The following is a 43,897-nucleotide window of genomic DNA, read 5'->3' on the forward strand; positions in this document are numbered from 1 at the left end:
GAAAGAAGGTCAGCGGGACTGACCGAATGGTGGATTCGTTCTCCGCCGTGACATCGCGCGGCGGTCATCAGGTGGAATGCGGGAGTTCGCGGCAAGATCGGAACGAATGTGGGGGCGCGCACCGCTTCGGCGCCCAGGCCCCGACACCGATCGATTGTTCGCCGCTCCAACCAATTGCAGATTTTTCATTCGGCTATTTCCGGGCCGCTCCCATTCTTGGAAAGCGGCTGCAGCTTGTCCGTTGCGCGAGGAGTTTCCTCGTCGTCGCGGCGCGGACAGGCATGGCCGCGCAAGTATCAAGTCGGCATTTGCCTTCCGGAGAAGGAAAAGGCGTGGATATAGAATTCCTCATAAGCCTCGCTCTTGTGCAGGGCATCACCGAGTTCTTGCCGGTCAGTTCGTCCGGCCATCTGGTTCTCGCGTCGCAACTGACGGGATGGGCCGATCAGGGCCAGACGATCGACATCGCCCTGCATGTCGGCACGCTGGGCGCCGTCATCGCCTATTTCTGGCGGGACAGCCTGGCGATGAGCCGGGGCGGGTGGGACCTGCTGCGGGGCCGGTCGACGGAGGCGCGCCGGCTTTGCCTGCTGCTGGTCGTCGGCACGCTGCCGGTGGTCATCGCCGGCTTCCTGTTGCATGGCCTGATCGCCGACCATCTCCGCAGCATCGGGGTCATCGCGGCGACGACCATCGGCTTCGGCCTCCTGCTGTACATCGCCGACGCACGTGGAGGCCAGACGCGGACCGTCGCCGGCATGAGCCTGAGCCATGCCGCGATCATCGGCGTCGCGCAGGTGTTCGCGCTGATCCCCGGCACCAGCCGGTCCGGCATTACCATGACGGCGGCGCGGATGCTGGGCTATGACCGGGAAAGCGCGGCCCGCTTCTCCATGCTGCTTTCCATCCCGACCATCCTCGCCGCGGGGGCGCTGGCGACGGTTCAGGTGATGATGGCGGGCGACGGCGAAACGGTGGGGTGGGACGCGCTGCTCGCGGCCGGTCTCGCCTTCGTCGCCGCCTTCCTCACCATCGGCGGTCTGATGGCCTGGGTGCGCCGCGCCAGCCTGACGCCGTTCGTCATCTACCGGCTGCTGCTGGGCGGGGCGCTGCTGTTCGTCCTCTACGCCTGAGTGGTCAGCAGTAAAAAATGCTCAATGAGCAAACAATCAGCCGGCAATCCAAGTAGTCATGTGTTTCGGCCACCCGTGGGTTGCGCGGTTTGCGCTTCTGGTATTTGGTATACCAGGATATCTTTTTCCTCGTGAACACATGGAGGCAATCATGACCTACGCGACCGTTTCGGACTTCCACTCGAAGAACGGCTTCTCATCCTTCGTCCAGGCCTTCAAGTCCTTCATGACTGCCTGGTGCGACAAGTCCCGCCTGTACGGCCCGCTGTAAGGCCGGCCGCGCGTGAGCGAGGCTCCAGGGTTGCGAAGACGGCCTCGCGCTCCGGGCCGCATGGCTTGCCCGGCGAGGCAGTCCGTTGAAAGTGCCAAGGAATGGGTCGTGACCATGTCGCGGCCCATTCGTGTGTTTGGGCTGCCTTTCTGGCAGTCCGCCGCCTGAAGGCGGTCCCACTCAGTCCGTCGTCCGGCAGACGGACATGAAGGGGCGGGCGATGCGCCGCGGCGGCCGGTTCATGTTGGCCGGGCGGCCCAGAGCCCGGATGGACCCGGCGAAGCTGTCCGGGGCGCGGAACTTCTGCCACACCGACGTCAGGACGGAAGCGGCGACGGTCGCGGCGAAGGTGGCGAGGCAAAGCGCAACGGCGAGTGAGATCGGCTCCAGAAACATGGCATCCCTCGGGTGCTTTGCGTTCTGCGTTCGGTTCGGAGCGCCGCGGACCCGATCCCGCAGCCCCGACCTCAGGACTGGACATGCCCGATCAACAGACGACCGGGCAATTCGGCGCATCGCCGCACCCACCTTGACCGTAAGTATACACGATTTTAATCCCGAAACGGCCGCTTGTTTTCTCGAAGCGGAAAAGCCGGCCGGCGGCGGGAAATCGCCCGGCCGGGACTCTGACGGACGGGGTGCCGCGGTCCATATACGGAAAATCCGGCAGGGATCGCCGCAGTGCGGCGGCAGCGTCGGCATTTCATTGCTTGGTTGTGGAAACGCAACCTCCAGGCTGCAAAAGGCCCGAGGGCCGCCGCTGTGCAGGCGGAGAACTCGCGCGCAAAAAATGGCAACTCGAAGAGGAAGTTCAGGCTTCCTCCGAGTTGCCATGTCCTGTTTGTGCCGATCTGCAGATATGCAGAGTGCAATCGCAAATAAAAATTCGCACGAGAAGTGAAGGCTGTCCCGTCCCCTGTCGGGACAGCCTTCTGGGAGGGACTTTGACGTGTGGCTCAAACACGCCAAGTCGCGAGTCATATAGGCTATATTATTCGATATGGCAACAACTGAATCTTTGTTCGGCAGCATCTTCAGAGTAGCTGCTGCTGTATTGCTGTACGCATGACGAATGATTTTAATCCCGGTGATTTTGAGATTTTTTTGTTGGTGAAAAACGCTGGATGAGGGCGGATATTTTTCCCTACGTGTATCTGATATTTGGCATACCAAACATGTTCGCAGCGGAACGGTTGCCCGCTGCCCCCGAACCAGGGTCGGGAAGGATCCATGCGGAACTGAGCCAATGGACCTCGATCGGTTCAACGATCACTGCAGGGAGGGACAGGGAATGAGCATCAGCTCGACAAACAGCGCGGCAATCGCCGTCGATGGGGTGTATGACGGCACCGCCGCCAACGGCGGGGGCGCCAAGAAGGAAATCCGGCTGGAGGCGCCGGGCACAGGGTTCATGGACACCTGGAAGGCGATGGGGCCGGGCATCGCGGCGGCGATGACGGGCATCGGCGCCAGCCACATCATGCACGCGCCGACCGCCGGCGCCCGCTTCGGCTACGATCTCCTGTGGGTGATCCTGGCCGCCTACATCATCAAGTATTGCGCCTTCGAGTTCGCCCACCGCTACACGATGGTGAAGGGCGAGACCATCATCAACGCCTACCACCGCGTCGGCACCTGGCCGCTCTGGTTTATGATCTTCCAGGGCCTCGCCAACACCGTCGGCATCGCCGGCCGCGCGCTGGGCTGCGCCGCCCTGATGTGGGCCGCCTTCCCCTTCATGCCGATGGAGGCGTGGGCCGTCACCATTCTTGTCGGCACCGTCGCCATCCTGTGGCTGGGCAGCTACAAGGCGGTCGAGGGCATCTGCAAACTGCTGATCATCATCTTCGCCGTCTCCTGCTTCGTGGCGTTCGCGCTGCAGGCGCCGCCGCCGGCCGAATATCTGTCGCGCCTGCTGCCGACGCTGCCGCCGGTCGGTGCGATGCTGCTGTTCGGCGCCATGTTCGGCTATTTCCCCACCACGCTGGAAGTTGCTCCCATGCAGTCCAACTGGGCGGTGGACAAGAAGGCCGGCATGGTCAAGGTCAACGAGATGCGGGCCCAGGGGCACACCGTGCACATGGACCCCGACTACATGAAGAAGAGCCTGATCCTGTTCAAGCGCGACATGAACATCAGCTACATCATCTCGATGCTGTCGGGCATGGTGTTCCTGATCGTCGGCGCTGCGGTGCTGAACCCGATGGGGCTGGTGCCCAAGGGCAGCGAGATGGGCACGACGATCGCGCGCATCTACACCGACACCTTCGGCGCCTGGATCTTCCCGGTCATCATCGCCGGCGGCGTGGCCGCCCTGTTCTCCACCGTCTTCACCTACTTCGACGGCCAGGCGCGCATCTTCGAGGAATGCGCCGTGCGGCTGAAGCGGGACTGGGACAACCCGCGCATGCGCAAGCTTCTGTACCGCGGCATGCAGGTGCTGTGGCTGGTGGCGGGCATCGCCGTGGTCTTCGGCCTGCCGGAGCCGATCTTCGTGGTCCAGGTCGCCTCGGTGATGGCGCTGGTCTTCTCGCCGGTGCTGTTCTGGCTGACCATCAAGGCGGTCAAGGACAACTTCACCTCCGACTTCGAGCGTGAGCTTCTGCCGAGCAAGTTCCAGTTCGCCTGGGCCTGGGCCGGCACGGCCAGCCTGGTCCTGCTGACGCTCTACGTCCTCTACTACCAGTTCCTGACCTGACCGCCGGGCCTGATCGCCGGGCCTGATCGGTGGGGCCGTCTGGGAACGCGGCTTATGGCGCCCCGGGGAAGGCACTCCGGGGCGTCATGCCCTGTTATTCATCCGAACGCACCCATATAAACCCGAACATCCTGCCCGCGGCATAATGGCTGGCATGGAACCGCTCTGACGGAAATCGTATAAGGACAGAATTCCATGGTGGAAAAGACGCAACCCTCTCGCCCGCGCCCGATTTCCATTTTCAGGGAATTCATACAAAGCGAAGCGTCGGGTGGCATTCTCCTGATGATCGCGGCGGCGCTTGCCCTGATCGTTGCCAATTCCCCCCTGTCGGGCGTCTATTTCGACACGCTGCACAGCTATGTGCTGGGCCTCAGCATCGGGCATTGGGTCAATGACGGCCTGATGGCGGTGTTCTTCCTGCTGGTCGGCCTGGAGATCAAGCGGGAGATGCTGGACGGCCAGCTTTCCACTTGGTCGCGCCGGATCCTGCCGGGCGTGGCGGCGGCCGGGGGCATGCTGGTGCCCGCGCTGATCTATGTGGCGTTCAACAGCAGCGATCCGGAAACGATCCGCGGCTGGGCCATCCCGGCGGCGACGGACATCGCCTTCGCCCTGGGCGTCCTGTCGCTCCTCGGGCCGCGCGTGCCGACCTCCCTCAAGATCTTCCTGACCGCCCTGGCCATCATCGACGACCTCGGCGCCGTCATCATCATCGCCCTGTTCTACACCGCCGACCTGTCGATGCCGGCCCTGGGCGCGGCGGCGCTGATCCTGGCGGCGCTGATCGCCCTGAACCGCTTCGGCGTCCAGAGCCTGTTGCCCTACCTCGTCCTCGGCGCCGGCCTGTGGGGCGCGGTCCTGCTGTCGGGCGTCCATGCCACGCTGGCGGGCGTCACGCTCGCCCTGACGATCCCGCTGCGCCCGGCCCCCGGCAAGCCGGACGACATGCATTCGCCGCTGCACCGGCTGGAGCACGGCATCCACGGCTGGGTGGCCTTTCTGATCGTCCCCGTCTTCGGCTTCGCCAACGCCGGCGTGTCCTTCGCCGGCATGGACGCGTCGATCCTGACGGGCACCCTCCCGCTGGGGATCGCGCTCGGCCTGTTCCTGGGCAAGATGGTCGGGGTGTTCGGGACGGCCTGGCTGACCATCCGCCTGGGCTTCGCCGACATGCCGGCCGGGGCGAACATTGCGCAGCTCTATGGCGTCTCCCTGCTGTGCGGCATCGGCTTCACCATGAGCCTGTTCATCGGCGCCCTGGCCTTCCCGACCTCGCCCGAACTCGGCGACGCGGTCAAGGTCGGCGTCTTTGCCGGGTCGCTGCTGTCCGCGACCGCCGGCGCCCTGGTTCTGCGCTTCCTGTCGGGCAAGGCCGACGCCGAGGCGCTTCCCTACGCCAAGGCCGACCGGAACGCGGCGTAACGGCCGCCGCATCGGCCCTCGCTTCGGCCGAAAGCGGGATGCTGCAAGGCCACATTGTGACGGCGGGCCGCATCGTCCAAACTGATCCCGGCCGAACCGATCCTGAACGGTGAGGCCGGGCAATCGGGGAGGATGCGGCATGGCCCAGCCGGATCGCGACAAGGCCGGACACAACGGCGGGACAGGCCCGATGGCGGGCGTGGACCGCCGTCTTCTTGTGGTGACGCTGGCCCTGGCGCTGCTGACCCTGCTGGCGGTGCTGGACCATCACCGGCCGACGCCGGGTTCGGCGCCGCCGGTCGAATGGCGTCTGCCCGCGGTCGAACTGCCGCAGTCGGTGCCGATGGCGAAGGCGCCCAGCCTGCGCCGGGACGAGCTGCTGGGCGCCGACTGACGCTTGGCCGGCTGGCCGGTCAGCCGACCGGCAAGCTGTCGCTTCCCTCGCCCAGCGGGCGTTCCATCAGCACGCCGTCCAGCCAGCGGCCGAACTTGAAGCCCACCGCCGGCAGCACCCCGACCGGACGGAAGCCGCAGGCGGCGTGCAGCCCGATGGAACCGTGGTTGGCGCTGTCGCCGATGGCCGCGATCATCCGGCGGTATCCCGCCGCCGCACACATCTCGATCAGCGGGTCCATCAGCGCCCGGCCGATGCCGCGCCGGCCCATGCCGTCGGCGACATAGACGGAATTCTCCAGCGTGAAACGATAGGCGCTGCGGGTGCGGTAGGGCCCGGCATAGGCGTAGCCGGCGAGCTGCCCCTCGCACTCCGCCACCAGATAGGGCAGGCCGCGGCCGAGGATGTCGGCGCGCCGCCGCGCCATCTCCGCCTCGTCCGGTGGAACCTCCTCGAACGACGCGGTGCCGTGCAGGACATGGCGGGCATAGATCGCGGCGATGGCGGGAATGTCGGCGTCGGCGGACGCCCGCACGATGATTGCAGGCATGAGTTTCAACTCCGGTGAGGACGGTCGGCGGGAAGAAGAAGGGCGCAGACGGTCGCCAACCCGCCGCCGACGCCGAGAAGCGCGAAACCCCAGCCCCAGGGGGAGCCGTCCATCTGGCCGCCCATGCCGCCGGCCTGGTCCAGCACCAGCCCGACCGCCAGCGGCGCGGCCCCGCCGGCACCGAAGCCGAGGATGGAGCGCACGGCCAGCGCCGCCCCCAGGCTGCCCGGCTCGACCGATTCCGTCATCGCCGTGGACAGGACGGGGGAATCGCCCAGCGCCGAGAAGCCGTAGAGGGCGGCCATCGCCAGCACCAGGACCAGTGGCATCCCGTCCATCCAGCCGATGGTGAAGGAACAGGCCGCGCCCAGCAGCCCCATCGCCACCAGCACCGCCCGCCGGCCCAGCCGGTCCGACGCCCGCCCCATGGTCAGCGACGACAGGAAGCCCGAGAGATGGATGGCCGCGGCGATCCACAGACCGCGGATGCCGGCGCCTCCGGAATCCGCAAGGCTGGCGGTGAGGAAGGCCGGAAGCCAGGCCCACATGCCCAGCAGTTCCCAGCAATGGGTGGTGTAGCCGGCGGTCAGCAGAAAGGAGCGGCGGTCGGCCAGGAAGCGGAAGGCGCCGCGCAGCCGCCGCGCCCCCCGCCGGCAACCAGATTGGCGCGCCCGCGCAGCCCCGGCGTGGCGAGCAGCGCCGCCAGCAGCGGCCCCAGCCCGCAGGCGATGAAGGCGGCTTCGTAGCCGATCCGCTCGGCCAGCGATGCCGCGAGTGCAATGGAGGCGAAATATCCCAGCGACCCCGCCGCCAGCAGCCAGCCGACCGCCGCCCCGCGCCGGGCGGCCGGCACGCCCTGCGCCACCAGCATGATGGAGGGGGCGTAGGTGCCGCCCTGGGTCAGTCCCACCAGCGCGAACAGCAGCAGCCCGCTTTCCGGCGAGCGGGCGAAGAAGGCGAAGGCGAGGCCGGTCAGCGCCGTCGCCCAGCTCGCCCACAGGAAGACGCGCTTGGCGCCCAGGCTGTCGGCGAACCAGGAGGAGCCCACCAGCGACAGGGCATAGCCGATGTTGAAGGCGGTCTGGATCGACCCGGCTTCCCCCGCCGACATGCCCCAGGCCTGCATCGCCGGCACCAGCGCGCCGGCATAAACCATGAAGGACAGCGAGGTGGCGAAGCGGCTGGCGCACAGCAGCACGAGCCATGTGGAGGGAGAGGCCGGGGAGGCGCCAGGGGAGGGAATTGCTGCGGTCGTCATGGCCCCACCGTCGCGGACCGCCGTGGAAAAGGCAAATTTATTGATTTGATCGGAATCATAAGGAAAGCTGGAGGTATGCGCGGCCTGAACCTCGACCAGCTCATCACCTTCGCCACCGTCGTCGAGCATAGCGGCTTCACCGAGGCGGCCAGCCGGCTCGGTCTGACCCAGCCGGCGGTCAGCATGCAGATACGCAATCTGGAGGAACGCTTCGGCGTGCGTCTGGTGGAGCGGGTCGGCAAGCGCGCCCTGCCGACCGCCGCCGGACGCGACCTGCTGCCCTTCATCCGCCGCATCCGCGACGAGGCGGAGGCGGCAGCCGCCGCCATGGGGCGCCACCGCGCCGGGCAGGCGGGGCGCGTGCGCATCGGCACCGGCGCCACCGCCTGCATCTACCGCCTGCCGCCGATCCTGACCGCGCTGCGCGCCGCCCATCCGGGGCTGGAGATCATCGTCGTCACCGGCAACACGCCCGACATCCTGGATGCGGTGGAGGCGGGGACGCTGGACCTCGCGCTGGTCACGCTGCCCGCCGTCCGCGCCGGCCTGTCCATCGAACCGGTGTGCAGCGAGGAACTGGTCTGCGTCGGGCCGATCGGCGGAGATGGGGAGCCGGCGGCGCCGGAGGGCATCGCGCCGGCGGCGCTGGCGGACGGGGCGCTGATCCTCTACGAGCGCGGCGGCACCATGCGGGCGGTGATCGACGGCTGGTTCCTGGCCGGCGGCGTGCAGCCGCGCCCCGCCATGGAACTCGGCAATGTGGAGGCGATCAAGAACCTCGTCGCCGCCGGGCTGGGCCGGTCGATCCTGCCGTCGGTCACCGTCCAGGGGCCGGGCGACCACGACCGTTTCGCGGTCCAACCGCTGTCTCCGCCGCTGGTCCGCACGCTTGGGTTGGTGTTACGGCGTGACAAAGTGCCCGATCCCGGCGTACGGGCAATGGTCAGGGCGATTGCGGATATGCGGTATCGATAAAGATAAAATTGCCGACATTTTAATCATCAGGACTATTTCCTTTGGATGGTTTACAGGGGCTTTCGGCATTGCGCACTCTTGCTTTCTGAGACTTTCGTTTTTCTTGGGCGCCTATGACCAAGCCTCAGTCCCTCCCGAACGAGCCCGCAACCAGCCGGAAGGGGAGCGGAGCGGACCCGAACGCCCAGCCGGCTACGCCGCCCGCGTCGCGGGTGGAGGAGCTGGAGCAGGAGAATTCGCGGCTGCGGGCAGCGCTCGCCAACGCCTGCAGCGGCTGTGACGACCTGCTGACGGTCACCGCGCTCAACGAGGATCTGCGGACCGCCTTCGACGCCCTGGAACACAGCCGCGCCGCCCATGCCGACAGCGAAAGGCGGCTGCGCGCCATCCTGGACAGCGCCGTCGGCCACGCCATCTTCACCCTGGCGCCGGACGGACGGGTGACCAGCTGGAATCCCGGTTCCGCCCGCATCCTGGGCTGGACGGAGGAGGAGGCGCAGGGCCGGCCGGTCGCCTTCCTGTTCCCGCCGGAGGACGTGGTGGCCGGCGTGCCCGACGCGCTGAGGCTGCGGGCGCTGGCCGAAGGACGCATCCAGGAAGAGCGCGCCTTCCGCCGCCGCGACGGCGCCACGGTCTGGGGAGCGCTGACCATCCTGCCGCTGCAGGGCGAGGAGGAGGGCTATCTGTGGATCCTGCACGACCGCTCCGACGAGCGGCGGATGGAGGAGGCCATCGCCGACGCGCGCAAGCGCGCCACCGACATCCTGGACAGCATCGACGAGGCGCTGGTGGCGCTCGACCGCGATTACCGGGTGATCTACCAGAACCGGCGGGCCGAGCAGCTCGACCACCAGCCCTTATCGGCGATGCGCGGCCGCCGCCTGTGGGAGATCTGGCCGCAGCTCGCCGGCTCCGACCTGGAGGCGCTGTGCCGCCGGACCATGACGGAACGGGAGCCGACCAGCATCGAGAAGCGGCTGGACGGCGAGGACACGACGCTGTGGCTGGAGGTCCGCTTCCTGCCGACGCCGGAGGGGGTCGGCTGCTTCTTCCGCGACATCACCATGCGCAAGCGCGCGGAGGAGGAGGCGCGCGCCTCGCACGAACGGACGGTCACGATCCTGGAGAGCATCAGCGACGCCTTCTATGCCGTCGATCACGACTGGCGCTTCACCTACATCAACCGCAAGGCGGAGCAGCTGTGGGGCCGCTGCCGCGACACCCTGCTGGGCCGCCGCATCTGGGACGCCTTCCCCAAGGTGCTGGGCAGCGAGGCGTTCGAGGCGCAGAAGCAGGCGGTGCGCGAAGGGCGCGAGATGACCGTCGAGGTGAAGTCGCCCATCCTCGGCGACTGGGTCGAGATCAGCATGTATCCCAGCCCGGACGGGCTGTCGGTCTATTTCCGCGACATCACCGCCCGCCGGCAGGCGCAGCAGGCGCTGATGCAGGCGAAGGAGACGGCGGAGGCGGCCGACCAGGCCAAGGGCAAGTTCCTGGCCGCCGCCAGCCACGACCTGCGCCAGCCGCTGCAGGCGCTGCTGCTGTTCGTCGACGTGCTGAAGCCCCATGTTCAGGGCCCCCAGGGCGCCAACGCGCTGATGCATCTCGGCCGCGGGCTGGACGCGCTGAAGGAGCTGCTCGACAGCCTGCTGGACATGTCGCGGCTCGACGCCGGGGTGGTGCAGCCGAACATCGAGACCGTCTCCATGGCTCCGCTGTTCGACCACATCGCCGCCTCGTACCGGCCGGTCGCCGCGGCCAAGGGGCTGGAGCTTCAGGTCCGGTCCTGCAACGCCGCCGCTCGCACCGACCGCACGCTGCTGACCCGCATGGTGCGCAATCTGGTGGAGAACGCCCTGCGCTACACCGAGAGCGGCCGGATCGACATCGAATGCCGGCAGACCGGCGGCCGGCTGCTGATCGAGGTGCGCGACACCGGCATAGGCATCCCGCCCGACCATCTGGAACGCATCTGGGAGGAGTTCCATCAGGTCAGCAACCCGGAACGCGACCGCAACCGCGGGCTCGGCCTCGGGCTCGCCATCGTGCGGCGGCTGTCGCAGCTGCTGAACCATCCCGTGGACGTGCAGTCGAAGCCGGGGCAGGGGACCAGCTTCGTCATCGCCCTGCCGCTCGGCCGGGCGGTCGAACGGCCGCTGACCCCGGCGGAGGCGGCGACCACCGGCGACGGCCGCTTTGCCGTGGTGGTGGACGACGACGCCATCGTGCTGCTGGGTCTGGAAACGATCTTCCGCGAATGGGGCTATGAGGTGCTGGTCGCCGGCTCCGCCGAAAAGGCGGTGGAGGCGCTGCGCCGCAGCGGCCGCCGTCCCGATCTGGTGGTTGCCGACTACCGCCTGCGCGAGGGTCGTTTCGGGACGGAGGCGGTCGCCGGCATCCGCAAGCTGTTCGAGGAGGCGGGCGGGCCGCCGGTGCCCGGACTGATCCTGACCGGCGAAACCGGCCCGGAGTGCGAACGCGACGCCGCCGCCCATGGGCTGGGCATCATCCACAAGCCGGTGACGCCGCGCCAGCTCAGCCACGCGCTGGGCGAGCTGCTGGGGCTGCGGTAATTCCGGAAATGGGGCCTGATTTCGTCACCCCGGCTTGGTGAGGAAGGCGGTCAGCTCCTTCTCTGCGGCCGTCACATGGTCGATCACGATGGCGCAGGCTGCATCGGCGTCGCCGCTCCGGCAGGCGGCGAGCAGGGCGTGATGGTCGTCCTGGGAGCGTGACTGGTAGCCGAGCGCCACGAACTGGAAGCGCAGATAGCGGTCGGCGGCGGCCAGATGCTGCTCCACCAGCGCCAGCAGGCGCGGCCGGCCGGCGCGGGCGTAGAGCGTCATGTGGAAGCGGCGGTTCAGCTCCCCCATGCTGCCCGGATCGGCCTCCCCGTCCATCTCCGCCAGCAGGTCGGCCGCCAGGGTCAGATCCTCCGCCGTCAGCTTCGGCAGCGACAGCCGCAGCGCCGCCGGTTCCAGGGCGGTGCGGATGGTGCCGATGTCGGCCGAATCCTCGGCGGAGATCGCCGCCACCACGGCACCCCGGTGGGGGTGGAACTCCACCAGCGCACGCGCCTCCAGCTGGCGCAGGGCCTCGCGCACCGGCATGCGGCTGACGCCGAAGGCGGCGGCCAGCTCCTCCTGCCGCAAGGGCGCGCCGGCGGGCAGCGTGCCGCCCAGGATCGCCTCGCGCATCGCCGCCTCGACGAATTCGGTCGCCGTCCGGAAGCGCGGGCGGTTGCGGGCGATCACCGCGGTCAGGTCGGGGGCGGGCGTTTCCGGATTGTGGGGCATGCGGGGACCCGGAGTTGACGGAGGGAAGAGCGGGGCGAGAAAACCACTTGCGCGGATATTGGATCCAATCTAACGATTTTCCTCTCCTCTGTCACGCATCGGAAAGGACCGGACATGCCCGGCTCGCCTCCCGACCAGTCCGCCGCTGCCTCGTCCTCCGCCGCCCGGACGGCTGCCGCCCCGACGCCGTCCAGCCTGTCGCTCCAAGCGCTCGCCACCGGGTTTCTGGTGGCGCTGGTCGGCTATGCCGGTTCGGTCGCGGTGGTGATCCATGGGCTTTCGGCGGTCGGGGCGGACACGGCGCAGATCGCGTCCGGCCTGGTGGCCGTCGGGCTCTCCATGGGGCTTTCGGCGGTCTGGCTGGCATGGCGGCAGCGCCAGCCGATCAGCATCGCCTGGACCACGCCCGGCATGGCGCTGCTGGCGGCGACCGGGCCGGTGGCCGGCGGTTTTCCTGCGGCGGTCGGCGCCTTTCTGACGGTGGCGGCGCTGGTCATGGCGACGGGGCTGTGGACACCGCTCGGCCGCTGGATCGCGGCGATTCCGAAGCCGCTGGCCAACGCCATGCTCGCCGGACTGCTGCTCAAGCTGTGTCTGGCGCCCTTGCTGGCGATCGGAGCGGCGCCGGGGCTGGGGCTGCTGGTGCTGGCGACCTGGGCGGTGGTCGGACGGTTCGCCCGCTTCTACGCCGTGCCGGCGGCGGTCGCCGTGGCGCTGGCGGCGATGGCGCTGGACCCGCCGCTGTCGGGCGCGCTGCCCGCCGATCCCTGGCCGTCGCTGGTGGCGGTGACGCCGGTCTTCACCTGGGAGGCGCTGATCGGGCTGGCCCTGCCGCTGTTCGTCGTCACCATGGCGTCGCAGAACATCCCCGGTCTGGCGGTGCTGGCGACCTTCGGCTACACGCCGCGGGTGGCGCCGGCCTTCCTGACGACCGGCCTCGCGTCGGCCCTGACGGCGCCGTTCGGGGCGCCGACGGTCAATCTGGCGGCGATCACCGCGGCCATGTGCGCCGGTCCCGACGCCGACCCGCGGCCCGAGCGGCGCTGGCAGGCGGCCGTCGCCGGCGGTGTCGGCTATGTCCTGCTGACCGCGGTCGCGGCGGTCACCGCCGCGCTCGTCACCCGGTCATCCCCCATCCTGATCGAGGCGGTTGCCGGTCTGGCGCTGATCGGCGCCTTCGGCGGCTCGCTGCTCGCCGCCCTGCAGGTGGAGGAGGAGCGTATCCCGGCGCTGGTCACGCTGCTGACCACGGCGTCGGGACTGTCCTTCTTCGGGATCGGCTCGGCCTTCTGGGGCCTGCTGTTCGGCGGGGCGATGCATCTGCTGCACCGGCGGCGCCCCGCCGGAACGTGAGGCGTCAGCCCTGCTCGATCAGGTCGGCGCAGGCGTTCACCGCGGCGGCGGCGTAGGGACGGATGCGCGCCGGGATCTGCGATGGGTTGATGCCCGGCCCGAGGATGCCGACGCCCACCGGCTTCATGAACTGAAGCTGCAGGTCGATCAGGCTGCGGATCACCGCATGTCCCATGACGTTGCCATGTTCGGTCTCGCCCCGTTCGATGATGCCCAGCGCCACCGCGCCGGCGACGTCGTCGCGCATCAGCAGGCGCTTGATCGCCAGCGGCTTTTCCATCGAACCGGGAACCCAAACCTCCGCGACGATGCCGAGGCCGCGGCGGGCGGCGACCGCGCGCGCCTCGTCCAGCATCTCCTCCCCTTCCTTGCGGTGGAACCGTCCAAGCACGATGCCGATGTTGCTCACCCTCTGTCTCTCCCCTGATGTGCGGCCTGAAGAACCTGCGCCCAAACTGTCGCGTCGCCGCGTAAAGCGCAAGGGGTGTCGCCAGTTAGAAAATTTCCGGTCATCCTCATAAGATTTCCATCCGGCTTTCCCATGAAGATCCTGTCTTCCGCCCGCCAGGATCAAGGCTTTGGCGAAAGATAAGACGCTGTGGTCAAGGTTAAGTTTTGCATACGGTTCGTTCCCGACTGCGGCAGGCCGTCGCAGCGTGCTACAAATCGGAACAAATTGCTCGCCGCGGCCTGTGTTGCGACCATGTAATAATGGACGGGTGGGGTTCGTGCCGGTCCCGGCCTGACGGGTGGCGCGGCCGTAGCAGATCGGTCAGGCGACTCCGGAACGGCAATCATGTTGAAGGGTGCGATCGAATACGCGCCGTCGACCTTCGAGGAACGGGGGGCCGCGGTGGCCTTCACCACGCCGCTGCTGTCCCAGACCCGCGTGCGCCGCGGCGAACGGTCCAAGCTGGAGGTGCTGATCCCCAGCCTGTCGCAGGGCATGGGCATCTATGTGGTCGCCTGGAAATCGGTGCCCGATATGGTGTCGATGACCATGCACGACCGCTATCTCCACGACCTGATCGTGAAGGAGGACGCCTGTTCCCCGCACGAGATCAGGCGGGCGACGCTGAAGGCGGCGCGGCGCGGGCTGGCCGGGCCGAAGGCGGCGCAGGCCGCCCGCCGCGCCTTGGAGGAGGACGAGGAGCAGGGCACCCTCACCCATTACCTGCTGATCCTGTCCATCCTGAAGGCCGTGGGGCTGGAATCGCCGGAGATGCTGAAGGCCGGCATCGACACCGACGAGGGGCAGCGGCTGACCCGTCAGCTGATGACCCGCGCGGCGGAAAGCCTGCGGATGGACGCGACCCTGCTCTATTCCCGGCTGGCCGACATCGCCGCGGTCGTCGCCCCGGTCGGGCTGGCGCGCTCGCCCAAGCCCGGCCGGCTGATGCGCGGCCTGACCGACCTGAAGGGCTTCCGCGACAGCCTGACCGAGTGGGCACGCGAGGTGCCGAGCGACGCCGCCCCGGTCGCCGCCTTCTGCGCGGAGGTGGCGCAGCACACCATCGCCATCGGCGACAAGGTTCTGGGCGACTTCCACGGCCGCATCGAGGCGATCGGCCCGCTGATGCGCGATTGGGACAGCGAGATCGTCCGCGTGCGCGCCCAGGCGGCGCGGATGGCGTGGCTTCTCGACGGCTGGAGCCACATCACCGGGGCCTGGGAGGTGGCGCAGACCGAAGACCAGCACCAGCAGGCAGCGACCGTCAACGACCTGTTCCGCATCCTGCCCTTGCTGCCGAGGAAGGAGTCCAGCCGCGACTTCGTGCAGGACTCCAAGCAGGTCAAGCTGGCCCACCGTCGCTCCGTCCGCATGCTGGAGGACTGGCGCACCGGCCAGATGGACATGGACGCCATCCGCCGGATCGAGGCGGTGAAGGCGCGCGCGCCATGACCGGCCCGGGAGTGGAGAAGGGAGCGGAGAAGGGCGCGGACGGACCGGGCAAGGCCGACCGGCTGCCGGGGCTGGAGAGCCGGCTGTTCGACATCCCCGAGGACAAGTTCATCGAGGTGGTCCGCCTGCTGGAGCGGGTGCGCGACCATCCCGACGTGCGCCAGACCTTCGCCGCGATCCGCCCGCGGCTGGTGCAGGTGCGGCCGGGCCGCCGGCCGACGATCAAGCGTGTCCTGTGCATGCCGTTCGAGGATGTGCTGGAAAGCTTCAGCGGGGTCGAGGTGCCGCTGGGGCGCATCGAACGGCGGGTGATCGAACCGGTCTGGCGGCTGGTGACGGAATGCGGCGACACCGCCCTGATCGACCAGCTCGACCGGCAGGTGCAGGAGACGGCGCCCGGAAACCTCAACGCCCTGCGCAACATCGGCCGCCGGCTGTGGCCGATGGCTGCCCAGGCCATTCGAGGGTCGGTGGAGCAGGACGGCTCGCGCCAGCTGGTCTGGCGGCTTCTGCACGGCGACGAGGACCTGCGGCGGCAGGTTCTGGACGTCGCCGCCTTCCTCGACCTCGGCCTGACGGTGGAGGCGCTGAAGGATGCGCTGGCGCCCAAGCCGCTGCCGGGGCTCGACGACCGTCATGTGGACGCCATCGAACAGGCCGCCCAGGTGGCGGCGCGCCAGTCCCCGGCGCTGGTCTATTACCTGCTGCTGGTCGCCGCCTCCCGCCTCGGCACGCCGGCCGACCTGCTGACGGTTCTGAACGACATCGACCTCGGCAAGGCGCGGCGGGAACAGCCGGTGATCTTCGCCCAGCTGAGCGGGCTGGTCGTCACCAACCTGGAGGAGCGGACCGCCCGCCTGGACGGGAACGGTTACGGCAACGGCCATGGGGCCGGGCCGGACGGGACCGCCGTCGCCATCGCTCCGGAGGAGGCCATCGCCATCGCCGAACGTCTGGTCGCCAGCGTCGCCACCACCTCCGCCGTCATGGATTTCCTGGCGGAGCCGGTCTATCGCGAGCGGCTGGAGGCGGTGAAGGCGGCGGTGCGGACGATGGTGACCGGCAGCGTCCTCGACACCGCGCCCGCCGGCATCCTGACCGCGGTGGCGGCGCCTGCCGAAACCGGCCGGCCGGTTGCCGTCGACGAGGACGCCCAGACGGCGGCGGAGGACCATGCCCGCGCCCTGCGCCGCTGCGAGGGGCTGGCCGACGCGCTCGGCCTGCACCAGCCGCTGAAGGACGCCATGGCGTCGATGGAAAAGGGTCTGCTGGAGCGGGCGCACGCCCTGCTGGCGCAGTATCCCAAGGCCGCCGGCGACCCGGACGACGCGGAGACGGCGGAGATCAACCTGTTCTACGCCCTGCGCCTGCTGGAAATGGTCGCCGGCCCCGCCAAGGCCGACCAGCTCCGCACCGCCATCATGGCCGCGACGGGCGAGTTCGAGGGGGAGTAGGGGGGATGTTCCCTCTCCCGCCCCGGGAGAGGGAAGGGGCCCAAGCAAAGCTTGGGAAGGGTGAGGGGTAAAGCAAGGATCAAGGGATCCATGTCCGGATCGCCCCTCACCCTCCCCGCCTTCGGCGGGTCCCCTCCCTCTCCCGGGGCGGGAGAGGGCGCCCCCTCACGAGGTTGCCGGCAGGGCGTCGCGGGCTTCCTCTTCCTCGGCGTAGCGGCGGGCCAGGACGGCGCCGACCATCAGCTGGATCTGGTGGAACACCATCACCGGCAGCAGAACCAGGCCGGCGGTGGCCGGGGCGAACAGCACGCCGGCCATCGGCACGCCGCTGACCAGCGACTTCTTCGATCCGCAGAAGACGATCACCGCCTCGTCGGCGCGGGAGAAGCCCAGGCGGCGGCTGAGCAGCGTCGTGCCGACCAGGAACGCCGCCAGGATGGCGCAGTCGATCAGCACCACCATGCCCAGCGCCGCAGGCGGAACCTGAAGCCACAGGCCGTTCACCACCGCCTCGCTGAAGGCGATGTAGACCACCAGCAGGATTGAGCCGCGGTCGGTGAATTTCAGCATCGTCTTGTGCCGCGCCGCCCAGGCGCCGACCCAGCGCCGCAGCAGCTGTCCGGCGACGAAGGGCAACAGAAGCTGTGCTGCGATGGTCTGAAGCGTGTCCAGCGACAGCGCCGTGCCCTGCACCTTCAGGAACAGCGCCACCAGCAGCGGCGTCATCAGGATGCCGGAGATGTTGGACAGGGTGGAGCTGCACACTGCCGCCGCGACGTTGCCCCGCGCCATCGAGGTGAAGGCGATGGAGGACTGGACGGTGGAGGGCAGCAGGCAGAGGAACTGCACCCCGATGGCCAGGGCCGGCGGCAGCAGGCTGTGCGGCAGCGTCGCCACCACCGCCCAGCCGATCAGGGGGAAGGCCACGAAGGTCAGGCTGAAGATCAGCAGGTGCAGGCGCCAGTGCGCCATGCCCGCCACCACCTCTTCCCGCGGCAGGCGGGCGCCGTGCAGGAAGAACAGCAGCGCGATGGCCGCCTCCGCCAGATAATGCACCCACTGGGCGATCTGGCCCTGCACCGGCAGCACGGTCGCCAGCCCGACGGTCGCCACCAGGGCCATGGTGAAGCCGTCCATGTTCGGGCGCGGTACGCGGATCATCGTCGCAAGGCTCCTTCGCGGCTTCTTCAGGTATACAGTATCCAAAATATAGCCGTGCACCGCAGCATTAGGAAAGCGTGACAATGCCGCAGCGGGTCCGGGCGGACGCATGGCAGCCTTGAAATGATTGTCTTTTTTAGACTCTTTCCACGATGCGGCAGCGTATCCGCAGCGGCTGGGCCGCCTTAATCCCTTGAAGAAATGCAGGTTTCGCGGGCCTCAGCTTGCCCCTTGCCTCCGTCTTCGCCATACGGTAACGTATGGTCAAAGAACGGATGATTTCCCAGGGGAGCGATACGCCATGCTGTCCAACCAGTACCCGAGCCTCAATTTCGACCTGGGCGAGTCGGCCGACATGCTGCGCGATTCGGTGCGCAGCTTCGCCGCCAACGAGATCGCCCCCCGCGCCGCCGAGATCGACCAGACCAACGAGTTTCCGAACGAGCTGTGGCGCAAGATGGGCGACCTCGGCATCCTCGGCGTGACGGTGGAGGAGGAATATGGCGGCGCCGGCATGGGCTATCTGGAGCATGTCGTGGCGATGGAGGAGGTGTCCCGCGCCTCCGCCTCGGTGGGGCTCAGCTACGGCGCGCATTCGAACCTCTGCGTCAACCAGATCCGCAAGAACGGCACGGAGGAGCAGAAGCGCCGCTACCTGCCCAAGCTGATCTCCGGCGAGCATATCGGCGCGCTTGCGATGTCGGAGCCGAATGCCGGGTCCGACGTGGTGTCGATGAAGCTGCGGGCGGAGAAGAAGGGCGACCGTTACGTCCTGAACGGCACCAAGATGTGGATCACCAACGGCCCCGACGCCGACACGCTGGTGATCTACGCCAAAACCGACATCAACGCCGGCCCGCGCGGCATCACCGCCTTCCTGGTGGAGAAGGGCTTCAAGGGCTTCTCGGTGGCGCAGAAGCTGGACAAGCTGGGCATGCGCGGCTCCAACACCGGCGAGCTGGTGTTCGAGGACTGCGAGGTGCCGGAGGAGAACATCCTGGGCGGCGTCGGGCGCGGCGTGAACGTGCTGATGTCCGGCCTGGATTACGAGCGTGCGGTGCTGTCCGGCGGCCCGCTCGGCATCATGCAGGCCTGCATGGACGTGGTGATCCCCTATGTCCACGACCGCAAGCAGTTCGGCCAGCCCATCGGCGAGTTCCAGCTGATGCAGGGCAAGATCGCCGACATGTACACGATCATGAACGCCGCCAAGGCCTATGTGTACGCCGTCGCCAAGGCCTGCGACCGCGGCGAGACCACCCGCAAGGACGCCGCCGCCGCCATCCTGTTCTCTGCCGAAAAGGCGACCTGGATGGCGCTGGAGGCCATTCAAACCCTGGGCGGCAACGGCTACATCAATGAGTACCCGACCGGCCGCCTGCTGCGCGACGCCAAGCTCTACGAGATCGGCGCCGGCACCAGCGAGATCCGCCGCATGCTGATCGGGCGCGAGCTGTTCAAAGAGACGGCCTGAGGGAAACGGCCTGAGGCCGGACGGAAAAGATCGAGGGAAAGGGACCGACCACCATGACCGACAGCATCGTCATCGCCGCCGCCGTCCGCACGCCGATGGGCGGCTTCCAGGGCGACCTCATGGGCCTGACCGGCCCGCAGCTGGGCGCCGTCGCCATCCAGGCGGCGCTGGAACGCTCGGGCCTTGCCGCGGACGCGGTGGACGAGGTGTTCATGGGCAACGTGCTGTCGGCCGGCCTGGGGCAGGCCCCGGCGCGCCAGGCGGCGCTCGGCGCCGGGCTGCCGAAGGGGGTGGGCTGCACCACCATCTCCAAGGTCTGCGGCTCGGGCATGCGGGCGGTGATGTTCGCCCATGACGTCATCAAGGCCGGTTCGGCCAAGGTGGTGGTGGCCGGCGGCATGGAGAGCATGTCCAACGCCCCCTACCTGCTGGACCGCGCCCGCGCCGGCTACCGCATGGGTCACGGCAAGGTGCTGGACCACATGTTCTTCGACGGGCTGGAGGACGCCTACGAGAAGGGCCGCCTGATGGGCACCTTCGCCGAGGAATGCGCCAGCAGCTACAACTTCACCCGCGAGGCGCAGGACAATTACGCCATCGAAAGCCTGACCCGCGCCCGCAAGGCGGTGGAGGACGGCTCCTTCAAGGCGGAGATCGCGCCGGTGCTGGTGAAGGGCCGCAAGGGTGACGTGCGGGTCGACACCGACGAGCAGCCGGGCAAGGGCGATCCGAAGAAGATCCCGACGCTGAAGCCCGCCTTCGCCAAGGACGGCACGGTGACGGCGGCCAATGCCTCGTCGATTTCCGACGGCGGCGCGGCGCTGATCGTCACCACCCGCAGCGAGGCGGACCGCCGCGGCCTGCGCGTGATCGCCGAGATCAAGGGCCATTCCAACCACGCCCAGCAGCCGGCGCTGTTCACCACCGCACCGGTGGGGGCCATGCAGAAGCTGTTCGAGAAGGTGGGCTGGTCGGCCCGCGATGTCGACCTGTTCGAGATCAACGAGGCCTTCGCCGTGGTGACCATGGCGGCGATGCGCGATCTCGACCTGCCGCACGACAAGGTGAATGTCCATGGCGGCGCCTGCGCGCTCGGCCATCCGATCGGGGCGTCGGGGGCGCGGATCATCGTGACGCTGCTGGCGGCGCTGGAGAAGTACGACCTGAAGCGGGGCGTCGCGTCGCTCTGCATCGGCGGCGGCGAGGCGACCGCGATTGCGGTGGAGCGGGTGTAACGCACTCCCTCTCCCGCCCCGGGAGAGGGAAGGGGCCCATGCGCAGCATGGGAAGGGTGAGGGGTGGTGCAAGGAGCCATGCGCTTCCGGTTCCTTGGCTCACCCCTCACCCTCCCCACGCCTGACGGCGCGGGTCCCCTCCCTCTCCCGGGGCGGGAGAGGGCAATAACGACCAGGGAGGACCAGCATGCACCTGACCGAAGAACAGACCATGGTCCGCGACATGGCCCGCGCCTTCGCGCAGGACCGGCTCGCCCCGACTGCCGCCGAGCGCGACCGCAGCGGCGCCTTTCCCAAGGCGGAACTCGCCGAGATGGGCGAACTCGGCCTGATGGGCATGCTGGTGCCGGAGGAGTTCGGCGGGGCCGCCACCGACCATGTCGCCTACGCGCTCGCCATCGAAGAGATCGCCGCCGGCGACGGTGCCGTCTCCACCATCATGAGCGTCCACAACTCGGTCGGCTGCATGCCGATCCTGAAGTTCGGTACGGACGCCCAGAAGGACCGCTTCCTCAAGCCGATGGCGCGCGGCGAGATGCTGGGCGCCTTCTGCCTGACCGAACCGCAGGCGGGATCCGACGCCTCGGCGATCAAGACCCGTGCCCGGCGCGACGGCGACCATTGGGTTCTGAACGGCACCAAGCAGTTCATCACCTCCGGCTCACAGGCCGACGTCGCCATCGTCTTCGCGGTGACCGATCCGACCGCCGGCAAGAAGGGGCTCAGCGCCTTCATCGTGCCGACGGATACCCCCGGCTATCAGGTGGCGCGGACGGAGGAGAAGCTGGGCCAGCACTGCTCCGACACCTGCCAGATCGTCTTCGAGGAGTGCCGGGTTCCCGCCGACCTGATGCTGGGGGCCGAAGGTGCCGGCTACAAGGTGGCGCTGGCGAACCTGGAGGGCGGGCGGATCGGCATCGCGTCGCAGTCGGTCGGCATGGCGCGCGCGGCGCTGGACCACGCCATCCGCTATGCCCAGGAACGCCAGAGCATGGGCGTGCCGATCATCCAGCATCAGGCCGTCGCCTTCCGCCTCGCCGACATGGCGACCCGCGTGGAGGCCGCGCGGCAGATGGTGCTGCATGCGGCATCCTTGCGCGATGCCGGGGTGCCCTGCATGAAGGAGGCGGCGATGGCCAAGCTGTTCGCCTCGGAGATCGCGGAGAAGGTCTGTTCCGACGCCATCCAGGTCCATGGCGGCTACGGCTATCTCGCCGATTTCCCGGTGGAGCGCATCTATCGCGACGTCCGGGTCTGCCAGATCTACGAGGGCACCAGCGACATCCAGCGGTTGGTCATCAGCCGCGCACTCACCCAATAATCAAGACCGCCAAACCGGGAGGAAGACGGCATGACCGTCCTGAAGAGCGCCCTGAACGCGCGCTCCGCCGAGTTCCAGGCCAACGCCGACGCCATGCAGGCCCTGGTCGACGATCTGCGCCGGAAGGTCGCCGCCATCCAGCAGGGCGGCGGGGCGAAGGCTCGTGAAAAGCACCTTGCCCGCGGCAAGCTGCTGCCGCGCGAGCGCATCCGCCAGCTTCTCGACGTCGGCTCGCCCTTCCTTGAGCTGTCGCAGCTGGCCGCCGACGGCGTCTATGCCGAGGACATTCCGTCCGCCGGCATCATCGCCGGCATCGGCAGCGTCGCCGGGCAGGAGTGCATGATCGTCGCCAACGATGCGACGGTGAAGGGCGGCACCTATTACCCGCTGACGGTCAAGAAGCACCTGCGCGCGCAGGAGATCGCCCAGCAGAACAACCTGCCCTGCATCTATCTGGTCGACAGCGGCGGCGCCAACCTGCCGAACCAGGACGAGGTCTTCCCCGACCGCGACCATTTCGGCCGCATCTTCTACAACCAGGCCAACATGTCGGCCGAGGGCATTCCGCAGATCGCCGTGGTGATGGGAAGCTGCACCGCCGGCGGCGCCTATGTGCCGGCGATGTCGGACGAGGCGATCATCGTCCGCAACCAGGGCACCATCTTCCTGGGCGGCCCGCCGCTGGTGAAGGCCGCGACCGGCGAGGTGGTGTCGGCCGAGGATCTCGGCGGCGCCGACGTGCATTCCCGCACGTCGGGTGTCACCGACCATTACGCGATGAACGACGCCCACGCCCTGGCGATGGCGCGCCGCGTGGTGTCGAACCTGAACCGCGCCAAGCACATCGACCTGGATCTGCGCGAGCCGGAGGAACCCGCCTTCGACCCGCGCGAACTGTACGGCGTCATCCCCAGCGACGCCCGCAAGCCCTTCGACGTGCGCGAGGTGATCGCGCGGGTGGTCGACGGCTCGCGCTTCGACGAGTTCAAGCCGCTCTACGGCACGACGCTGGTCACCGGCTTCGCCCACATCTTCGGCTATCCCGTCGGCATCATCGCCAACAACGGCATCCTGTTCAGCGAATCCGCCCTGAAGGGCGCCCATTTCGTCGAGCTGTGCTGCCAGCGCCGCATCCCGCTGGTGTTCCTGCAGAACATCACCGGCTTCATGGTGGGCCGTAAGTACGAGGCCGGCGGCATCGCCAAGGACGGCGCCAAGCTGGTCACCGCGGTCGCCTGCGCCAAGGTGCCGAAATTCACCGTCATCATCGGCGGCAGCTATGGCGCCGGCAATTACGGCATGTGCGGCCGCGCCTACAGCCCGCGCTTCATGTGGATGTGGCCGAACGCCCGCATCTCCGTCATGGGCGGCGAGCAGGCGGCCGGCGTGCTGGCCCAGGTCAAGCGCGACGCCATGGAAGCCCAGGGCAAGCCGTGGTCGGCCGAGGACGAGGAGGCGCTGAAGGCGCCGATCCGCGCCCAGTTCGAGCGCGAGAGCCACGCCTATTACGCCAGCGCCCGGCTGTGGGACGACGGCATCATCGACCCGGCCGACACCCGCATGGTCCTGGGCCTCGGCCTGTCGGCCTCGCTGAACGCCCCGGTGCCGAAGACGCCCTTCGGCGTCTTCCGGATGTGATGGAGGCGACCATGAGCGATATTGTGATCGAGGTTGCCGACACCGGCGTCGCCACCGTCACCATGAACCGCGGCGACGTCCACAACGCCTTCAACGAGCAGGTGATTGCCGACCTGACTACTGCCTTCCGGCAGGTGGGCGAGGATCCGGCGGTGCGCGTCGTGCTGCTGCGCGGGGTGGGCAAGAGCTTCTCGGCCGGGGCTGATCTGTCCTGGATGAAGAAGATGGCCGGCTACTCCCGCGAGGAGAATCTGGCCGACGCCATGGGCCTCGCCACCATGCTGCGCACGCTGGACGAATGCCCGAAGCCCACGGTCGCTGTGGTGCAGGGGCCGGCCTTCGGCGGCGGCGTGGGGCTGGTGTCGGCCTGCGACATCGCCATCGGCGTCGAGACCGCCACTTTCGCCCTGTCGGAGGTGCGGCTGGGCATCATCCCCGCCGCCATCAGCCCCTATGTCATCGCCGCCATCGGCGAGCGCGCCTGCCGCCGCTATTTCCTGACCGGCGAGCGGTTCAGCGCGGCGGAGGCCCACCGCATCGGCCTGCTGCATGAACTGACCAACGCCGACGGGCTGGAGGAAGCGGTGGCGAAGACGGTCAGGAACCTGATGGACAGCGCGCCGACGGCGGTCACCGCCGCCAAGGAGTTGATCCGCGCCGTCGCCCGCCGGCCGCTGACCGAAGAGGTGATGCGCGACACGGCGGAGCGCATCGCCCGCCAGCGCGCCAGCGCCGAAGGCAAGGAGGGCGTCGGCGCCTTCCTCGACAAACGCACCCCGTCCTGGCGGAGCTGATCCACATGTTCGACAAGATCCTGATCGCCAACCGCGGCGAAATCGCCTGCCGGGTCATCCGCACCGCCCGCCGCCTGGGCATCAAGACCGTCGCCGTCCATTCGGAGGCCGACGCCAAGGCGATGCATGTCCAGATGGCCGACGAGGCCGTCTGCATCGGCCCGGCCCCGGTCGGCGAAAGCTATCTGCGCGGCGACGTCATCCTCGACGTGGCGAAGCGCACAGGCGCCCAGGCCATCCATCCCGGCTACGGCTTCCTGTCGGAGAATGCCGGCTTCGCGGCGGCCTGTGCCGAGGCCGGAATCGTCTTCATCGGCCCGCCGATCGAGGCGATCCGCGTCATGGGCTCCAAGGCCGAGTCCAAGCGGCTGATGGCGAATGCCGACGTGCCGCTGGTGCCGGGCTATCACGACACCGACCAGGATTTCGCCACCCTGTCGGCGGAGGCCGAGCGCATCGGCTATCCGGTGCTGGTCAAGGCGTCGGCCGGCGGCGGCGGCAAGGGCATGCGCGTGGTCCGTGCCGCCAACGAGCTGGCGGACGCGGTGGCCGGCGCCCAGCGCGAGGCCAAGGCCGCCTTCGGCGACGACAGCCTGCTGCTGGAAAAGTATCTCGGCCGGCCGCGCCATGTCGAAATCCAGGTCTTCTGCGACACCCACGGCAACGGCGTCTATCTGTTCGAGCGCGACTGCTCGGTCCAGCGCCGCCACCAGAAGGTGATCGAGGAGGCGCCAGCCCCCAACCTTCCCGACGACATCCGCCGCCGCATGGGCGAGGCCGCGGTGGCCGCCGCCAAGGCGGTGAACTATGTCGGCGCCGGCACCGTCGAGTTCCTCTATGAGGATGGCGGCTTCTACTTCATCGAGATGAACACCCGCCTGCAGGTGGAGCATCCGGTGACGGAGAAGATCACCGGGCTCGATCTGGTCGAGTGGCAGCTGCGGGTGGCGGCCGGGGCGGAGTTGCCGTTGCGCCAGGAACAGCTGACCCGCTGTGGCCATGCCTTCGAGGCGCGGCTGTACGCCGAAGACCCGCAGCGCGACTTCCTGCCGGCCATCGGCAAGCTGGTGCGCCTGCGTCCGCCGGCCGAGAATGAGCATGTCCGCGTCGACACCGGTGTGCGCGAAGGCGATTCGGTGACGATGTATTACGACCCGATGATCGCCAAGCTGATCGTCTGGGACGAGGACCGCGACAGCGCCCTGCGCCGTTTGCGGGTGGCGCTGGCCGAGTATGAGGTGGTCGGCGTCACCACCAACGTCGCCTTCCTCGGCGCTATCGCCGGCCATCCGGCCTTCAAGGCGGTGGAGATCGACACCGGCTTCATCGAGCGCCACCGCGCCGACCTGCTGCCGCCACCGGCCCCGGTAGCCGACCGGGCGCTGGCCGCCGCCTCCCTGTCCGTGCTGCTGAAGCGGCGGGAGGAGGCCCAGGCGGCGCTGCGTGCCCGTTCCGACCGTTATTCGCCCTGGCTGCTCGCCAATGGCTGGCGGCTGAACGAGGAGAACCATTATGACCTGCGCCTGATGGACGGCGACACGGCGCGCGAGGTGACCCTGCATTTCCGCAGCGATGGCTACGAGGTCGCGGTGGATGGCGGCAAGCCGATGCCGGTGACCGGCGTCAGTCTGTCGGACGGCCTGCTGACCGCGACGGTGGGCGGCATGCGCACCCGCGCCACCGTGGTGCAGCAGGGGCTCGACATCACCGTGCTGATCGACGGTGCCGTGTCGCGCCTGACGCTGGACGACCCCAGCGCCCGCGCGGCGGAGCAGGAGGGCGGTTCCGGCCGTCTGACCGCGCCGATGCCGGGCACCGTGGTCCGCGTGCTGGTCGAGCCAGGCCAGACGGTCGAGGCCGGCGCGCCGCTGATGCTGCTGGAGGCCATGAAGATGGAGCACACCATCAAGGCCCCGGCCGCCGGCACCGTCAGCGCCGTGAATTTCGCGGCGGGCGATCAGGTATCGGAAGGCGTCGACCTGCTGGTTCTCGACATCGCGGAGGGCTGACCGATGCTGCTGCCGAAATTCGTCCGCATGGTGGAGGTCGGCCCGCGCGACGGCCTCCAGAACGAAAAGTCCATGGTACCGACGGCGGTGAAGGTGGAGCTGGTCGACCGCCTGTCCGACGCCGGGTTGAGCGTGGTGGAGGCAGCCAGCTTCGTCTCGCCCAAATGGGTGCCGCAGATGGGCGACAGCGCCGATGTGCTGGCCGGCATCACCCGTAAGCCCGGCGTGCGCTATGCCGCCCTCACCCCCAACCTGAAGGGGCTGGAGGGTGCCTTGGCGGCCAAGGCCGACGAGGTGGCGGTGTTCGGCGCCGCGTCGGAAAGCTTCAGCCGGAAGAACATCAACTGCTCCATCGCCGAGAGCCTGGACCGCTTCGCCCCCGTGATGGAGCAGGCCAAGGCGGCGGGCGTGCCGGTGCGGGGCTATGTCTCCTGCGTGCTCGGCTGCCCCTATGAGGGGGAAATCGCGCCGAAGGCGGTGGCCGACGTGGCGGAGCGGCTGTTCGCCATGGGCTGCTACGAGATCTCGCTGGGCGACACCATCGGCACCGGCACGCCGACCAAGGCGCAACTGATGATCGCCGCGGTGGCGGAGCGGGTGCCGGTCGACAAGATCGCCGTCCATTTCCACGACACCTACGGGCAGGCGCTGGCCAACATCCTGGCGGCGCTGCAGATGGGGGTGGCGGTGGTCGACAGCTCCGTCGCCGGCTTGGGTGGCTGTCCCTATGCCAAGGGGGCCAGCGGCAACGTGGCGAGCGAGGATGTGCTGTACATGCTGAACGGCCTCGGCATCGAGACCGGGGTGGATCTGGACAGGCTGATCGCGGCCGGTGCGTTCATCAGCGACGCCATCGGCCGCCCCACCGCATCGAAGGTGGCCCGCGCTCGTGGTTGTGCGTGAGGGAATCTTCGGCAACGAAGGGCCGCGCTTCCGGCAGGGGGTGCGGCCCTTTAGTATTCGGGGGTGCCCCTTCGCATCTTGGGGACCCCACCCCATATAGGGCCGGTCCTTGGCCAGACGTGAACGACCGCCCGTGCGTATCCCTCACCTGAACGACCTGTACGATGCCGGCAGCCGGCTTCTCCTGGAATCGACGGTGCGCGTCGGCGTCACCGGGCTGCGGCGGGCGGGCAAGACCGTCTTCGTTACCGCGCTGGTCGACAATCTGCTGAAGGCCGGGCGTCTTCCCTTTCTCGACGTCATGTCGTCGGGGCGCTTCCAGGCGGCGCGGCTGCGGCCGCAGCCCGATCCGGATGTACCGCGCTTCGATTTCGAAGGCCATCTGGCCGCCCTGACTGGTCCCGACCCCCATTGGCCGGAGCCGACCCGCGGCATCGGCCAGATGCGCGTCTCCCTGCGCTACCGTCCGGAGTCTGCGCTGAAGCGGGCGGTGCAGCCGGTGGCGACGCTGAACCTCGACCTCGTCGATTATCCCGGCGAATGGCTGCTCGACCTGCCGCTGCTGCGCCAGAGCTTCGCGGAGTGGAGCGCGCTGACGCTGGAGCTTGCGGCCCGGCCGCCGCGTGACGAGCTGTCCGCCTCCTGGCGCGGCTGGCTCGCCACCATCGACCCGATGGCAGCGGCGGAGGAGGAGACGGCGCGGCGCGGTGCGGCGCTCTACACTGACTATCTGCACGCCTGCCGGCGGGCGGACACGCTGCTCAGCCTGATCCAGCCCGGCCGCTTCGTGGAGCCGGGCGACATGAAGGACGCGCCGCTGCTGACCTTCTGCCCGCTGCACCCGCCCCAGTTCGCCGGGTCGCGGGGGCGCGGCAGCCTGTGGGCGCTGATGGAAGAGCGGTACGAGGCGTACAAGAGCAACGTCGTCCGCCGCTTCTTCTCCGAGCATTTCGCCAAGCTCGACCGCCAGATCGTGCTGATCGATGTGCTGGGCGCACTGAACGCCGGGCCGGCCGGGATGGCGGACATGAAGCGGGCGCTGGAACTGAGCTTGGAGCCCTTCCGACACGGCTCGTCGGGCTGGCTCGACTGGCTGCTGGGCACGAAGATCGACCGGGTGCTGTTCGCCGCGACCAAGGCCGACCACATCGCCGCCCACCAGCATGCCCAACTGCGCGCGCTGCTCGATAGGCTGGTCGGCGACGCCCGCAACGCCATCCGCTTCGAGGGCGCCCAGGTCGAGACGATGGCCATCGCCGCGCTGAAATGCACCGACAGCGTGGTGACGGAGCATGAAGGCCGGCAGCTGCGCTGCGTGCGCGGCGTGCCCGTCGGGCGCGACCGCCCGACCGTGCTGTTCCCCGGCGAGATTCCGGAGGATGCGGAAGCCTTTCCGCCCGGCCGTGACCGCCCCTACAATTTCATGGCCTTCCGTCCGCCCGACGACCTCGGCCGCGACCCGCGCGGCCTGCCGCACATCCGCGTCGATCAGGCCCTGCAATTCCTGCTGGGGGATTACCTGCTGTGACGGAGCGCGACACCGACACCCGCAAGGCCGCGAAGGGCTGGGTCCCGCCGATGGAGCTGGAGCTTGACCGCGCCGCTCCGGTTTCGGCGGAGGAGGAGACGGCGCTGCTGACCGGATCGGGCGACCCGGCGGAGTTGCTGCCGGCCCCGGCAGCCCCGGTGCGGACGACCCGCCGGCTGGGACGCTGGCTGTTCGGGGCGCTGGCGGCGCTGGTGGTGGTGGCGTTGGGGTTCGACACTGCCGACCTGCTGAACCGCGCCTTCGCAACCAGCTTGGTGTTGGGCCTGCTGGTGGCGCTGCTGGCCGCGACCGCCGGCATTGCCGCTGTGGCGATGCTGGTGAATGAGCTGCTGTCGCTGCGCCGCCTGCGCCGGATCGAGGAGTTGCGGGCGGAGGCCAGCCATCTGGAGGTGGGCCGGTTTGAAGTGGAAGCGCCGGGCGGCCGGGCCGACCGTTTCGCCGGCTCGTTGGTGGCGCTCTATGCCGACCGGCGGGAACTGGCCCCGGCGCTGGCCCGCGTTCGCGACCATGTGACCGACGCCCATGACGAGCATGAGGTGGTGCGGCTGCTGGACCGCGAGGTTCTGGCCCCGCTCGACCGTGCCGCCTATCAGCGGGTCCTGCTGGCATCGCGCGACACCGCCGTCGCCACCGCGCTGAGCCCGGCGGCGCTGCTGGATTTCGCGGTGGTGCTGTGGCGCAACCTGAAGCTGGTGCGGGAGATCGCCTCGCTCTACGGCGCCCGGCCCGGCTATGTCGGCTCGCTGCGGCTGTTGCGCCGGATGCTCGCCAACATCGCCGTCGCCGGGGTGACCGAAAGTGCCCACCATGTGGCGGTGGAGGCGCTGGGCGGCTCGCTCGCCGCCGCGATCTCCACCCGGATGGGGCAGGGGGTCATCAACGGCCTGCTGACCGCGCGGGTCGGGCTGACCGCCATGCATCTGTGCCGCCCCATCGCCTTCGGCACCGACAACCGCCCCAGCCTGAACCGCATCAGGAAGGAACTGCTGTCGGTGCCCAAGCAGGTGCTGTGACGCCGCCTCAGGCGTCGGACATCGCATCCGCTTCGAAGCCATGGACGGTGCCGATGGCATGCAGCGAGCTTTGCAGGGTCAGCCGGTCGAGCTGTTCCACCCGCAGGCTGGCGAAGATCTTGATGCGGCTTTCCAGCTCCACATAGGTGCGGCGGAAGGCCATGCGGATGCGGTCCTCCGAGCCCGTGGCGGCCGACGGATCCTCGACGCCCCAATGGGCGGTCAGCGGGGTGCCGTTCCACACCGGGCACAGTTCCCCCGCCGCCTGATTGCAGACGGTGAAGACGAAATCCAGTGCCGGCGCGTCCGGGCCGGTGAACTCGTCCCAGCTCTTGGAGCGCAGATCGGCGGTCGGCAGGTTGAAGGCCTTCAGCGTGGCCAGGGTATGCGGATTGATCTGGCCAGCCGGGAAGCTGCCGGCCGACCAGGCGTTGAAGCGGCCGGCGCCCCACCGGCGCATCAGGCATTCCGCCATGATGCTGCGCGCCGAATTGTGGGTGCAGAGAAACAGGACGTTGTAGGTCTTCTGCTCGGTCATGGCCTGCCCCTGGGTTCGGCCCGCCGGCGGAAGCGCGGGCGGGAACGGGATGGCGACACTGTGACGCCTGTCCCGTTCCCGCTTCAAATCAAGCTTTTATGTCAAGCCTGACACGTTATACCAGCGACTTTTGATCCTGACCTGTCAGGATCAAAAGCTTCGGCGGCATGGGCCGCCGCCGTGCCGGTCGGCACGGATACCAGCGGCCATCATCAATGACCGCTGGTATCAGGCCCACCGGTATCAGGCGAGGTCGAAGACCAGCACTTCCGCGTCGTCGGCCCGGTCGAGCGTCACCGCCTCCTCATCCGTCAGCGCGGCGCCGTCGCCGGCCTTCAGCAGAGTGCCGTTCAGATGGACCCGGCCGCGGGCGACCTGAACCCAGGCATGGCGGCCGGGGCGCAGGGGCAGGGTGGCGCTCTCCTCGCCGTCCAGCAGGGCGGCGTACAGATCGACATCCTGGTGGATGACGGTGCTGCCGTCGCGCCCGTCACGGGAGCCCACCAGCTTCAGCGTGCCGCGCTTCTGCTCGGCCGGGAAATCCGCCTGCTGGTAGCCGGGGGCCAGATTGTTGGCTTCCGGCAGGATCCAGATCTGCAGGAAATGCACCGGCTCGGTGTCGGACGCATTGTACTCGCTGTGGCGGATGCCGCGGCCGGCGCTCATCACCTGGACCTCGCCCGGACGGATCACCGACCCGGTGCCGATGGAGTCCTTGTGCTCCAGCGCGCCGTTCAGCACGTAGGAGATGATCTCCATGTTGGCGTGCCCATGGGTGGGGAAGCCGGCGCCGGGAATCACGCGGTCCTCGTTGATGACCCGCAGGGCGCGGAAGCCCATATGGCCGGGGTCGAAGTAATGGCCGAACGAGAAGCTGTGGTTGCTGTTCAGCCAACCCATGTTGGCGACCCCGCGCTCGTCGCGATGGCGAATGGTGATCATGGAACCCTCCGTACCGTTGGGGTGTGTGCCCTTGTCTGGAGGGGAATTTGGCACCGGACAGCTTTCGGAACAATCTGAGGAGTTCGCATCAGATCGTTGCTGCGGAGGCTACAATCTCAGCCCGCCAGCGGCACACCCACCGCGAACACCGTGCCGCGCCCTTCCACCGAGCGCACCGTCACCGGATGCTCCAGCAGCCGCGCCAGCCGTTCGACGATGGCGAGCCCCAGGCCGATGCCCTCGCTGCGGTCGCGGTCGGGGCGGTCGAGCTGGACGAACTCCTCGAAGATGCGCCGGCGGTCGGGTTCGGCGATGCCGCGTCCGGTGTCGTAGACCTCGATCCACAGCCGGTCGCCGCGGGTGCGGCAGCCGACCAGCACGCCGCCGGTCTCGGTGTAGCGGATGGCGTTGCCGATCAGGTTGCGGACGATGCGCTCCAGCAGCGCCGGGTCGCTGCGCACCACGGCATTGGTCGGGACGGCGCGCAGCCGCAGGCCCTTGTCCTCCGCCAGCCCGGCGAACTCCGCCTCCAGCTGGTCGAGCAGGGGGGAGAGCGGCAGGTCGGCCGGCTTCGGCGTCACCGCGCCGGATTCCAGTTTCGAGATGTCGAGGATCGCGTTCAGCAGGTCGCGCATCGACCGCTGCGCCGCCTTCAGGTCGGTCAGCAGGGCCGCCGCCTTGGCGCTCTGCGGCTGGCGTTCCAGCATGCCGGTGAACATGCCGATGGCCTGGAGCGGCTGCTGCAGGTCGTGGCTGGCATGGGCGAGGAAGCGGGACTTGGCGCGGTGGGCCTGCTCAGCCGCGGATTTGGCGGCGTGCAGTTCGGCCGTGCGTTCGCGCACCTGCTGTTCCAGCGTGGCGTTGGCCCGCTCGATGGTCTCGGCCATGCGCAGGATCTCGGTGAACTGGCGGCGCACCTGCCGGGTCATTGGCCGGAAGATCGCCAGCGCCTCCACCGCCAGGATCAGCAGTGTGACCAGCAGAGCGGCCAATCCCAGCTGGTGCAGGGTGTGGAATCCGGCCTCGCCCTCCTCCTGGTAGAGGGCGACCATCTCCTCCAGCCGCTCCAGCAGCGGGCCGAGCGCCTGGGAGGTGATGCGGTCGGCTTCGGCCGGATCGGGCGGCTGGCCGGCGGATGCGGCGGCGATCACCCGGCGCAGGGCTGCGATGTGCCCGGTCACCAGCGGGTCCAGCGGGTCGGAGCCGCCATGGAACAGGTCGTTGGGCGGCGGCCCCAGCGGCGGTCCTTCCTCCGGCCCGGCCCGGCCGCTCAGCCGGCGGTGGGCCGCCTCGAACATGTCGGTGGTCTCGGCCAGCTGCTGGGCGAGGCCGGTGCGGACCGCCGGATCGGCGGCGGTCTTCAGCTGCTCGACCAGAAGGGCCGTCCGCTGCGACAGCATGCGCTGGCGGCCGGAGACGTTGACGACCTCCAGCATGCGTTCATGCTGGCCGATCACCCCTTCGGTCATCACGAAGCCGGCCAGCGTGCCGAGCGCGATCAGCGTCAAGGCCAGGGCATAGCGCACTGTCATCCAGCGCGCCGTGGTGGTGCCGATCGGTGTCATGCCCATATCCCCTCGGCCGTGATGCCCGTTGCCATCGTCAGGCAGCATCATCGGGTCATTTGCCGCATTGCGGCAATGGCCGAGCGTAGGCTTGAGGCTATGAAGCGTCGGTAAATCCGCAAGCCTCCAGCGCCGCCCGCATGTGCGGCGGGACCGGCGCCACCGCACCGACCGGGTCGCGCTTCGGATAGAGCGGCAGCGAGATGGCGCGGGAATGCAGGTGCAGGGGCTTGCCCTCCGGCCCGCCATATTGCGGGTCGCCGACCAGCGGGCAGCCGATGGAGGCGCAATGAACGCGGATCTGGTGGGTACGGCCGGTGTGCGGCGTCAGCTCCAGCCAGGTCAGCCCGTCCGCCTGCCCGCGCACGACATAGTCGGTCACCGCCGCCTGCCCGTCGGGCGATCCGACGATGCGCCAGCCGCCCGTCTTGTTGGAAACCTTGGCGAGCGGCAGCTCGATCCGTCCGGACTCCTGCGGCGGCGTCCCGGCGACCACCGCCCAATAGGTTTTGTCGACCTTGCCGTTCTGGAACAGGATGCCGATCTTGCGCAGCGCCTTGGCATGGCGGCCGAGGATCAGGCAGCCCGACGTGTCGCGGTCCAGCCGGTGGGCAAGGGACGGCGGCTTGGGGAAGCCGAAGCGCAGCGCGTCGAAATGCCGCTCCAGGTTCGGCCCGCCGGCGGGGCCGGCATGGACCGGCAACCCGGCGGGCTTGTCGAGGATCAGCATCAGCCCGTCGCGGTACAGGATGCGGTCTTGGATTTGGGCGGGTGTCACGGGCAACTCATCCCCAGGCGCGGGAAATCAGGAGGTCGATGGCGGCGATGATGCGGTCGCTGTCGTCGGCAAGGGAGCAGACTTTCTCGCCGAGCTGGTCGGCTGGAACGGAGGCGAGCTGAAGTGGATTCAGAACGACGTTACGGCCTTCAATCACCAATTTCGGGGTCAAAGAAGGTTCCGTGCTCGGGAGTTTGTCAGCGGGCAGCAACGGTGCGATCACCCTGCGTGCCGATGCGTCGAAACGTTGTGACTGCACAATCACCAGATACGGAATGCCCGAGCGCGCTGCGGTTCGGTTCCGATGCACATCGAATTGGGCCATCACAGGTGATCGAGATGTTCATCGGCGAAAGAGCCATACTGGGCGTCGAAGTCGTTCAGTGCCGCAATCGTCGCATCCAGGCGACGCTCACGATCCGCCTTCGCCACCTCGTCGGCCAGCAGCTTTTCGACCCGTTCCGACAGGTCGCCGGGAAGGGACTGCGCGCGTTGCAGGATGTCCTCGTCCAGCGACAGGGTGACGTCCCGCTTCGGTGCGCGCCGGTCATAGACACCGTCCATTGGAAAGCCCTCCCCCGATCCCGATGCATTGAAGATAGGCGCCCGCGGTGCCGTCCGGCAAGCGGGCAGCAGAAAGGGCGCGGCCACCGCAAGGCGCCGCGCCCCCTCTCACATCCGGTTGACCCGTATCAGGCGAGCTTCAACTCCTTGAAGAAGTCGTTGCCCTTGTCGTCGACGATGATGAAGGCCGGGAAATCCTCCACCTCGATGCGCCAGATGGCTTCCATGCCGAGTTCGGGATACTCGACGCACTCAACCTTCTTGATGCAGTCCTGGGCCAGACGGGCGGCCGCACCGCCGATGGAGCCGAGATAGAAGCCGCCATGCTGCTTGCAGGCCGCGGTCACTTCGGGGCTGCGGTTGCCCTTGGCCAGCATGACCATGGAGCCGCCCGCCGCCTGGAACTGGTCGACGAAGCTGTCCATGCGGCCCGCCGTCGTCGGCCCGAAGGAGCCGGAGGCGTAGCCTTCCGGCGTCTTGGCCGGGCCGGCGTAATAGATCGGGTGGTTCTTGAAATAATCCGGCAGCGGCTCGCCGGCGTCCAGGCGGGCGCGCAGCTTGGCATGGGCCAGATCGCGGGCGACGATCAGCGGGCCGGTCAGCGACAGGCGGGTGCGGATCGGGTACTGGCTCAGCGTGGCGCGGATCTGCTCCATCGGCTGGTTCAGGTCGATCTTCACGACCTCGCCCGACAGATGCTCGTCCCCGATTTCCGGCAGATACTGGGCCGGATCGGTCTCCAGCTGCTCCAGGAAGATGCCGTCCTTGGTGATCTTGCCCACCGCCTGACGGTCGGCTGAGCAGGACACGCCGATGCCGATCGGCATGGAGGCGCCATGGCGCGGCAGGCGGATGACGCGGACGTCGTGGCAGAAATACTTGCCGCCGAACTGGGCGCCGATGCCCATGTTCTGGGTCAGCTTGTGGACCTCGGCCTCCATCGCCAGATCGCGGAAGGCGTGCGCGTCCTCGCCGCCCTCGGTCGGCAGGTTGTCGAGGTAGCGGGCCGAGGCCAGCTTCACCGTCTTCAGGTTCTGCTCCGCCGACAGGCCGCCGATGACGATGGCGAGGTGGTAGGGCGGGCAGGCCGAGGTGCCGAGATAGCGGATCTTGTCTTCCAGGAACTTCAGCAGCCGGTCGGGCGCCAGCACCGACGGCGTGGCCTGGTGCAGGAAGGTCTTGTTGGCCGACCCGCCGCCCTTGGCCATGAACAGGAACTTGTAATAGTCCTCGCCCTCGGAATAGATGTCGATCTGCGCTGGCAGGTTGTTGCGGGTGTTCTTCTCCTCATACATGGAGATCGGCGCCAGCTGGCTGTAGCGCAGGTTGCGCTTCAGGTAGGCGTCGCGGGCACCTTCGGACAGCGCGGTCTCGTCGCCGCCCTTGGTCCAGACGCGGCGGCCCTTCTTGCCCATGATGATGGCGGTGCCGGTGTCCTGGCACATCGGCAGCGTGCCGGCGGCGGCGATGTTGGCGTTCTTCAGCAGGTCGAGCGCCACGAAGCGGTCGTTGGCCGACGCCTCCGGATCGTCCAGGATCTTGGCGAGTTGGGCGAGATGGCCCGGGCGCAGCAGATGGTTGATGTCGGAGAAGGCTGCCTCGGCCAGCAGGCGCAGACCCTCCGGCTCGACCTTCAGGATCTGCTCGCCGTCGAACTCGACGACCGAAACATGATCCGAGGTCAGCTTGCGGTAGGTCGTGTCGTCCTTGGCGAGCGGAAACAGGCCGCGGGCTGAGGCGATGTCGTCGGGCATTGGGGCGTTCCTTCGTGACGATCCAACGGCCTCCGCGAAACCGCGCCCGGCCGGGCGCGCGAAGGGGGCAGGCCGCGCTCGGCCCCCTTATACACCGCTGCGGGGCGGAGACAACCATCGGCAGGACGGAAGGCGGCGCGGCGGTTTGTCGTGGGGGAGATGGTGGGGAAGTGGTCGTACCGGTGGCGCCAATTGCCCCCTCCCCATCCCTCCCCGCGTTCCGCGGGAGAGGGGGTAGGAGCGTTGCGGAGAGTGTGCAATGGAGCAGCGGCAGTCCCCTCTCCCACCGAAGGTGGGGAGGGTTAGGGAGGGGGCACTGAACGCCCCCTACGCCGCCGCCTTCACATGCCCCTCGACCGCCTCATGGCCGTGGACGGCCGGCTCGGCCGGGGCGCCGGCCCAGTCGCCGTGGGCGGGGATTTCCTCGCCTTTCATCACCAGGGTCAGCGGACCCAGGCGGGCGAAGTCGCCGACATGGGTGTCGTACAGAACGGTGGCGCCAGCCCCGATGGTGACGCCCTTGCCGATCGTCACCCGGCCGACCTTCATCACGCGGTCCTCGTACAGGTGGGTCTGCAGGGCCGACAGGGCGTTGATGGCGCAATGGTCGCCGACCGACACGCAGTCGAACTCGGTGATGTCGGTGGTGTCCATATAGACGCCCTTGCCGAACTTCGTGCCGAAGATGCGCAGCACCCAGGGCAGCATCGGCGTGCCGCGCAGATGGTCGAGCAGCACCTTGCCGGCCAGACCCCAGTAGAGCACGGCCACCGCCTCCGTCCGCATGGCCCACCAGGACCACATCGGCTTCATGGTGGGGGCGTAGCGGCCCATCAGCAGCCATTTCACCAGCGCCACCACCAGCACCATCGCCGTCGGAATGGCGACGCTGACCGCCAGGAACTGCCAGGCGAAGGTGCCCCAGCGCCCGTCGAGGATGGCGGGGGCGAAGAACTCCACCGCGAAGGTGCCGAAGGTGATGAACAGCATCGTCGGCATCGACAGGCTGAAGGCCTCGAACACGGCGCGGCCGAGACGGCGGGCGCGCGACGGCTCGAAGGTCCAGTTGGCCGCCACGTTGTCGAACTTCTGGCGCACCGGCAGCTTGATCGGCGGGCTGCCGAACCAGGTGTCGCCGGCCTGCATCTCGGCGTTGGCCGGCGGCTTGGACTTGATGCCGATCAGGGCGCCGGTGGGGATGGAGGCACCCGGCGGCACCACGGCGTCGTTGCCGACGAACACGCGGGCCTCGGTCTTCACCGGCTGCAGATGCATCCAGCCGCGGCGGATGTCCTCGTCGCCCAGCACCACCTCGTCGGCGATGAAACACTTCTCGCCGATCTCCACCAGATCGTAACGGCCGGCGAGGTTGGTCGAGATCTCGGCGTCGCGGCCGATCTTCGCCCCCATCAGGCGATACCAAGCCCGCATGTAGACGGTGGCGTAGAGCGAGCTGAGCGTCTCCAGCATCACCTCGGTCGACAGGGCGATGATCCATTTGCGGACGTAGAACCAGCTATGGACCGAATAGGAGCCGGACTCCACCTTCGGCAGCACGATCCAGCGCGCGGCGGCGATCAGCAGTACGGTGAAGGCGACCAGGAACATGGCCGTCGGCCAGGCGATGGCCGGGACATAGAACAGGTAGTTGACCTTGAACAGCCCGCCCATCCAGGCGTCGAGCCGGTCGAACAGGTAGAAGGCCGGGAAGATCGGGATCAGCGCCACCGGCGGCAGGCCGACCAGCGCCACCAGATAGACCAGCGCCTGGGTCGCCCGCCTGACGGCGCCGGCGCGCGGCGGCTGGGGCAGGGCGGCGCGGTCGACCGTGCCGACCTTGCGGGCGGGCGAGCCGTCCCAGGATTCATAGGCGCCGGTGCGGGTGCCGGCGGGCAGAGCGGTCAGGTCGGCCAGTTCGGTGCCGGGGGCGACGACGGCGTCATGCCCGATCACGCAGGAGGTGCCGATATAGGCGTCGTCGCCGATCTCGATGGTGCCGATCACCAGCTCGTTGCCGATCACCTCGGCATTGGCCAGCTTGACCTTGCCGCCGGTGGACGCGCCGCGGCCGATGCTGACCAGATCGATGGCGCCGGATTCGAACTCGCCGATCATCGCGTCGTCGCCGATCCGGGCGCCGAGCGCGCGCAGGAGCAGCCGCATCACCGGCGATCCCTGGAACCACTTCAGGTGGACCAGCGCGATGAAGCGCTGGGCCAGCCACCAGCGGTAATAATAGACGCCCCACAGCGGGTAGCGGCCCGGCTTGGTCCGGCCGATGATGAGCCATTTCGCCGCGATGGCGATGGCGACGGTGGCGATGTTGATGACGACATAGACGCCGAACAGCGTCGTGATCTCGCCCAGCAGCCCGGCATCCTCGCCCGACAGCAGCATGTAGCTGACGAAGACGCCCAGCCACTGCACCGTCATCAGCGCCAGGATGACCGGCAGCGCCGCGGCCTGGGCCAGACCGCACAGCAGGCGGCGGCGCAGCGGCGGCGGTTCGAAGGACAGGTCGGCGGGCTTGGACCCGCGGCCGGCCGGCGCCTTGGCGTCCAGCCGCTCGGCCATCGCCCGCAGGCTGCGGGCGCCATAGACGTCCTGCAGGGTCAGGCTGGCCAGCCCGGCGGTCTCGCGCACCGCCGACACGAAGCGTGCCGCCAGCAGCGAATGGCCGCCCAGGTCGAGGAAGAAGTCGGCGTCCAGCGGAATCGACTGGCCGGGGAAGACGCGGCGGGCGGCGTCCAGCAGCGCCGCCTCGGTCGGGCTGCGCGGCTCCTCCTGCTCGGCCGAACCGGCATCCTCGGTCAGCGCCATGGCTTGCAGGGTCTTGCGGTCGGCCTTGCCGGAGGTCAGGCGCGGCAGCTCCGCCACCTGTTCGTAATGGGCCGGCACCATGTAGGCGGGCAGCTGGGCGCGCAGGGCGTCGCGCAGCGCGGTCTTGTCGAGGGAAGCGCCGGGCTGAGCGACCAGGAAGGCGACCAGACGGTCCAGCCCATGGTCGTTGCGCAGCACCACCGTGGCCTGGGCGACGCCGGGCAGGTCGGTCAGCTTCGCCTCGATCTCGCCCAGCTCCAGCCGGAAACCGCGGATCTTCACCTGATCGTCGATGCGGCCGTGGAAGCGCAGGTTGCCGTCGGCATCCAGGCTGACCGCGTCGCCGGAGCGGTAGAGCAGCGGGTCCTGCGCCCCCGTGCGGTAAGGATTGGCGATGAACTTCTCCGCCGTCAGTTCCGGCCGGCCGAGATAGCCCTGAGCCACGCCGGGACCGCCGATCAGCAGTTCGCCCTGGGTGCCGGCGGCCACCGGCTGCAGTGCGTCGTCCACCACATAGCAGGTGTAGTTGGGGATCGGGCGGCCGATGGTGACGGGGGTGTCGGGCAGCACCTCCGCCACCGTGGCGACGACGGTCGCCTCGGTCGGGCCGTAGCTGTTGAACAGGCGTCGGCCGGGACGGCACCAGCGCGAGGCGACCGCCGGCGGGCAGGCCTCGCCGCCCAGGATCACCACGCGCAGCGACGGCACGTCCTTCGGCAGCATCGCCAGCAGGGTCGGCACGGTGTCCAGCACGGTGACGCCGGCCTCGTTCAGCACGTCGGCCAGCCGGTCGGCCTCGTCCAGCACTTGGCGGCTGGCGACCCACAGGGTGGCGCCGGCCAGATAGGGGACGAAGATCTCCTCCAGCGACAGGTCGAAGGCCACCGAGGCGCCCTGGAACGCCACATCGTCGGCGGTGATGCCATAGACGCTGTTGGCGGCGCGCAGGTAATGGCAAATGTTGCGGTGGCTGATGACGATGCCCTTGGGCTTGCCGGTCGAGCCCGAGGTGTAGATGGCGTAGGCCGGGCTGTCTGGCGTCACCCCGTCGGCACGCAGGTCGAGCGGACGGTCGTCGTCGCCCAGAACGTCGCCGATGCGAAGCGTCTGCACGGCGGCACCGGCGGCGGCCAGCGTCGCCGCCTTCGCACCGGTGACGAGATCGACCAAGATCGCCGGGGCGGCGCAGTCGGTCAGGCTGATCGCCACGCGCTCGGCCGGCGCGTCGGCATCGAAGGGCAGATAGGCGGCGCCCGCCTTCAGGATGCCCAGCAGTGCCACATGCAGGTCCAGCGACCGGGCCATCCACAGCCCGACGAAGCAGCCGGGGCCGATCCCGCGCGCCCGCAGGCCACGGGCGACCCGGTTGGCGCGTGCCTCCAGTTCGGTATAGGTGACGCGGCGGCCTTCATAGACGATGGCGGTGCGGTCCGGATGCGCCGCGGCGGTCGCCTGCGGGATGTCGGACAGCAGTTCGTCCCGCAACAGGGACGGGTCGATGGGGCCGCTCAGGGTCGGTACCGCCGGGGAAGCGGTCCAGGGAGCGGACGTCGTCAATTGACCGGCCGGGGAAACGTCGGTCGGGCCGTCGGCCCGCGCAGTCAGCAGAGTCACGCTGTGTCAGCCTTCCAAAGGGAATCAGCGCGGTGGCGCCAGTTGGACCCGTTCATCGGCTGGTCCCGGCGGTCGGCTGAACGCGGCGATGGGCCGCTCGCATGTTGTGGCGTTTTATGGTTAAGGAATGCTTGCCGTCCGGCATGACGGCAGCCGTACCGATGGGGGATGGCAAGTCTTGGGCTTTCCAAGCGCTGCGCAAGCAACATTCGCACCAGCCAAAAGAAAGAAACAGACCTGCCGGCACCGGATACATGCGTATACATGAGCGAGCGGACGACGCCTTATTGATCCGTTGCCGTGCGATGGTCAAGGGTGTCCTTTTGTATGCCTGCCGACGCGCCGGGGCATGTGTCGGCGCCACCACACGCACGGTCCGTTGCTGATGTGGGTTCGCCGGCGTCATCGGCATCTCCCGGCATTTGCATGGCTGCCGCTTGCCGGCTACGGCCTCGTCATCTCGTTTTTCATGATGCCGTCATGGGGAGGTCAGCTCTTGGCGCGGGTCATCGCGACCGGTCCGGTGCCGATCCCTACGCCGGACGAGGTTCTATCCCCCCAGATGCTCCAGCGGCAACGCCGTGCGGTAGCGCACCTGCTTCAAGGCGAAGCTGGAGCGGATGCTGGCGACGCCGGGGATGCGGGTCAGATGCTCCTTCAGGAAACGCTCGTAGCTGGCGAGGTCCGGCACCACCACCCGCAGCAGGTAATCGGCGTCGCCTGTCATCAGGTAGCATTCCAGCACCTCCGGCCGCGCCATCACCGCCGCTTCGAACCCGTCGAGCCGCGCCTCCACCTGCCGTTCCAGGCTGACGCTGACGAAGATGTTGACCGGCAGATCGACGGAAGCCGGATCGACCAGCGCCACATAGCGGGCGATCACCCCGGCCTCCTCCAGCGCCTTGACCCGCCGCAGGCAGGGGGAGGGCGACAGGCCGACCCGCTCCGCCAGCTCGTTGTTGGGCAGGCGGCCATCCTCCTGAAGGGCGGAGAGGATCTTCCGGTCGATGCGGTCGAGGGGATGCTTTGGCATCGGCTGCCGTTTCCTGGGCTGAATTGGCATCCGATGCTAAACCGGAACCGTTGCCGGCGCCACTTTGCAAGCATCTGCCGGATCACAAATGATAGGCTGTTCCAACCATAACCTCCATCCGGGAGCATCCCCATGACCGCGATCCAGCCGTCCTCCGCCGATCTCGCCTGCCTGGCCGAGTTGGAGCGCAAGGTCCTCTGGCTCGCCTCCTGGACCATCCACAACGCCAACCATGTCCGTCCCAACCTGGACGGGCTGAAGATCGGCGGCCATCAGGCCTCCAGCGCCTCGCTGTCCACCATCATGACGGCACTCTACTTCTCGGCCCTGCGGCCGGAGGATCGGGTGGCGGTCAAGCCCCATGCCAGCCCGATCTTCCACGCCATCCAGTATCTGCTGGGCAACCAGACGCGGGAGAAGCTGGAGAATTTCCGCGGCTACAAGGGCGCCCAATCCTACCCGTCCCGCACCAAGGACGTCGACGACGTCGATTTCTCCACCGGCTCGGTCGGTCTGGGGGTGGCGCAGACCCTCTTCGCCTCGCTGGTGCAGGATTACCTGAAGGCCAAGGGCTGGGCGCCCGGCCTGCCGGAGGGGCGCATGGTCTCGCTGGTCGGCGACGCCGAGATGGACGAGGGCAACATCTTCGAAGCCCTGCAGGAGGGCTGGAAGCACGGCCTGCGCAACACCTGGTGGATCGTCGACTACAACCGCCAGAGCCTGGACGCGGTGATCCGCGAAGGGCTGTGGGAGCGGCTGGAGAACATCTTCCGGGCCTTCGGCTGGGACGTGGTGATCCTGAAATACGGCACCCTGATGCAGGAGGCGTTCAAGGAGCCGGGCGGCGAGCGTCTGCGCCACTGGATCGACAACTGCCCCAACCAGCTCTATTCGGCCCTGACCTACCAGGGCGGTGCCGCGTGGCGCCGCCGCTTGATGGACGATCTGGGCGACCAGGGCGACGTCACCCGCCTGATCGAACGCCGCAGCGACGAGGACCTTGCCCGGCTGATGGGCAATCTCGGCGGCCACGACCTGCCGTCGCTGCTGGAGGCCTTCGCCAATGCCCGCACCCATGACCGGCCGGTCTGCTTCATCGCCTACACCGTCAAGGGCTTCGGCCTGCCGCTGGCCGGCCACAAGGACAACCATTCCGGCCTGCTGACGCGCGAGCAGATGGACGGCTTCCGCGCCGCCAACAAGGTCCGCCCCGGCCATGAGTGGGACCGGTTCGAAGGCCTCTCCCTGCCGGAAGCCGCGCTGGAGGAGTTCCTGCGCCGCGTTCCCTTCGCCCGGAAGGGCCGCCGCCGCTACGAGGCGCCGGCCGTCGCCGTGCCGGCCGCCCTGCAGGCCCCAACGCAGAAGAGCCTGTCGACCCAGGCCGCCTTCGGCCTGATCCTGAACGAGATCGGGCGCGAACGCTCGGCGCTGGCCGAGCGCATCGTCACGACGGCACCCGACGTCACCGTCTCCACCAACCTCGGCGCCTGGGTGAACCGGCGCGGCCTGTTCGCCAAGAGCGAGATGGCCGACCTGTTCAAGAAGGAACGCATTCCCTCCACCTACAGCTGGGACTTCTCGCCGAAGGGCCAGCATCTGGAACTGGGCATCGCCGAATCCAACCTGTTTATCCTGCTGTCGGCGCTCGGCCTGTCGCACAGCCTGTTCGGGGAGCGGCTGCTGCCCATCGGCACGGTCTACGACCCCTTCATCATGCGCGGCGCCGACCAGCTCAACTATGCCTGCTACCAGGATGCCCGCTTCATGCTGGTGGCGACCCCGTCCGGCGTCACGCTGGCGCCGGAGGGCGGGGCGCACCAGTCCATCGCCACTCCGCTGGTCGGCATGGCGCAGGACGGGCTGGCCTATTTCGAGCCGGCCTTCGCCGACGAGCTGGCGGTGGTGATGCGCTGGGCCTTCGACTACATGCAGCGGGACGGGGAGGGGGTGCCGAGCGAGCGCAACTGGCTGCGCGACGAGACCGGCGGCTCGGTCTATCTGCGCCTGTCCTCCCGCGCGCTGGAGCAGCCGACCCGGACGATGGACGAGGATCTCGCCCGTGACATCGTCGACGGCGCCTATTGGCTGCGCAAGCCGGGGCCGAACGCCCAGGTGGTGATCGCCTACACCGGCGCCGTCGCGCCCGAGGCCATCGCCGCGGTCGGCATGCTGGGGGAGGACCGGCGCGACGTCGGGCTGCTGGCGGTGACCTCCGCCGACCGGCTGACTGCCGGCTGGAGCGCCGCCCAGCGGGCGCGCGAGCGCGGCCTGTCTCATGCCCGCGGCCATATCGAGCGGCTGCTGGACGGCGTGCCGCCCCATTGCGCCCTGGTCACGGTGGTGGACGGCCATCCGACGACGCTGGGCTGGCTCGGCTCCGTCGCCGGCCACCGCACGCGGGCGCTGGGGGTGGAGCATTTCGGCCAGACCGGCACCATCGCCGACCTCTACCGCCATCACGGCATCGACGCCCGCGGCATCG

The 43,897-nt window shown here is 68.6% G+C and carries 35 protein-coding genes (1 of these 35 only partly in view); 19 read left to right on the forward strand and 16 right to left on the reverse strand.

All coding sequences use genetic code 11. The annotated features are described in order from the left end of the window. The first annotated feature begins 332 nt into the window (after positions 1-332). Positions 333-1,133 carry an undecaprenyl-diphosphate phosphatase gene (locus AB8P05_RS20210; RefSeq protein WP_472760618.1) on the forward strand — a complete coding sequence of 267 codons (801 nt, stop codon included), beginning with the start codon at positions 333-335 and terminating at the stop codon, positions 1,131-1,133. A 451-nt stretch (positions 1,134-1,584) separates the two neighbouring features. Here AB8P05_RS20210 and AB8P05_RS20215 read toward each other — a convergent pair whose 3' ends face one another. Then, positions 1,585-1,800 carry a hypothetical protein gene (locus AB8P05_RS20215; RefSeq protein ID WP_472760619.1) on the reverse strand — a complete coding sequence of 72 codons (216 nt, stop codon included), beginning with the start codon at positions 1,798-1,800 and terminating at the stop codon, positions 1,585-1,587. Positions 1,801-2,695: 895 nt separating this feature from the next. Here AB8P05_RS20215 and AB8P05_RS20220 point away from each other — a divergent pair. The 3 genes from AB8P05_RS20220 to AB8P05_RS20230 all read left to right on the forward strand — a co-directional run bounded on the left by AB8P05_RS20220 (position 2,696) and on the right by AB8P05_RS20230 (position 5,921). Then, on the forward strand, positions 2,696-4,102 hold the full coding sequence (locus AB8P05_RS20220) for an Nramp family divalent metal transporter (protein ID WP_472760620.1): 1,407 nt from the start codon (positions 2,696-2,698) through the stop codon (positions 4,100-4,102). A gap of 195 nt (positions 4,103-4,297) precedes the next feature. Beyond that, a complete protein-coding gene (gene nhaA / locus AB8P05_RS20225; RefSeq protein ID WP_472760621.1) occupies positions 4,298-5,527 on the forward strand; it encodes a Na+/H+ antiporter NhaA in 1,230 nt (409 codons plus the stop codon). Positions 5,528-5,666: 139 nt separating this feature from the next. Then, a complete protein-coding gene (locus AB8P05_RS20230; protein WP_472760622.1) occupies positions 5,667-5,921 on the forward strand; it encodes a hypothetical protein in 255 nt (84 codons plus the stop codon). A 19-nt stretch (positions 5,922-5,940) separates the two neighbouring features. Here the strand turns inward: AB8P05_RS20230 and AB8P05_RS20235 are convergent, their stop codons facing one another. From AB8P05_RS20235 to AB8P05_RS20245, 3 genes are read right to left on the reverse strand one after another with little or no spacing between them, the layout of a single operon-like run. Continuing rightward, positions 5,941-6,471: a GNAT family N-acetyltransferase gene (locus tag AB8P05_RS20235; protein ID WP_472760623.1), complete on the reverse strand. Its 531-nt coding sequence runs from the start codon at positions 6,469-6,471 to the stop codon at positions 5,941-5,943. Between the two features lie 5 nt (positions 6,472-6,476). Next, complete coding sequence (locus tag AB8P05_RS20240) at positions 6,477-7,019, reverse strand: MFS transporter (RefSeq protein WP_472760624.1); 543 nt, start codon at positions 7,017-7,019, stop codon at positions 6,477-6,479. A gap of 38 nt (positions 7,020-7,057) precedes the next feature. After that, positions 7,058-7,729, reverse strand: coding sequence for an MFS transporter (locus tag AB8P05_RS20245; RefSeq protein WP_472760625.1), 672 nt, complete (start codon positions 7,727-7,729; stop codon positions 7,058-7,060). Between the two features lie 75 nt (positions 7,730-7,804). Here AB8P05_RS20245 and AB8P05_RS20250 point away from each other — a divergent pair, with 75 nt between their 5' ends. Further along, a complete protein-coding gene (locus AB8P05_RS20250; RefSeq protein WP_472760626.1) occupies positions 7,805-8,704 on the forward strand; it encodes a LysR family transcriptional regulator in 900 nt (299 codons plus the stop codon). Between the two features lie 113 nt (positions 8,705-8,817). Next, a complete protein-coding gene (locus tag AB8P05_RS20255; protein WP_472760627.1) occupies positions 8,818-11,277 on the forward strand; it encodes a PAS domain-containing protein in 2,460 nt (819 codons plus the stop codon). Between the two features lie 24 nt (positions 11,278-11,301). Here the strand turns inward: AB8P05_RS20255 and AB8P05_RS20260 are convergent, their stop codons facing one another. Then, on the reverse strand, positions 11,302-12,000 hold the full coding sequence (locus AB8P05_RS20260) for a GntR family transcriptional regulator (RefSeq protein ID WP_472760628.1): 699 nt from the start codon (positions 11,998-12,000) through the stop codon (positions 11,302-11,304). Between the two features lie 114 nt (positions 12,001-12,114). On the opposite strand from AB8P05_RS20260, the gene AB8P05_RS20265 reads away from it, so the two are divergent. Continuing rightward, positions 12,115-13,353, forward strand: coding sequence for a benzoate/H(+) symporter BenE family transporter (locus AB8P05_RS20265; protein ID WP_472760629.1), 1,239 nt, complete (start codon positions 12,115-12,117; stop codon positions 13,351-13,353). Between the two features lie 4 nt (positions 13,354-13,357). Here the strand turns inward: AB8P05_RS20265 and AB8P05_RS20270 are convergent, their stop codons facing one another. After that, positions 13,358-13,762: a 6,7-dimethyl-8-ribityllumazine synthase gene (locus tag AB8P05_RS20270; RefSeq protein WP_324865607.1), complete on the reverse strand. Its 405-nt coding sequence runs from the start codon at positions 13,760-13,762 to the stop codon at positions 13,358-13,360. 387 nt (positions 13,763-14,149) lie between these two features. Here AB8P05_RS20270 and AB8P05_RS20275 point away from each other — a divergent pair, with 387 nt between their 5' ends. Further along, positions 14,150-15,256, forward strand: coding sequence for a hypothetical protein (locus tag AB8P05_RS20275; protein ID WP_472760630.1), 1,107 nt, complete (start codon positions 14,150-14,152; stop codon positions 15,254-15,256). After that, positions 15,253-16,710 (forward strand): hypothetical protein, encoded by a 1,458-nt coding sequence (locus AB8P05_RS20280; protein ID WP_472760631.1) that lies wholly within the window; start codon positions 15,253-15,255, stop codon positions 16,708-16,710. The genes AB8P05_RS20275 and AB8P05_RS20280 overlap by 4 nt, the downstream gene beginning before the upstream one ends. 165 nt (positions 16,711-16,875) lie before the next feature. Here AB8P05_RS20280 and AB8P05_RS20285 read toward each other — a convergent pair whose 3' ends face one another. Then, entirely contained in the window at positions 16,876-17,871 is a 996-nt protein-coding gene (locus AB8P05_RS20285) for a bile acid:sodium symporter family protein (protein ID WP_472760632.1), read from the reverse strand. Between the two features lie 301 nt (positions 17,872-18,172). On the opposite strand from AB8P05_RS20285, the gene AB8P05_RS20290 reads away from it, so the two are divergent. The 9 genes from AB8P05_RS20290 to AB8P05_RS20330 all read left to right on the forward strand — a co-directional run bounded on the left by AB8P05_RS20290 (position 18,173) and on the right by AB8P05_RS20330 (position 29,807). Beyond that, on the forward strand, positions 18,173-19,345 hold the full coding sequence (locus AB8P05_RS20290; RefSeq protein ID WP_455174537.1) for an isovaleryl-CoA dehydrogenase: 1,173 nt from the start codon (positions 18,173-18,175) through the stop codon (positions 19,343-19,345). Between the two features lie 53 nt (positions 19,346-19,398). Beyond that, on the forward strand, positions 19,399-20,580 hold the full coding sequence (locus AB8P05_RS20295; protein ID WP_472760633.1) for an acetyl-CoA C-acyltransferase: 1,182 nt from the start codon (positions 19,399-19,401) through the stop codon (positions 20,578-20,580). A 187-nt stretch (positions 20,581-20,767) separates the two neighbouring features. Beyond that, positions 20,768-21,901: an acyl-CoA dehydrogenase gene (locus AB8P05_RS20300; protein ID WP_472760634.1), complete on the forward strand. Its 1,134-nt coding sequence runs from the start codon at positions 20,768-20,770 to the stop codon at positions 21,899-21,901. Between the two features lie 30 nt (positions 21,902-21,931). Further along, complete coding sequence (locus tag AB8P05_RS20305) at positions 21,932-23,539, forward strand: carboxyl transferase domain-containing protein (RefSeq protein ID WP_014187821.1); 1,608 nt, start codon at positions 21,932-21,934, stop codon at positions 23,537-23,539. Between the two features lie 11 nt (positions 23,540-23,550). Next, positions 23,551-24,333, forward strand: a complete 783-nt coding sequence (locus tag AB8P05_RS20310; protein WP_472760635.1) for an enoyl-CoA hydratase/isomerase family protein — start codon at positions 23,551-23,553, stop codon at positions 24,331-24,333. A 5-nt stretch (positions 24,334-24,338) separates the two neighbouring features. Beyond that, complete coding sequence (locus AB8P05_RS20315) at positions 24,339-26,342, forward strand: acetyl/propionyl/methylcrotonyl-CoA carboxylase subunit alpha (RefSeq protein WP_472760636.1); 2,004 nt, start codon at positions 24,339-24,341, stop codon at positions 26,340-26,342. 3 nt (positions 26,343-26,345) lie between these two features. Continuing rightward, on the forward strand, positions 26,346-27,245 hold the full coding sequence (locus AB8P05_RS20320) for a hydroxymethylglutaryl-CoA lyase (RefSeq protein WP_472760637.1): 900 nt from the start codon (positions 26,346-26,348) through the stop codon (positions 27,243-27,245). Between the two features lie 133 nt (positions 27,246-27,378). Continuing rightward, positions 27,379-28,773, forward strand: coding sequence for a YcjX family GTP-binding protein (locus AB8P05_RS20325; protein ID WP_472760638.1), 1,395 nt, complete (start codon positions 27,379-27,381; stop codon positions 28,771-28,773). Further along, positions 28,770-29,807: a TIGR01620 family protein gene (locus tag AB8P05_RS20330; RefSeq protein WP_472760639.1), complete on the forward strand. Its 1,038-nt coding sequence runs from the start codon at positions 28,770-28,772 to the stop codon at positions 29,805-29,807. The genes AB8P05_RS20325 and AB8P05_RS20330 overlap by 4 nt, the downstream gene beginning before the upstream one ends. Positions 29,808-29,814: 7 nt before the next feature. Here the strand turns inward: AB8P05_RS20330 and AB8P05_RS20335 are convergent, their stop codons facing one another. The 9 genes from AB8P05_RS20335 to AB8P05_RS20375 all read right to left on the reverse strand — a co-directional run bounded on the left by AB8P05_RS20335 (position 29,815) and on the right by AB8P05_RS20375 (position 41,415). Beyond that, positions 29,815-30,345 carry an arsenate reductase ArsC gene (locus AB8P05_RS20335; protein ID WP_472760640.1) on the reverse strand — a complete coding sequence of 177 codons (531 nt, stop codon included), beginning with the start codon at positions 30,343-30,345 and terminating at the stop codon, positions 29,815-29,817. Between the two features lie 243 nt (positions 30,346-30,588). After that, positions 30,589-31,287 carry a pirin family protein gene (locus AB8P05_RS20340; RefSeq protein WP_455174528.1) on the reverse strand — a complete coding sequence of 233 codons (699 nt, stop codon included), beginning with the start codon at positions 31,285-31,287 and terminating at the stop codon, positions 30,589-30,591. A gap of 116 nt (positions 31,288-31,403) precedes the next feature. Continuing rightward, positions 31,404-32,852, reverse strand: a complete 1,449-nt coding sequence (locus AB8P05_RS20345; protein ID WP_472760641.1) for an ATP-binding protein — start codon at positions 32,850-32,852, stop codon at positions 31,404-31,406. A 97-nt stretch (positions 32,853-32,949) separates the two neighbouring features. Next, positions 32,950-33,630 (reverse strand): RluA family pseudouridine synthase, encoded by a 681-nt coding sequence (locus AB8P05_RS20350; protein WP_472760642.1) that lies wholly within the window; start codon positions 33,628-33,630, stop codon positions 32,950-32,952. A gap of 7 nt (positions 33,631-33,637) precedes the next feature. Then, positions 33,638-33,955, reverse strand: coding sequence for a CcdB family protein (locus tag AB8P05_RS20355; RefSeq protein ID WP_472760643.1), 318 nt, complete (start codon positions 33,953-33,955; stop codon positions 33,638-33,640). After that, the gene (locus AB8P05_RS20360) at positions 33,955-34,194 is read right to left on the reverse strand and encodes a type II toxin-antitoxin system CcdA family antitoxin (RefSeq protein ID WP_324865575.1); all 240 of its coding nucleotides are present in this window, start codon (positions 34,192-34,194) and stop codon (positions 33,955-33,957) included. Before AB8P05_RS20360 ends, AB8P05_RS20355 begins: the two co-directional genes overlap by 1 nt. Positions 34,195-34,322: 128 nt before the next feature. Continuing rightward, positions 34,323-35,948 (reverse strand): fumarate hydratase, encoded by a 1,626-nt coding sequence (locus AB8P05_RS20365; RefSeq protein WP_413338689.1) that lies wholly within the window; start codon positions 35,946-35,948, stop codon positions 34,323-34,325. A 327-nt stretch (positions 35,949-36,275) separates the two neighbouring features. Then, complete coding sequence (locus tag AB8P05_RS20370; protein ID WP_472760644.1) at positions 36,276-40,382, reverse strand: Pls/PosA family non-ribosomal peptide synthetase; 4,107 nt, start codon at positions 40,380-40,382, stop codon at positions 36,276-36,278. Positions 40,383-40,932: 550 nt separating this feature from the next. Then, the gene (locus AB8P05_RS20375) at positions 40,933-41,415 is read right to left on the reverse strand and encodes an Lrp/AsnC family transcriptional regulator (RefSeq protein WP_472760645.1); all 483 of its coding nucleotides are present in this window, start codon (positions 41,413-41,415) and stop codon (positions 40,933-40,935) included. Between the two features lie 132 nt (positions 41,416-41,547). Between AB8P05_RS20375 and AB8P05_RS20380 the strand changes: the two genes are divergently transcribed. Next, positions 41,548-43,897, forward strand: partial view of a transketolase gene (locus AB8P05_RS20380; protein ID WP_472760646.1) — the 5' portion only. It continues 62 nt past the right edge of the window; only the first 2,350 of its 2,412 coding nucleotides appear in the window; the start codon lies at positions 41,548-41,550; the stop codon falls past the right edge of the window.

The sequence above is a fragment of the Azospirillum sp. VT-I1 genome (genome assembly GCF_055698305.1).

Bases quoted from the DNA above. Each gene is read 5' to 3' on its own strand.
- AB8P05_RS20215 (WP_472760619.1), bottom strand. From the start codon at position 1,800: ATGTTTCTGGAGCCGATCTCACTCGCCGTTGCGCTTTGCCTCGCCACC.
- AB8P05_RS20220 (WP_472760620.1), top strand. From the start codon at position 2,696: ATGAGCATCAGCTCGACAAACAGCGCGGCAATCGCCGTCGATGGGGTG.
- nhaA (WP_472760621.1), top strand. From the start codon at position 4,298: ATGGTGGAAAAGACGCAACCCTCTCGCCCGCGCCCGATTTCCATTTTC.
- AB8P05_RS20230 (WP_472760622.1), top strand. From the start codon at position 5,667: ATGGCCCAGCCGGATCGCGACAAGGCCGGACACAACGGCGGGACAGGC.
- AB8P05_RS20235 (WP_472760623.1), bottom strand. From the start codon at position 6,471: ATGCCTGCAATCATCGTGCGGGCGTCCGCCGACGCCGACATTCCCGCC.
- AB8P05_RS20240 (WP_472760624.1), bottom strand. From the start codon at position 7,019: ATGTGGGCCTGGCTTCCGGCCTTCCTCACCGCCAGCCTTGCGGATTCC.
- AB8P05_RS20245 (WP_472760625.1), bottom strand. From the start codon at position 7,729: ATGACGACCGCAGCAATTCCCTCCCCTGGCGCCTCCCCGGCCTCTCCC.
- AB8P05_RS20250 (WP_472760626.1), top strand. From the start codon at position 7,805: ATGCGCGGCCTGAACCTCGACCAGCTCATCACCTTCGCCACCGTCGTC.
- AB8P05_RS20255 (WP_472760627.1), top strand. From the start codon at position 8,818: ATGACCAAGCCTCAGTCCCTCCCGAACGAGCCCGCAACCAGCCGGAAG.
- AB8P05_RS20260 (WP_472760628.1), bottom strand. From the start codon at position 12,000: ATGCCCCACAATCCGGAAACGCCCGCCCCCGACCTGACCGCGGTGATC.
- AB8P05_RS20265 (WP_472760629.1), top strand. From the start codon at position 12,115: ATGCCCGGCTCGCCTCCCGACCAGTCCGCCGCTGCCTCGTCCTCCGCC.
- AB8P05_RS20275 (WP_472760630.1), top strand. From the start codon at position 14,150: ATGTTGAAGGGTGCGATCGAATACGCGCCGTCGACCTTCGAGGAACGG.
- AB8P05_RS20280 (WP_472760631.1), top strand. From the start codon at position 15,253: ATGACCGGCCCGGGAGTGGAGAAGGGAGCGGAGAAGGGCGCGGACGGA.
- AB8P05_RS20285 (WP_472760632.1), bottom strand. From the start codon at position 17,871: ATGATCCGCGTACCGCGCCCGAACATGGACGGCTTCACCATGGCCCTG.
- AB8P05_RS20290 (WP_455174537.1), top strand. From the start codon at position 18,173: ATGCTGTCCAACCAGTACCCGAGCCTCAATTTCGACCTGGGCGAGTCG.
- AB8P05_RS20295 (WP_472760633.1), top strand. From the start codon at position 19,399: ATGACCGACAGCATCGTCATCGCCGCCGCCGTCCGCACGCCGATGGGC.
- AB8P05_RS20300 (WP_472760634.1), top strand. From the start codon at position 20,768: ATGCACCTGACCGAAGAACAGACCATGGTCCGCGACATGGCCCGCGCC.
- AB8P05_RS20305 (WP_014187821.1), top strand. From the start codon at position 21,932: ATGACCGTCCTGAAGAGCGCCCTGAACGCGCGCTCCGCCGAGTTCCAG.
- AB8P05_RS20310 (WP_472760635.1), top strand. From the start codon at position 23,551: ATGAGCGATATTGTGATCGAGGTTGCCGACACCGGCGTCGCCACCGTC.
- AB8P05_RS20315 (WP_472760636.1), top strand. From the start codon at position 24,339: ATGTTCGACAAGATCCTGATCGCCAACCGCGGCGAAATCGCCTGCCGG.
- AB8P05_RS20320 (WP_472760637.1), top strand. From the start codon at position 26,346: ATGCTGCTGCCGAAATTCGTCCGCATGGTGGAGGTCGGCCCGCGCGAC.
- AB8P05_RS20335 (WP_472760640.1), bottom strand. From the start codon at position 30,345: ATGACCGAGCAGAAGACCTACAACGTCCTGTTTCTCTGCACCCACAAT.
- AB8P05_RS20340 (WP_455174528.1), bottom strand. From the start codon at position 31,287: ATGATCACCATTCGCCATCGCGACGAGCGCGGGGTCGCCAACATGGGT.
- AB8P05_RS20345 (WP_472760641.1), bottom strand. From the start codon at position 32,852: ATGACACCGATCGGCACCACCACGGCGCGCTGGATGACAGTGCGCTAT.
- AB8P05_RS20355 (WP_472760643.1), bottom strand. From the start codon at position 33,955: ATGGCCCAATTCGATGTGCATCGGAACCGAACCGCAGCGCGCTCGGGC.
- AB8P05_RS20360 (WP_324865575.1), bottom strand. From the start codon at position 34,194: ATGGACGGTGTCTATGACCGGCGCGCACCGAAGCGGGACGTCACCCTG.
- AB8P05_RS20365 (WP_413338689.1), bottom strand. From the start codon at position 35,948: ATGCCCGACGACATCGCCTCAGCCCGCGGCCTGTTTCCGCTCGCCAAG.
- AB8P05_RS20375 (WP_472760645.1), bottom strand. From the start codon at position 41,415: ATGCCAAAGCATCCCCTCGACCGCATCGACCGGAAGATCCTCTCCGCC.